A 57,671-nucleotide genomic window follows, 5' to 3' on the forward strand; every position below is an offset into this window, starting at 1 on the left:
CCGCCGGCATCGTCGGCGTGCAGGCAATCGTCATTCCCCGCATGCGCAAGCGCCTGCTGGATCTCGGTCGCCAGCGGCAGCTGACGGCGCGCGAGCTCTCCGGCCGCGTCGGCGAAATCGTCGACGGCATCGGCACGATCCACGGCAACGATACATCGAACCTCGAACGCGCCGACATCGCCTCGCGGCTCGGCCGGATCTTCTCGATCCGCTACGACCTTTACCAGTGGAAGTTCCTGGTGAAGTTCATCAACAACTTCCTCGCCCAGGTCACGCCTTTCCTGTTTTACGCGATCGGCGGCTACCTGGCGCTGCAGGGCAGGCTCGACATCGGCCAGCTCGTCGCCGTCATATCAGCCTACAAGGACCTGCCCGGTCCGCTGAAGGAACTGATCGACTGGGACCAGATGCGCCAGGACGTGCAGGTGAAGTACCAGCAGGTCTATGAGCAGTTCAATGTCGAGCCGCTGATCGACAGCCGCATCCAGGAACTGGCAACCGCCCCGGTCGGCGCGCTGACGGGCGCCTTCGTCGTCACCAACCTGTCGCTCTCCGACGACAGCGGCGCCCGCCTCGTCGACCACGTCTCCGTCGAGATCAAGCCGAACGAGACGGTGGCGATCGTCGGGCCGAACGGCAGCGGCGCGGAAGCCTTCGCCGAAGCGCTCGGCCGCATGGTCTGGCCGGACTCCGGCCGCATCACCATCGACGGCCGCGATCTCCTCGACATGCCGGAATCGATCACCGGCCGGCGGATCTCCTATGCCTCGTCCGACACCTTCTTCTTCCACGGCACGCTCGCCAGCAATCTGCTCTATGGCCTGAAACATGCGCCGATGACCGATCCGGTTTACGACGAGCGGGAAGCGCTGGAGTATAAATGGCATTCCGCCGAGGCGGAGAAGGCCGGCAATCCGACGCTCGACTTGAACAGCGATTGGGTGGACTACAAGGCCGCCGGCGCCAGCGGCCCCGAGGACATTCTGAAAGCGATCCGCCCGGTACTCGACGCCGTCCTGATCTCGCAGGACATCCTCGATCTGGCGCTGCGCTCGACCGTCAACACCGACGTGCATGTGGCGCTCGGCGACCATGTCGTCGCGCTACGCGCCTCACTCAGGGACCGGCTGCGCGACGAGGGGCTCGACACGATCGTCGTGCCTTTCGATTTCGACGCCTACAATGCCCAGGCGACGGTTGGCGAGAACCTGCTCTTCGGCACGATGAAGCGGCCTTTGATGACCAATCGCAGGCTTGCCGCGCATCCCTATTTCCAGCAGCTCTTCCGGGAGACCGGCCTCAGCACCGATCTCTACGACATGGGCCTCGAGATCGCCGAGAACGCGGTGGAACTCTTCCACGACCTGCCGCCGGACCATCCTTTCTTCCAGCAGCTGACCTTCATGACGGCCGACGACATCCCGACCTATCAGGCGCTGCTGCAGAAGCTGCAAAGCCGCCGCTTCGAGGACGCCACGCCAGAGGAACGTTCGGCCATCATCCGGCTGAGTTTTGCCTATATCGAGCCGCGCCACCGCTTCGGCTTGCTGACGAACGAACTCATGGAGAAGATCGTCAACGCCCGCAAGCAGTTCCACGAGCATATTCCGGCCGATCTCGCCGAGCTGATCGAGCGCTACGACGCCGAGCGTTTCACCCCGTCGGCAAGCCTGATGGACAATGTGCTCTTCGGCCGTATCGCCTATCAGCAGGCCGACGCCTCCGACCGCATCCGCGGCATCATGGGCGAACTCTTCGATGCGCTCGACCTTTATGACGACGTGCTGTCGATCGGCCTCGAATTCGACGTCGGCTCCGGCGGCAAGCGGCTGACCATGGTGCAGCGGCAGAAGCTGAACCTGGCCCGCGCGCTGTTGAAGCGCTCGGACTATTTCATCTTCAACCGGCCACTGTCGGCGCTCGACCAACGCGTTCAGGATCAGATCACCCGCAACATCATCGAAGGCCTGCATGAAGAAGGCCATCGGCCGGCAATCATCTGGGTGCTCTCCAATGCCCGGCTGGCAGAGATGTTCGACCGGATCCTGCTCTTTGACCGCGGCGGATTGGCGGAAGCCGGAAACTATCCGGAACTTTCCGAGAAAAACGGGATGTTCAAGGAACTGTTATCGTAATATTCTATAGGGGCGGCGATGGTGGGTGTTCCCGATGGGGAGCGCCTCGGAATTTGAAGATGCCTGGTCCTGCGGACCCTGCGTCAGGGGATTGAAACGCTCATGCTGTTGAGAGACGAAGTCGAAATGCTGCGAAGGGTGCCGATCTTTTCAAGGATCGCGCCAGCAAAGCTCAAGCTTTTGGCCTTTACCTCTGATCGCATGACCTACAACGCCGGGCAGAACCTCTTTCATCAGGGCGATGTCGGTGATGCCGCCTACGTCATTCTCTCGGGTACCGCCGATATCGTCGTCTCCTCGCCGGCCGGCGAGATCAAGGTCGCCGACGTCGAACCCAATTCCATCGTCGGCGAAATCGCCATCCTCTGCGATGTCTCGCGCACGGCAACGGTACGCGCCACCTCGCCGCTCGAAGTGCTGCGCATCAGCAAGGAGCACTTCCTGAAGCTGCTCAGCGATTTCCCTGAAATGGCCGTGGAAATCATGCGGGTGCTGGCCGACCGCCTCAACCACACCACCGCGGAGCTGACCGCTGCGCGGGCGGCGAAGCAGCCGCAGATGGCGCAGTAGGATTTCGCTTCAGGATTTCGGCGGCCATTTCTGTGCGCCGCGGACGAGACGCAAAATTTCCACCTGTTTGATTTTTTGGCCAACCCGATAGATCACGATAAAAGATGTGCGTGAAATGATCAGTTCGCGCGTTCCATCAATTCGTCCGGGCCGGTCGATCTCCGGCTGATCGATGAGCAAATCGGTCTGACGCTCGATCTCATCAAGCTGGCTTATTGCGGCGCCGACGTTCTGGTCGGTGATAAACTGAATTGCTTTCTTGCGATCTGATTCAGCTTTCGCACGCCAGACGAGCTTTATTTGGCCTCGCCCTTAAGCCGCGCCAGGAGCTCTGCCCGTTGACGCGCCATCTCCTCCTCAACGACCTCGTGAGGAATCCAGACGGTATTGGGATCATCGGCCTCCCGGATCGCTTCCTCGACCTGTTCACGGAACCACTTGTCGTATTCCGCCGCCTCATGGGTACGACGCAGAGCTGCGGCCCGATCCGGCCGCGATGCCGTCGCCGGAGCGTAATCGGCGGCATCGACATCGAACTGCGAGATGCCGACATCCCTGAGATAAGACACCAAGGTATCGATGCGCTTGAACACGCGCACCTGCCGGCTGCGTTGGGCGGCGAGCGGGCGTTCGGCCTCGCCGTAGCGGATGACGACGGACCAGCCGCCGGTCTTGCCGACGACATGAGCCGCCTCGACCGCTCCTGCTTCGACAAGGCGGGAAAGGGTCGAATGATCGATGGTTTCCGCGGTCATGGCATATCCTCGTTCAGGCCGACAAGGATTTAATTATAGATTGCCATGCATTCAATAATTGGAATTGCGCTGCCCGAAAAACAAAAGCCTGCATGGTTTCCCATGCAGGCCCGTGCGTTCAAGTCCGTCTATTCGCGCTGTTCCAGCGCCCTGCTGAAGGCCAGGGCCGCAAGCGTGCAGATGGCGCCGGACAGCAGGTAGTAGCCGACGAAGGTCAGGCCAAAGCGGCTGGAAAGGCTGAGCGCCACCAACGGCGCAAAACCCGCGCCGATCAGCCAGGCGAGGTCCGAAGTGAAGGCGGCGCCCGTATAGCGGTAACCGCGACCGAAGCGCGACGAGATCGAGCCCGTCGCCTGGCCGAAGGAAAGGCCGAGCACGCCGAAGCCGATGATGACGAAAGCGTCATGACCGCTGTTGCCGGATGCGATCAGGCTCGGCCCGATAAAGCTGAAGACGGCGATGATGACGGCGCAGATGGCAAGCTGGGCGCGCCGGCCGATACGGTCGGCAATCAAGCCCGAGGCGATGATGGTGACAATGCCGACCGCGGCGCCGATCACCTGCACCACCATGAAGGCGCCGATCGGCTGGTTGCCGTAAAGGCTCATCCAGCCGAGCGGGAAGATGGTGACGAGGTGGAACATCGCAAAGCTCGCGAGCGGCACGAAGGCGCCGATCAGGATGTCGCGGCCGTGGACGCGCAGCACGTCGAGGATGGGGGCAGCTTCCAGCTCATGCTGTTCCAGCAGCGTGCCGAATTCCTTGGTCATGACCAGGCGCAAACGCGCAAACAGCGCCACGACATTGATCGCGAAGGCGACGAAGAAGGGATAACGCCAGCCCCAGGAGAGGAAATCCTCACTGGAAAGATTGGCGACGAAATAACCGAAGAGGGTGCTGGCCAGCGCAAAGCCGATCGGCGCGCCGAGCTGCGGGATCATCGCATACCAGCCGCGGTGCTTGGCCGGCGCATTGAGCGCAAGCAGCGAGGCTAGGCCGTCCCAGGCGCCGCCGAGCGCAAAGCCCTGGCCGAGACGGAAGAGCGCCAGCAACGCGATCGACCAGACGCCGATCTCGTCGTAACCCGGCAGGAAGGCGATCGAGGCCGTGGAGCCGCCGAGCAGGAAGAGCGCGATCGTCAGCTTGGTGCCGCGGCCATACAGCCGGTCGATCGTCATGAAGACGACGGAGCCGACCGGGCGGGCCAGGAAGGCCAGCGAGAAGATCGCGAAGGAATAGAGCGTTCCCGTCAGCCTGTCCGGCGCGAAGGGGAAGATCAGCTGTGGAAAGACCAGGACCGAGGCGAGGCCGTAGACGAAGAAATCGAAGAATTCCGACATGCGGCCGATCACCACGCCGATGGCGATGCTGCCCGGCGAAACCGGCTTGTCGTCGTGAATGCGCCGCGCGTCGCGTTCCAGCGACGACGATGACGGTCCGTAATGCGATGTTGTAGCCATGAAACGCCTCCCTCGTTGAAGCGCTTTCGGCAAGGCGCCTCAGCCTGATCTTGATCAAACCTGCAGGCTTATCAAGTCCGTAAGACGTAAATAGTTCATCATGGCGGCTCAAAATGAGGCGTGGACGGAAAAAACAGCGTGATCCGGAGCGCGATTTTCCGATGGGATGCTGGCCTGCCCGGTTCTGGCGGATATATTGATTGGAAACATGCGCTGGCGGAAGAATCCTTCTTGATTTCATCAGGATTTCAAAGCTGTAGTGCAACATGATTTGTGCCGCAGTGCGGCACGATTGCTGCACTGCGACCAAACACCTCATGTCGCTATCAGGTCCAGTGCGTTAGTCGCGGAACAAACGAAACAACAAGAGCTTAGAGACGTGCCAAAACTCGTGAAGTTTTCCCGCCTTCTATCCGTCTTGCCGCTGCTTTTCCTGGCAGGATGCAACATGGTGGTCATGGCGCCCTCCGGCGACATCGCCGTGCAACAGCGCGATCTCATCGTCATCTCGACGGTGCTGATGCTGTTGATCATCATACCGGTGATCTTCCTGACGCTGTTCTTCGCCTGGCGCTACCGCCGCTCCAATACGGCCGCCACCTACGCGCCGGAATGGCACCATTCGACCCGCCTCGAAATCGTGATCTGGGCAGCACCGCTGGCGATCATCATCGCGCTCGGCGCCGTCACCTGGATTTCCACCCATAAGCTCGATCCCTACCGTCCGCTCGACCGCCTCGATGCGGAGCGCGCCATTCCGGCCGATACCAAGCCGTTGAACGTCGAGGTCGTGGCGCTCGACTGGAAGTGGCTGTTCTTCTATCCCGAACTCGGCATTGCCACAGTCAACGAACTCGCGGCCCCTGTGGACATGCCGATCAATTTCAAGATCACCGCCTCCTCGGTGATGAACTCCTTCTACATCCCTGCCCTTGCCGGCCAGATCTATGCCATGCCCGGCATGGAGACAAAGCTGCACGCCGTCATCAACAAAGAAGGCGAGTATGAGGGCTTCTCCGCCAATTACAGCGGCGCAGGCTTCTCGCACATGCGCTTCAAGTTCCACGGCCTTACCCAAGAGGCGTTTGACGCCTGGGTGGCGCAGGTCAAGCAGCAGGGCACGATGCTCAACCGCGACGCCTATCTGAAGCTCGAGAAGCCGAGCGAGAAGGAGCCGGTGCGTTATTATGCTGGCGCCGATGCCGACCTCTACAATGCCATCCTCAACATGTGCGCCACGCCAGGCAAGATGTGCATGAACGAGATGATGCACATCGACATGATGGGCGGCGGCGGCAAGGAAAGTGCCGAGAACCGCGAGAAGCTGCAATATGACAACCGTCATGCCGACGAAGGGATCGTGGCGCCCGCCGCCACCGTGCCGGCGACGGGGGCACCGGCGCGAAGCGAGCCCGCCCAGCGTACCGACGGCAACAGCATGCAGCACGACATGCCCGGCATGCCTAGCACGCCCGGAATGGACATGCAGCATGAGGGTCATTCCATGCCCGGCATGAGCAATGGCGCCGATCCGGCGCCGGCGCAGCTCAACAACAACAATTAACCTGGCGCTTTGCGTCGCAAGACATAATGAACGGGTTGTTCCATGTTTTCCAATCCTGACCTCCTGAAGTTCGTCTTCGGCCGGTTGACCCTCGATGCCATCCCCTATCACGAGCCGATCCTCGTCGTGACCTTCATCGGCGTCGTCATCGGCGCCCTCGCGGTGCTCGGCATCATCACCTATTTCAAGTTCTGGGGTCCGCTCTGGCGGGACTGGATCTGCAGCGTCGATCACAAGAAGATCGGCATCATGTATGTGATCCTCGCCGTCATCATGCTGTTGCGCGGCTTCTCCGACGCGATCCTGATGCGCATCCAGCAGGCGATCGCCTTCAACGGTTCGGAGGGCTATCTGCCGCCGCACCATTACGACCAGGTCTTCACCGCCCACGGCGTCATCATGATCTTCTTCGTGGCGATGCCCTTCGTCACCGGTTTGATGAACTTCGTGGTACCGCTGCAGATCGGCGCGCGCGACGTCTCCTTCCCTTTCCTCAACAACTTCTCTTTCTGGATGACCACCGCCGGCGCGATCGTCATCATGCTGTCGCTGTTCATCGGCGAATTCGCCCAGACCGGCTGGCTCGCCTACCCGCCGTTGTCGGGCGCTGCCTACAGTCCGGGTGTCGGCGTCGACTATTATATCTGGGGCCTGCAGGTGGCCGGCGTCGGAACGACGCTTTCGGGCATCAACCTGATCGCCACCATCGTCAAGATGCGTGCGCCGGGCATGACCTTCATGAAGATGCCGGTCTTCACCTGGACGGCGCTCTGCACCAACGTGCTGATCGTCGCCTCCTTCCCGATCCTGACGGCAACGCTCGCGCTGCTGTCGCTCGACCGCTATGCAGGCACGAACTTCTTTACCAACGACCTCGGCGGCAATCCGATGATGTACATCAACCTCATCTGGATCTGGGGTCATCCGGAGGTCTACATCCTCGTGCTGCCGGCCTTCGGCATCTTCTCGGAAGTCGTCGCCACCTTCTCCGGCAAGCGCCTCTTCGGCTACGCCTCGATGGTCTACGCCACCTGCGTGATCATGATCCTGTCCTACATCGTCTGGCTGCACCATTTCTTCACCATGGGCTCGGGCGCCAGCGTCAACTCCTTCTTCGGCATCACCACGATGATCATCTCGATCCCGACGGGGGCGAAGATGTTCAACTGGCTCTTCACCATGTATCGCGGCCGCATCCGCTATGAGGTGCCGATGCTGTGGACGGTCGGCTTCATGGTGACCTTCGTCATCGGCGGCATGACCGGCGTCATGCTTGCCGTGCCGCCGGCCGACTTCGTGCTGCACAATTCGCTGTTCCTCATCGCCCACTTCCACAACGTCATCATCGGTGGCGTTCTCTTCGGCATGTTCGCCGGCGTGAACTACTGGTTCCCGAAGGCGTTCGGCTTCAAGCTCGATCCCTTCTGGGGCAAGATGAGCTTCTGGTTCTGGCAGATCGGCTTCTGGTTCGCCTTCATGCCGCTCTACGTGCTGGGCCTGATGGGCGTCACCCGCCGCATGAGCCAGTTCGAGGACCCGTCGATACAGATCTGGTTCATCATCGCCGCTTTCGGCGTCGGCCTGATTGCGCTTGGCATTGCCGCCTTCCTGATCCAGATCGTCGTCAGCTTCATGAAGCGCGAGGAATTGCGCGACGACAGCGGCGATCCCTGGGATGGCCGCACGCTGGAATGGTCGACCTCTTCGCCGCCGCCGGAATACAACTTCGCCTTGACGCCTGTCGTGCACGATCATGACGGCTGGTACGACATGAAGAACCGCGGTTATGCGCGTCCGCTGGAAGGCTTCCGGCCGATCCACATGCCGAAGAATACCGGCACTGGCGCGATCCTGTCGGGCATCAGTGTCGCACTCGCCTTCGGCCTGATCTGGTACATGTGGTGGCTGGTCGTCGTCTCCTTCGTCGCCATGCTCGTCGTTGCGATCGGCCATACTTTCAACTACAGACGCGACTTCTACATCCCCGCCGAAGAGGTGACCGAAACGGAAGGCAAGCGCACCGCACTGCTTGCCGAGCAGGTGTAAGAAACCATGAGCGATCAGACCATCGACACGGCCGAAAAGCCTGAATTCTACCTGACGGAAGACCATCATCCGGAAAACAGCACCAATCTCGGCTTCTGGCTCTACCTGATGAGCGACTGCCTGATCTTCGCCGTGCTGTTTGCAACACACGGCGTGCTCGGCCGCAACTATGCCGCCGGCCCGTCGCCGGCCGATCTCTTCGATCTGCCGATCGTTGCCCTCAACACCTCGATGCTGCTGTTCTCCTCGATCACCTACGGCTTCGCGATGCTGCAGATGGAGCGGAACGCAAAGGCGGAAACACTGTTCTGGCTTGCTGTGACCGGCCTGTTCGGCGCAGCTTTCATCGGGCTTGAGCTCTACGAGTTCATCCACCTGATCCATGAAGGCGCCGGGCCGACGCGCAGCGCCTTCCTCTCCTCCTTCTTCACCCTGGTCGGCACGCACGGGCTGCACGTCACCTTCGGCATCATCTGGCTGATCACGCTGATGGTGCAGGTGTCGATGCACGGGTTGATCGAGGCAAACCGCCGCCGCCTGATGTGCCTTTCGATGTTCTGGCACTTCCTCGACGTCGTCTGGATCGGCGTCTTTTCCTTCGTCTACCTGTTGGGAGTTCTCGGATGAGTTCGCAAGCCCCTGCACATGAGGATGCCCACGAGGCTCACCACGGCCACAGCCACGGCCATCAGGCCGGCCACGGCACGTTCCGCAGCTACATGACGGGCTTCGTGCTTTCCGTCATCCTGACCGCCATTCCCTTCTGGCTGGTCATGTCAGGCGTGTTCGACAGCCCGGCGGTGACGGCGGTGCTGGTGATGGGCCTCGGCGCGATCCAGATCGTCGTCCATATGGTCTTCTTCCTGCACATGAATACCAGGAGCGAGGGCGGCTGGACGATCATGGCGCTGATCTTCACCCTCATCATCGTCGCCATCGCGCTCTCGGGCTCGCTCTGGGTCATGCATCATCTCAACACCAACATGATGCCGATGAGCCCCGAGATGATGAAGAACATGCCGTGACCGTCACGAAGGGGCGGCGGCAGCGTCACCCGCAGGCTCCCTCGGAAAAATCCGATAAACGTCATTATCGGGCAAAACGCACGACCTTCGCCGTCTGCCTGATACTGCTTGCCGCGGCACTCGCGGCACTCGGCACCTGGCAGGTTGAGCGCCTGGCCTGGAAGCGCGACCTTATCGCCCGCGTCGACCAGCGTGTGCATGCGGCACCCGCGCCGGCCCCGGCACGCGCCGACTGGAACAAGGTCAATGCTGCCGACGACGAATATCGGCGGGTGACCGCAGGCGGAACCCTGGCGAACGACAAAGAAACGCTGGTCTATGCCTCGACCGCGCTCGGTCCGGGTTACTGGGTGATGGCGCCGCTGACGCTTGCCGACGGTACATCAATCCTCGTCAATCGCGGCTTCGTGCCGACCGAGCGGCGCGACCCGGCCTTGCGCCGCGAGGGGCAACTGTCAGGCCCGGTCGAGATCACCGGGCTGATGCGGATGACGGAACCAAAGGGATCGCTGCTGCAATCGAATGACGTCGCGGCCGACCGGTGGTATTCGCGCGATGTCGCAGCGATCGCTGAAAAGCGCGGCGTCGGTGCGGTTGCGCCCTATTTCATCGACGCCGATGCCGCGGCCAATCCGGGCGGCCTGCCCGTGGGCGGCCTGACGATCATCGATTTCCCCAACAACCATCTCGTCTACGCGATCACCTGGTACGGGCTGGCGGCGATGGTGCTGGCATTGCTGGTGTTCATTCTTCGCGGCGAGAGGACCACTGCATAGTTCAAAGCGCACCGTAGCGGGCCTGCCATGAACCTCGCAGGCGATCTCATGAGGCAAACCGGCTGATCGCCTCGGCGAGCTGCGCCTGCGAAAAGGGCTTGCCGAGACGAGGCAGGTCGACGATACCGGCGCCTTCGGGGATCTCGGCATAACCGCTTGCGAGGATGATCGGCATGTCAGGCCATTCGCTGCGGATCGCATGGGCAAGTTGCGCGCCCGTCATGCGCGGCATGGCATGGTCGCAAATCACCAGGTCAACCTGCTCCTTGCGTAGGATCTCGAGCGCCTCGGGACCAGCCATCGCCTCGAACACGGTGTGACCAAGATCCTCCAGCATCAGTGTCGTATTCATCAGGACGAGACCATCATCATCGACGGCGACGATACGCAGCCGACGCGGCGCATTTTCCTCTTGTAGCGGCCGCTCGGCATCTGCCTGGGTTGCCTGTTCGACTATTGCGACCGGGAACCACAATTCGGCCGTCGTGCCTTCGCCGAGGCTGCTCTTCATCATGAGGCGGCCGCCGGACTGGGACGCAAGGCCCTGCACCATGGAAAGGCCGAGGCCGGTGCCCTTGCCGACACCCTTGGTGGTAAAAAACGGCGTGATGGCCTGCTGCAGCGTCTTTGCATCCATGCCCTCGCCTTCATCGATCACCGCGATACGGACATAGCGGCCAGCCGACAGCGGACCCTTGCCTGACGGCAGCGACTCTTCGGACGCGCGAAGCACGATCCGGCCGCCGGACGGCATGGCATCGCGGGCGTTGACGACGAGGTTCAAGATCGCCATTTCCAGCTGGTTCGGATCGGTCAGGATCGTTGGCAGCCTGACGGGGAAAGAGGTCTCGATCACGGTGAGAGGGCCGAGCGAACGGCTCAGCATATCCATCATGCCACGGACCAGTCCGGACACGTCGATCGGCTCCATGTGCAGTTCCTGCCGGCGGGAAAAAGCCAGCATGCGCTGCGTCAATGCCGCGCCGCGTTGGGCGCCCTGCATGGCATTGTCGACGAGCGATGTCAGTGAGAGATCCTGCGGCATGCGTTTCTTCAGGATTTCAAGGCTGCCGAGCACAGCCATCAAGAGATTGTTGAAATCATGGGCGATACCGCCGGTCAGTTGACCGATCGCCTCCATCTTCTGCGATTGGAAGAGCTCTTCGCGCGCCTGCTCCAGGGCCCGTTGGGTCTCCATCTTCTCGGTGATATCGCGGGTGATCTTGGCGAAACCGAGCACATCTCCTTCGTCGTCGCGGATGACGTCGATGACGACGCTGGCCCAAAAACGAGTGCCGTCCTTGCGCACACGCCAGCCTTCCCGCTCGAACCGACCCTCGGCGCGGGCAAGCCTGAGCGCGGTTTCCGGCACGCCGGCTTCGCGGTCTTCTGGGGTATAGAAAGTCGAGAAATGCCGACCGACGATTTCATGCGGCCGATAGCCCTTGATCCGCTCGGCACCGAAATTCCAGCTGCTGACATTGCCGTCGGGATCGAGCATGTAGATCGCATAGTCCGAGACGCCTTGGACCAGCCGGCGGAACTGTTCTTCGCTCTGGCGGATCGTCTGTTCAGCTGCTCTGCGTTCGGTCAGGTCGCGGGTGATCTTGGCATAGCCGATGAGCTCGCCGGAGGGACGACGGATCGGATCGATGATCACATGGGCCCAGAAGCGGCTTCCATCCTTGCGCTGGCGCCAGCCTTCCCCCTCGAACCGACCGTGCTCCGCCGCCGTGGCGAGGGCACGCGCCGGTAGTCCCGCGGCCCGGTCCTCTAGTAGATAGAAACGGGAAAAATGCTCGCCGAGAATTTCGGAAGGCTTGTAACCTTTGAAGCGCTGAGCGCCGGTATTCCAGCTCGTTATGATGCCTTCGGGGCTCAGCATATAGATGGCGTAGTCGGTGATGGCATCGACCAGAAGGCGAAAGCGTCCCTCTTCGTTAAGAGACGTATCATGTCGATTCAGCACTTCCATCGGCCCCTCGGATTCAGCAACGCTTTATAACGCTGCGGCGGGCGGATGGTTCCGAAACGACCCCAATTTTTCAGACGGCCTTGACCTGTGGATAGAACCTTTCGCCGACACGCTCGGCAGCGGCATAGGCCTGCGAGACGATCTCCGGCACGAGATCGATATCGGGGAGGCTGCCGAGGCCGAGTGGGCCGACGGCAAAGAGCCCGGCGACCGTCGAACCGTCCTCCAAGAACGGCTCGCCGCGCGCGTTGACCGCGAGCCCGAGCGAGAGCTCGTCCGGCATGGCGAGGCCGGCGGAAAGCAGGCTTTGCATCAGCGGCGCTGAAAGATCCGGCGCCTGACAGCGGCAGTCGATGATGCGCTCGGCATGGATGACCTCCTCGGCAGCGGAACCGGCCGGCGTGAAGAACAGGCCGCTCAGACCCCGGCGGCCGGCGCGGCCACGGCGCAGCACCGTGCGGCCTTCGGCGAGCTCGCGTTTCAAGCGCAGGTGCATGGCCTCCGGCAGACGGTTGCGATGGCTGTCGTAGATTGCCCTGAGGTGGCGGTTGAACTGATGCTTGTCGCGGGCCGGCAGCGAACGCCAAAGCGAGCGGGCATGTTTCCTCAGGCCGTTCATCACCGATTGCCAGCTTCGCCCCGCTTCCTCCGCCTCGCGACAGGCTTGACGGATGAAGTGCACGATCTGCGGCAGGCCCTGCGGCAGCGCTTCGGCCGGGAAGACCGGATCGGCGGAATTTGGCGTATGGCTCTGGGGCAGGAAGCCGCGCCGGGAAATGATCGTCACCTGGCCGGCGTAACCGGAATCGCGCAGCTGCAGCAGCTGGTCGACGACGCGGATGCCGCTGCCGAGCAGCACCGCATGCGGTCGGGCGACGAGGCGCTGGGCCCTGACCGGCGAAGCCTCCTGCTCGCCGGCATCCGGCGCAGTCAGGCCGTAACCGGTGGCGAGGATAACGGTATCGAACAGCGGATTGGCGGGATTGGCGCTTTCGAGCAGGAAGCGGTTGCCGTGGCTCCTGCGGATCGCCACAACAGGATCGTTGCAGACCTGGACGGTGATGTCCCTGCGCGCGGCGAGCGCTTCCGAAAAGCGCTGATAGACATAATCGCTGAAGATCTCCTTCGGCACGAAGATCTGCCGGAATCCGGGAATGGCGGCCGGCACGGCGGCGCGGAAGGCGGCGTTGCTGCAGAGCCAGTCGTTGAAATCGTCATTGTCGCCGACCGAGACCGAGAGATCCCGCACACGGGTGTTGAGGATCGTCGAGGAGCGGGCTGAGGCCAGCGCCTGCCCACCGCTGACCGACGAATTCGGATCGAACAGCTGCAGGTGGAAGGGCGCGCGCACCGTCTTCATCAGCGCGATCGCCGTCATCATGCCGGAAAAGCCGCGCCCGACGATCGCAATGCGCGGTACGGCTGATATCTGCGCCGCCGCATTGGCTCTCGCCGAAAAAAGTCCCTGAACCGTCATCGCAACTCCTTTGCGGCTTCATCCGCACCGTGGGTCGATCGAGGTTTCAACGCATAAAACAGCGGTTCACGCGTTGATGAGGTTCATGCGGCCATTCACAACACCTGCCGCGGCATCGGGGGTCCGCACCAGCAGCCCCGCAAGAGAACCAGGGGAGCAATCACGCTCCTCCATAGTCTATCAAACTAGTAGTGTATGAAAGCGCTAAATGGCGCAGGTGGCAAGAGCTTTGTTGCCTCATTAGTTCAAGTTATTGAAATATAACATAATTTAGAAGTACACCGTGGAAGTCTGGCCAACCTTTGCACCTTGAGCTGCGAATTGATGGTGGAAAACGCGAGGTCGACAGCGGCCTCAGCTGCCCTCGCCCGGATATTGTTTTGCCTTCAGCAGGCTCGCCAGATGCGCCGTGTTGCGCGCTAGCATGTCGACGGATTTCGTCACGACCTTCGGCACCTTGTCGAGATCGACGAAATTGGTGGAACCCATTGCCTCGCCGACCCAATAAGCCACCGCATTCGCCGGAACGGTGAAGCCGACGTCGTTCAGCGCCTGGAAGAGCTCGGCCGACACATGATGGGCGCCGTCCTCGTTGCCAACGACAGCGACGGCCGCGACCTTGCCATAGGAGACCATACGGCCCTGATCGTCGGTCTCCTCGAGGAAGGCGTCCATGCGCTCCAGCGCCCGCTTGCAGACACTGGATGGCTGGCCGAGCCAGATCGGCGTTGCCATCAGCAGGATATCGGCGCCCAGCACCTTGGCGCGAATATCCGGCCAGTCATCGTCGGCGCCTTCGTCGGAGGTGACGCCCGGCTTGACGTTAAAATCGGCAAGGCGAAGCACTTCGGTCTCAACGCCCTGTTCGGACATCGCCTTGTCGATGAGGCCGATCATCCGGTCGGTGGAGGACGGGTCCTTGGCGTCGCTGGTCTTCAGCGTGGCGTTGAGGGCGAGAGCTTTCAGCGGCATGGGTCTCTCCGGTAGATGGACTGTTGGCATTCGCCTGGCTGCAACCCGTTCGCGCACAGATTGTTCCAGCCCGGATGCGAGGACACCTCACGTAAAAATAACCAACTGGTGAATTCTTTACTTGAACCCCCAAATGGAATCGGCAAAAGTGAAGGTGCTATCAATCCCTTCATGGATTTGCCGTCTTTTCGGGCCAGCGTCCGACCACACATCTATTGGAAAAAATACCGTGAGCAGCGATGCGTTAATACGCGCGACGAAGCCTTCGGCTTCGATGGCGCTTGCAACTGCGGCAGGCTGGGGCCGAGGCCTCTACACATTGGTGCGCATCACCATGATGGCCTTCCGCCACCCCTGGCAATCCGGCTTTGCGATCGGCGCCACGCTTGTCGCCTCCACCTTCCAGCTGATGATCCCGCGCCTTCTCGGCCAGGCCGTCGACCACACCCAGATGGCGATGAGCGGCGGTGCGGCGGGCCAGGTGGCACAGGACGCGCTCCTGACCACGGCATTGCTGCTGCTCGGCGCCAGCGTGCTGCGCGGCCTCTTCACCATGGTCCAGAACTATTACAGCGAAGCCGTCGGCCATCACATCGGCTACGAGTTGCGGCTGGCCTGTTACGAGAAGATCCAGCGGCTCTCCTTCAGCTTTCATGACACGGTCCATTCCGGCGACCTGATCACCGTCGGCCTGCTCGATCTCGAAGGCGTGCGCATGTATTTTTCCACCGCGCTCGTCCGGATGATCCTGCTGTCGATCCTGATCGGCATCGGCGCCTATATGCTGCTGTCGACCGATATCGTGCTCGGCCTCCTGGCGCTCTCCTTCGTGCCCTTCGTCGGCTGGCGCTCCTCGGTGACGCAGCTGCGGCTGCGCGCCACCTGGCTCGACCTGCAGGAGCGGCTTTCGGTGCTGACCCGCATCATGGAGGAGAATCTCGGCGGCATCCGCGTCGTACGCGCCTTTGCCGCCCACGAACACGAGATTTCGAAATTCGAGGCGGCGTCGAAAAACGCGCTGGCGCTCGCGCATCAGCGCGTCGGCATCCGCGTCACCAATACCAGCGCCATGACCTTCTCATTCTTCGCGGCGATGGGCCTGGTGCTCTGGGTCGGCGGCGGCAAGGTGATGTCGGGCGAGATCACCGTCGGCACGCTGGCCTCGTTCCTGACCTTCATGACCATCCTGCAGATGCCGGTGCGCCAGCTCGGCCTGATGGTCAACTCCTTTGCCCGCGCCTCCACCTGCGGCTCGCGCCTCTTTGCCCTTCTCGACCTCGACATCGCGATCAAGGATGCGCCGGATGCGAAGGAGCTGAACCTCACCGACGGCGTGCTGCGCTTCGAGAATGTCAGCTTCGCCTATCCGGGTTCGGAAAAGCGCACCGTGCTCCAGGATGTCTCTTTTGAAGCCCGGCGCGGCCAGACGATCGGCATCGTCGGGCCTCCCGGCAGCGGTAAGTCGACGATCGCCCACCTGATCCCACGCTTCTACGATGTCAGCGGCGGCAAAATCACGATCGACGGCCAGGACATCCGCAAGGCGACGCTGCAATCGCTGCGCCGGGCCGTGGCCGTCGTCCAGCAAGATTCCTTCCTGTTCACGACGACGATCGAAAACAACATCGCCTATGGCGACCCGTGGGCGAAGGAAGTCCGCATTGAGCGCGCCAGCGAAAGCGCCCAGTTGCACAATTACGTGCTCGGCCTTCCCACGGGTTACGGCACTGTGGTTGGCGAGCGCGGCGTTTCGCTTTCCGGCGGCCAGCGGCAGCGTCTTTCGATCGCCCGCGCGCTGATGCTGAAACCGGCAGTGATGGTATTCGACGATTCGACGGCGGCAATCGATGCGGCCACCGAGCAGCGCATCCGCGGCGCCATGCGCCGCTATGCCGCTGACCGCGTAACGATCATCGTTGCCCACCGCCTGAGCTCGCTGATGCATGCCGACCAGATCCTGTTCGTCGAAGACGGCCGGATCGTCGAGCGCGGCACGCATGCGGCGCTGCTTTCGCTCGGCGGGCGCTACAAGGCGCTCTACGACCTTCAGGTGCGGCCAGGCGACGAGGCGCTGAGCGCCTAGCAACCGGTATGTTCCCCTCTGCTCCCAAGTGGAGAGGAACAAGTAGTGACTATGCAGGCCACCGGAAGTGATGGCCGCGGGAGGAATGACATGGCCGAGGAACTGGAAACCGAGCGCCCCGACGTTCGCGAGGATGGACGCCGCCCGCCGCGGGCGGTGGTCGGTTCGCATCGCGTCGAGGAGGAGATGTTCGGCAAGGCGTTCGACGGCAACATCGTCAAGCGCATCTGGGTTTTCGTTCACCCCTATCGCCGCCAGGTCCTCTGGTCCGTCGTCGCCGTTCTGACCTTCACGATGATGCAGCTCACCATCCCGCTGATCATCCGCTATGCCATCGACCACGGCATGTCGCCGGGTGGCAACCATTCGGCGCTGGCCTGGTCGATCGTCGCCTTCACGATTGCCATCCTCATCAACTACGCGGCAAGCTACGCGCAGGAAACGCTGGTCGGCGGCGTGGCGGAAGATGTTCTCTTTGATATCCGCAAGGCGATGTTTTCGCATCTCCAACGCGTTTCGCTCTCCTTCATGGACAAGACGGAGGTCGGCCGGCTGATGTCGCGCCTGCAGGGCGACGTCAACTCGATGCAGGAATTCCTCGAAACCTCGGTGCTCTCCGTCGGCGACATCGTGCTGCTTTTCGGCATCATTTTCGTGATGCTCTATCTCGATTTCAAGCTGGGGCTGCTGACGCTCTCGGTGCTGCCGGTGCTCTTCATCGTCCGGCTGTTCTGGCTGCCGCTCGCCCGCAAATCCTTCATGGCCGCCCACGAGACCAATTCGATTGCCGCTGGCGCCCTCGCCGAAGCGATCCACGGTGTGCGTGCCGTCCAGAGCATGGACAGGCAGGGCGTCAACTTCACGCTCTACGACGACAAGGCGCGTGCCAACCTGCTGACGCATCTGACGGCGGCGCGCTATGCGCAGGTGATGGTGCCGATCGTCGATAGCCTGACCGGCGTGGCGATGGCGCTCGTCATCGTCGTCGGCGGCGCCCGCGTTCTCAACCAGGCGCTCGATGTCGGCGTGCTCGTCGCCTTCCTGTTCTACATTCAGCGCTTCTTCGACCCAATCCGTTCGCTGACCCTGCAATATTCGGTGATGCAGCGTGCCATGGCTTCCGGCCAGCGGCTGACCGAAGTGCTCGACGTGCCTGTCGACATCAAGGATGCGCCTGGTGCCACGGCGCTATCGCGCGACATGGACGGCTCGGTGGAATTCAAGGACGTCGTCTTTGGCTACAATCCGAAGCATCCGGTGCTGAAGCATGTCAGCTTCAAGGTCAATCCCGGCGAGACGGTGGCGCTGGTCGGGCCGACGGGGTCCGGCAAATCGAGCTGCATGTCGCTGATCCATCGCTTTTACGATGTGCAGCAAGGCCAGGTGCTGGTCGGCGGCCACGATGTGCGAGCGCTGACGCAGGATTCGCTCGGGGCACAGATCGCCATGGTGCTGCAGGAACCCTTCCTCTTCACCGGCACCGTTTTCGAAAACATCCGCTACCACAAGCTGGAAGCGACGCGCGAACAGGTGATCGAGGCGGCCAAGGCCGTCGGCGCGCACGACTTCGTCATGCGTCTGCCGGAGGGTTACGATAGCGTTCTCGGCGAGCGTGGCGGCAACCTCTCGCTTGGCCAGCGCCAGCTCTTGAGCTTTGCCCGCGCCTTGGTGGCGGATGCAAAGATCCTCGTGCTCGACGAGGCGACCGCCAATATCGACAGCTATACCGAGATGCTGATCCAGAAAGCGCTGGTGAAGCTGCTCGAAAACCGCACCGGCCTCGTCATCGCCCATCGGCTTGCGACCATCCGCGAGGCGGACCGCATCATCGTGCTGCAGAACGGCGAAATCATCGAAAGTGGCGACCACCGCCAACTGATGAAGAACGGCAAGCTCTACTCGAAGCTCTATAACCTCAATTACGCCTCCTTCGACGACATTCCCGAAGACGTGCTGGAAGAGACGACGGCGACGCAATCGGCGACCTAGCGCATTCGCTCGAAAATCGGAATCATTTTCGAGAAGCGCGATGCGAGGATTGAAAAGTGTAGAGCGTCCTTTGGGCTTCCGTGAGGACGCTCGGCCCTCTAATCCGGATGACATGCATTAATGCCTGTCGCAAAGTTTGAACGAACAAACGACTTGCTGCCGCATTTCCCTCTTATCTGGGGCAAGTGCCACTGAGGAGAATATTATGAAGAGAGTTATTAGCAGCCTGTTGATCGCAACGGCCCTTGTTGGATCGGCCATTCAGCCTGCTGCCGCGCGCGACCACCACCGTCATCACGACAACACCGGTCGAATCATCGCCGGCGGCGTTGCCGCAGGTGTTGTCGGCGGGTTAATTGGGGGCGCAATCGCCAATAACGGCGGCCCTCGCTACGTCGATGAGCCTCGCTATGTCCAACCCGCGCCGAGATGCTGGTATGAGGACCGCGATGTCCGCAATCGCTATGACGGCGGCTATCATGCCGAAACTGTACGCGTCTGCGAATAACGGGCTCATAAACCCGCTACCGGGAGGCTCGAGCGGCGCGACTTGACGATATGTCGTCGCCGCTCGCATTCATCCCCCGAGCCGAGGTTCGTCCGCAGCCCCGGCTTCCGCAATGAACATTGGCTGCGTTTAGCGCCATGTCAGCTTAATCTGCGGTTATCGCCCTTATCGCAAAAATCTCATTGCCATGCGATCGCTTGTCATGCGGCTGTCAAAGACGATGAATAGCTGAAAGCCGATGAATGATGGTCCACTAAACGGCGGCAAAGTACCGAAGAAAGAACGCATGCGGTTCGTCAGCGCCGCGCAGGTCGCGCAATTGGCGGGCGTTTCGCGCTCCGCGGTCTCACGCACCTTCACGCCGGGCGCCAGCGTCGCTCCGACGACGCGTGAAAAGGTACTGCGGACGGCGCAAGAGCTCGGTTACCACGTCAACGACCTGGCGCGCGGCGTGCTTGCCAATCAGAGCCGCCTCGTCGGCATCGTCGCGACCCGGCCGGAAGTGGGTTTTCGCGCGCATCTGGCGGCAGCACTTGCCAAAGCCCTGATCAAACGCGGCAGCATCCCGATCCTCATCAACACCGGCCAGACGGAAGACGAGCTGCTCGCCGCCCAGAAGATGCTGATCGGCCACCGCGCCGAGGCGATCATCATTCTGTCCGGCTCGCCGCCGGCGAGTTTCTTCGAACTCGCACAGCGAAACGGCCAGCCGCTCGTCGTGATCGGCCGTTCGGAACCCGACGCCGACCATGTGCGCGCCGGCAACTCCGAAGCCTCCGGCAAGGCGGCGACGGCCTTTTACGAAAGCGGCAGACGGAGGCTTGCGGTCGTCGGCTCCAACACGGGAACGCCTGCTATCATCGAGCGCGAGAGCGCTTTTCTGTCGACCGCCGAGTCGCTCGGTACATCCGTCGTCGTCGGACGCGGCGGCGATTCGGACTATGATGGCGGTGTTGCCGCCGCGCGCGCACTCTTTTCGGAGACAATAAAGCCCGACGCCGTTTTCTGCGCCAACGACCAGATCGCCTTCGGACTGATGGATGTCGTGCGCCTGGAAGCGCGGCTGCGCATCCCCGAGGACGTCGCCGTCATCGGCTTCGACGACGTGCCGGAATCCTCCTGGCTGAGCTACAGGCTCACCACCTTCCGCCAGGACCCGCTGACCATGGCGCTGCGTGCCGTCAAATTGATGGAGCGGCGGCTTGAAAATCCCGATGCGCCTCCGGGTTACGAACGCGTCATTCCGGAACTCGTCATCCGCCAGAGCTTCAGACCCTGACCTTTCCGCGCGGCTTTTCGCAGGCGCCATCCTGTGGCAAGAAGGAGCATGACGCTTTATTTGCCGCATGTCGTTGTCCCAAAACCATTGCACACTTTTGGGCGACATGCATTGGGGAGGAAGATCGCCTGAGATGAAGGGAATTCGCCAGCTCGCCGAGCATCTCGACATTTCGATCGGGACCGTATCCCGTGCGCTGAACGGCAAGCCCGACGTCAACGACGAAACGCGCCGTCGCGTGCTCGCCGCCGCCGAAGAGCTCGGTTACGTCGCCAACCAGTCGGGCCGCAGCCTTCGCCAGGGCATGACCAACGTCATCGGGCTGATGCTCGAGGTGAGCCGCGAGACGGTCGAAAACAGCGACGACTTCTTCCTTGGCGTCACCGACGGGCTGCAGAGCGTCTTTTCCCGTCACAAGCTCGATCTCGTCATGCTACCCTGCCCCGATGACGAGGACCCACACGAATATCTGAAGCGCATGGTGGCGCGCCGCCTTGTCGACGCGCTGATCATCTCCGCGACACGACGCACCGACCGGCGCATAGAGCTTCTGGAAAAGGCCCGCATCCCCTTCGTGACGCTCGGCCGCAGCGCGTCGGGCGGCAGTTACACCTGGATGGATCTCGATTTCGAGGGCGTGGCGACGCGCGGCGTCGACCGGCTCGTCGCCAAAGGCCACCGGCGGATCGCGGTGGCTGTCCCCTCCTCCGACATCAATCTCGGCTACCTCTTCCTCGACGCCTACCGCCAGGCACTGCAACGGCACGGCATCCCCTTCGACCCGGCCCTCGTCATCCGGGTCAAGTCGAGCGAACAGGGTGGCTATCAGGCCGGCCACGAATTGCTGATGATCAAGCAGCGGCCGACGGCGATCATCCTGATCCATGAACTGATGGCGATCGGGCTCTACCGCCGGCTTGCCGAGGCCGGCGTCGCGCCCGGCCGTGACCTCGCCGTCGTCGGTTTCCGCGAGGAGCCGCGCACGCTTTTCCTGCAGCCGACGCTGACGTCCTTCCGCATGTCGCTACGCGATCTCGGCGCCCAGCTCGGCGAAACCCTGCTCGCCACCATGCCGGCCTATGCCGATCATTATCCGCAGGGCGCCCGCAACAGGATCTGGCCGCTGGAACTCGTTCCGGGCGAAAGCGACGCTTTCACGCTGACGGCCTGAAGCCGACCGCGTCGATATATTTCGCGGCTTGCATCAGACCCGGCTTGGAGCAGCCTGTTCCCTGCTCGACAGCTGATGCGTGACGAAGAAGACCAGCAGGGCTCCGGCCGCCAGGCAGGCGGACAGGAAGAACATCGGCGCGATCGTGCTGCCGCTCGCTTCCTTGATCCAGGGCACGACGTTCTGGGCGACGAAACCGCCGAGATTTCCGACCGAATTGATGGCGGCAAGGCCGGCTGCAGCACCCGCGCCCTTGAGGAAACGTGAGGGCAGGCTCCAGAACACCGGCTGGGGCGCGAAGATCCCGGCAGCAGCGACACAGAGGAAGGCGAATTGCAAGGTGTGGTTCGGGATCAGCGCCGAGAGCAGCAGGCAGGCGGCGCCGATGAAAGCCGGAATGACGATATAGGGCGTCTTCGATTGCGCCTTGTCGGCCATGGCGGGAACGACATAGAGCGCGATCGCGACCAGCACCCAGGGAATGATGTTGAGGAAACCGTTCACCGTGTTGCTGACGCCGAAGGCCTTGACGATGGTCGGCAGCCAATAGCTCAGCCCATAGGCAGAAAGCGGAAAGGCGATATAGCAGAGCGCCATCAGCAGCACGCGTGGGTCGATGAGCGCCTTGAAGCCGTTTCCGGCATTCTCGCCCATGCCGGCATTTTCCGAGGCGAGCCTGTGTTCGAGCCACTGCTTCTCTTCGCCGCTCAGGAAGCTCGCGTTTTCAGGCCGGCCAGGAAGATAGAAGAAGGTGACGATGCCGGCGATGACAGCCGGAACACCCGTCGCCAGGAACACCCACTCCCAGCCTGCAAAGCCGTAGAGACCGTCGAGATCGAGCAGCACGCCGCCGAGCGGCGCACCGACGGCATTGGCGATCGCGCTGAAGATCATGAACAGCCCGACCATCCTGCCGCGATAGACTGAAGGGAACCACAGCGTCAGCAGATAGAGAACGCCGGGAAAGAAGCCGGCTTCGCAGACACCGAGCAGGAAACGCAGGATATAGAACATCGTCGCGTTCTGTGTGAAGGCGAGCGCGATGGTGACGATGCCCCAGGAGACCAGGATGCGTGCGAACCAGACACGGGCGCCGAGCCTGTCAAGGAAGAGGTTGCTCGGCACCTCGAAAAGAAAATAGCCGATGAAGAAGAGCGAGGCGCCAAGGCCGTAGGCATATTCGCTCATTCCGAGGGCATCGACCATCTGCAGCTTGGCGAAACTGACGTTCTGCCGGTCGATATAGGCGATGAGATAAAGGATGCCGAGAAACGGCATCAGCTTCCAGGTGATTTTCGAGATCAGCCGCTTCTCGTCGACCATAAGTATCCTCCGATATGACCATGCTTCGTCACGGCGTAGATAGAGCGGCCAGCCGATAATCAATTGCGCGTTGCATTTTCTGGGAGGGGCCGCGACCAGATCATATGGCCGCACCCGGACACCGGGTGCGGCCTGTCTTTAGATCATTCAGCAGCGGCAACAGCCGCGCGGCGGCCGATCGTTGCCTGGGTCAGCGCGAAGGCTGAGAAGGCGCAGAGCGCGATGCCGGCGGCCATCGGAACGGCAGTACCGTCGAAGAAGACGCTCGATATGACCATGGCGACGGCGGCGATCACGAAGTGCAGCGTGCCCATCAGCGACGAGGCCGTGCCGGCGATCTCGCCGTGATCCTCAAGGGCAAGCACCGCGCTCGTCGGGATGACGAGGCCGAGGAAGCCGTAGCCGATGAACAGGAAGGTCGCCAGGAAAGGCAGCTGATTGAATCCAGAAGCCATCACCACCGCCATCACGACCATCGCAAGCGCATAAGCGCTGACCGCAATCCGCATGACGCGCACCAGGCCGAAACGCTCGCCGAGCCAGCCCGTGGCCTGCGATACCGCGAAGAAGGACACGGCATTGATCGAGAAGGCGAAGCTGTATTGCGTCGGCGTCAGCCCGTAATGCTGGATCAGCACGAAGGGCGAATTGGCGAGATAGACGAGGAAGCTCGAAATGCCGAGGCCGCCGATGAACGTCAGCGTCAGGAAATTGCGGTCGGTCAGCAGCAGGCGGTAAGCCGCCATGGCGCTGCTTAGACCGCTGCCGCTGCGTTCGTTCGCCGAACGGGTTTCGTCAAGCTGGGTCGCAAGCAGGACGAGGCCGATGAAGGCGGCGATCGTCACGGCCCAGAATACACCGCGCCAGCCGTAGAACTCGATGACGGCGCTGCCCGTCAGCGGCGCCAGGATCGGCGAGATCGAAAAGACCAGCATCAACAGCGACATCAGGCGGGCGGCCTGCACGCCGGTGTGCATGTCGCGGACGATGGCGCGCGGAATGACCATGCCAGCGGCACCGCCGATACCCTGAACGAAACGGAAGGCGATCAGCGTTTCGATATCGGTCGCCAGCGCACAGCCGATCGAGGCGATGGCGAAGAGGCCGATGCCGAGATAGAGCGGCAGCTTGCGGCCCCACATATCCGACAGCGGCCCATAGACGAGCTGGGCGAGCGCAAAGGAGATGAAGAAGGCAAGAAGGGTAAGCTGGGTGACGTTGTTATCGGCATGCAGGTCCTGGCCAATGGACGGCAGCGCGGGCAGATACATGTCGATGGCAAAGGGCCCGATGGCCGACAGAAGGCCGAGAATGAGGGCAATGCGAAAGAAGGGAGCCGTCATAATGGTGATCTTTCATAAAAGCGCGGCGAGGTACTGGATCGTCGCTCCGCCACATTGCTCTTAGAGTGCCGTGCGTCCTCTCGGACGCACAAAGGACGCTCTAAGACTTTAAATCTACGCATCGTACTTTCCGAAAATCGGTTCCGATTTTCGGGCCGATGCGCGGGTTGAATGATGATCGTTCGCGCGAAGACGAAGTTGGGAGGTCATATCTCCTGCGGCGGAACCAAGAGTGTCAACAAATTTGGACACAGATGTAAAATTAGACGCCATTGTCTAAAACGTCAAGACGTCTTATCTTCGCTCTCATGAAAGATCGCATGACACCGGCAGTCCGGATGACGGGGCATACACAGCGCGGACAATGCGCCAAGCGCATGTCGATCCTCGATGCCGCGGCCGACGTATTTTGCCGCCAGGGTTTTGCCGGCGCCAGCATCGACGAGATCGCCGCCGTCGCCTGTGTCTCGCGCCAGACGATCTACAATCACTATCGCGAGAAGGAAACGCTTTTCGTCGCCGTCGTCGAAGACGTCATGAACCGCGCCAACGCCATGCTCTTCTCGGTGCTTTCGACCTTTCCTGAACGCGCCGAGGATCTGGAGGACGAGCTGACGGCTTTTGCCGTGCGCCTCAATAAGAACTGCATCTGCAACCACGACGGAAAATTCCTGCGCAAGCTGGTGCAGACCGAGGGCGAGCGATATCCGCACCTCTTCGAAAGCTGGCGCCAGCAGGGGCCGGGCAAGCTGATCACCGCACTTTCTGCACTTCTCGGGCGGCTTGCCCATAAGGGGGCGCTCGCCATCGACGATTTCGACGTCGCCGCCCGGCAGTTCGTGGCACTCGGCAATGCCGACCTGCAGATGATGATCCTTCTCGGCGCCACACCCACCGATGAAGAACTAGAAAAGGCGGCGCGCAACGCGGTCCGTACCTTTCTCAAGGCCTATGGCAGGCCGGAGGCGGAAAAGGCCGGCCATCCGCCGCAACTCGCAGCCATATCAGGCTGATCGTGCCCTTCCGATCAAGCCTTCCGATCAGGCAAACACCGTCATTTGTGAGGGTACGACCGCGAACATGCCGACGCGGCGCGCGGCAAGATATTTCACCAGCTGTTCGACAACCGAAGGCATGACCGGCTTCTGAACCACGCCGACCGCGCCCTTGACACCATCGGCGACCATTTCGGGATTGCCGGTCATGAAGACGACGGCAATGCCATGCTCTTGCGCCAGCCGTCGGCCGATCTCAGGCCCTGTCGGGCCGTCGGCAAGATTGACGTCGACGAAAGCGATATCGGCAAGCGGCGCCAGCCGCAGCGCCTCTTCGCGATCATTCGCAAGGCCCGCGACCTGCATGCCCATGCCTTCCACCGTCGCCTCGAGATCGAGCGCGATCAGGAATTCATCTTCGACGATCAATACTCTCTGTTTCATGAGATCATCTCGTTGCCAGCGCCGCACGACATTGGTGGCCATGATACGTCCCCTTGGTTACGCCTGTACTTCTAAAGAGGGATCCGCTCCGGCAGCCTATCCCACGCGAAACTCAAGGTGGTAACGGGCAACTCAACGATATGTTCCGCGTTGGAACGCCGTTTTTTGTATTTAAGGTATTGTTAACGTTGATTAATTCTTAACGTGCTCAAACCTGAAGCAAAAAAGGCGGCACCATGGCCGCCTTGATAAAGCCAAGACCCCCAGGATTAATCAGCCTTTGGCCTTCAGCACGAGGACCGGCTTGCCGCGGTAGTCGGCCGGAAATAGCGATTTCAGGTTCTCGATTTTCGGCATGTCGTTGTAAACGATATAGGGATAGGTCGGATTGAGCGTCAGGAAATCCTGATGATAGGCCTCGGCCGGGTAAAAGCCGGTGGTTTCAGAGACTTTGGTGACGATCGGCTGCGGGAAGACATGCGCCTTGTCGAGCTGGCTGATATAGCTCTCGGCGACCTTGCGCTGTTGCGGATCTGCGACGAACACCGCCGAACGGTACTGCGTTCCCTGGTCCGGGCCCTGGAAATTCAGCTGCGTCGGGTTGTGCGCCACAGAGAAAAAGATCTGCAGCAATTTGCCGTAGCTCACCTGTTTCGGATCGAACTTCACCTGGACGGATTCGGCGTGACCCGTCGAGCCGGTGCTGACGGTTTCGTACTGCGCCGTTTTGGCGTCGCCGCCGGCATAACCGGAGACGGCGCTCTCAACGCCCTTGACGTGCTGGAAGACGCCCTGGACACCCCAGAAACAACCGCCGGCGAAAATGGCCGTCTCGGTGCCTGAGCTGGCCTCCTCGTCAATGGCTGGCGGCGGAATGACGACGGCATCCTCGGCCGCGTCCGCGGCACACACGCCGAGCGAGAATAGAGTGGCAGCAAGGAGCGCGGCAAGGCTCCTGCGGTGGGAAGACGTGGACATGGCGCTACCTCCTGCGACGGCCCAAATCCTTGCTCATCCTTGCAAAAGTCGCAAATCACAAGGCGGTCACTCACGCCGATGTGACAGCCAGACGAAAGCGCCTGTGCGAACATGAAACAGCGCTCAACTTGAGTTGACAATCTCGCGAGGAGTGAGGAGAGTGCCGCCGGTCAGAGCCAGCATTTCCGGGGGGAACCTATGTCCGTGCGCTCGTTCTTCGCTTTCGCGACAATCGCATTTTCCACGATCGCCATCAGCTTTCCCGCCGCCGCGGCGGACACCAAGCGCGACATCCAGACGATCAAGGACGCCGATTTCTTCGGCTTCGATCTTCGCACCGAGCAGAACGTCTCGCTCGATCAGTGCAAGACATCCTGCATCGGCGACAAGAGCTGCAAGGCCTTCACCTACAATCCCAAGGTGAAATGGTGCTTCCTGAAATCCGATTTCAAAACGATGAACGCCTTCCCCGGCGCCATCGCCGGCAAGATCGTCGAAACGGCCGGCCAGCAGGAGCGAGATATCGGCGCTGCGCCGCGCCTGACCTTTCTCACGAACGATCTCATCCAGCAGACCCACGACTTCAAGGATAATCTGACGCTCGCCGACGACCAGCAGGGCCAGGGCGCCGACAGCCTGACGGCCAATGCCCGCATCGACCTCACTGCCAACAATCTGGCCGACGCGCTGAAGTCCTTCCATGGCGCACTGTCGATCACGCCTGACGACGCCGATCTCTGGCTCGAAACCGCCCGCGCCGCAGCTTCGCTCGGCAGCGCCGAAAGCAACACGACCGGCCAGGCCGTGCTCGACGCGCTGAACGGCTACGAGCTGACGCGCACCACCGCCAAACGCGCCGAGGCGCTGGCCGTGCTCGCCACTGCACTGGAGCGGAATGCCAACTACCGCCCGGCGCTCGACGCCTACAAGGCGAGCCTGGCGCTCGTCGGCGCCAAGGATGTGCAGGCGGCCTACCTGCAGCTGAAATCAACGCAGGGCTTCCGCGTCACCGAACACACTGTCGATGCCGACAGCGCCACGCCGCGTGCCTGCGTCACCTTCTCCGAGGCGCTGGTCAAAACCACCGACTACACACCCTTCGTGACGCTGAACGGCGAAGCACCAAAGGCACTCGAAACCAAGGACAAGCAGATCTGCGTCGAGGGGCTGACGCATGGCCAGACCTACAAGATCGCGTTGCGCACCGGCCTGCCGTCGGCCGTCGACGAGGTGCTGGAAGCACCTGTCAGCGTCGACGTCTACATCAAGGACCGCAGCCAGATTGTGCGTTTCACCGGCGACAGCTTCGTGCTGCCCTCGACGGCGCGCCGCGGCATCCCGATCGTCTCGGTCAATATGACCTCGGCGAACTTGAAACTCTACCGTATCGGCGATCGCGCCATCGCGCCGCTGCTGACCAATTCGCAGTTCCTGTCCCAGCTCGACGGCTACAGCGCCCAGAACATTGAGGACCAGAGCGGCGAACTCGTCTGGCAGGGCTCGATCGACATCGCCAACGAGCTCAACAAGGACATCGTCACCAGCTTCCCGGTCGACGAGGCGCTGCCCGAGCGCAAGCCCGGCATCTACGTGATGACCGCAACGGCGGCAAACGGCCCCGCGCAGGAGTGGGATTCGCAGGCGACGCAATGGTTCCTGGTCTCCGATATCGGCGTCACCACCTATGCCGGCACTGATGGCCTCAACGTCTTCACCCGCTCGCTCGCCTCGGCCAAGCCGATCGCAGGCGTCGAGCTGCAGCTGCTCGCCAAGAACAACGAAGTGCTCGGCACTGCGACGACCGACGCGGACGGCCGCGCCACCTTCACCGCCGGCCTGATCCGCGGCACGGCGGCGCTGACGCCCGCCGTCATTACCGCCAGGAACGGCACGTCGGACTACGTCTTCCTCGACATGACGCGCGCCGGCTTCGACCTTTCCGACCGTGGCGTAACGGGCCGCGCCGCACCCGGCGCGATCGACGTGCTGACGTTTACCGAACGCGGCATCTACCGCGCCGGCGAGACGGTGCATGCGCAGGCACTTGCCCGCGACACCGATGGCAACACCATCGAGAACCTGCCGCTCACCTTCATCTTCAGCCGCCCCGATGGTGTCGAAGACCGGCGGATCGTCAGCCAGACCAGCAATCTCGGCGGCTACTCCATCGATTTCCCGACCCAGGAAAATGCGATGCGCGGCACCTGGACGATGAACATCTATACCGATCCCAAGGGCAGCGCGATCGCCACCAAGAGCTTCCTCGTCGACGATTTCGTCCCCGATCGCACCGACATGGAGATCAAGACCGAGGCCAAGGAAGTCGGTCCGGACGCGCCGGCGACGATCACCGTTTCGGGCAAATATCTCTACGGCGCCCCGGCCGCCGGCCTGACGCTCGAAGGCGACGTCGTCGTCAAGCCGACGCGCGAGAGTGCTGCCTATAAGGGCTTCTTCTTCGGGCTTGCCGACGAAGAGGCGAGCGAGGATTCGCGCCTGCCGATCGACGGCCTGCCGGAACTCGACGAGAATGGCGAAGCCTCGACGGATCTCACCATCAGCGAGCTGCCGGTCACGACGCAACTGCTGAACGCCACCGTCTATATGCGCATGCAGGAGGCGGGTGGCCGCGCCATCGAGCGCACTCTGACCATTCCGGTGAAGAACGAGCGGGCGTCGATCGGCATTAAGCGGGAATTTTCCGACGATCTGCCGGAGAACTCGATCGCCAACTTCACGGTGATCGGCGTCAAGGCCGATGGACAGAAGCAGGAGGCGAAAGGCCTGCGCTGGAAATTCTACAGCCTCAACCGCGAATATCAGTGGTATCGCGAGGGAACGGCCTGGAAATACGAGCCGGTCTACACCGCCGAGCAGGTCTCCAACGGCAGCGTCGACGCGACGATGGACGGCGGCAAGATCTCCGTGCCGGTGACCTGGGGTCGCTATCGCCTCGAAGTGGAAAGCCCAGATGCCGACGGCCCGACCTCCAGCGTCGAATTCGACGCCGGCTGGTTCGTGACCTCGACCTCGACCGAAACGCCCGACGGGCTTGAAATCGCCCTCGACAAGGACAGCTACAAGATCGGCGAAACGGCCAAGCTGAAAGTCACCTCGCGCTATGGCGGCGAGCTGATGGTGACGGCCGGAACCGAAAAGCTGGTTGCCGTACAGAACGCCACGATCGGCGAGACCGGCGGCGAGGTCGACATCCCCGTTACATCAGACTGGGGTGCCGGTGCTTATGTAACCGCCACGCTCTTCCGCCCCGGCGACGCCCAGGACAGCCACATGCCGATGCGCTCGATCGGCATCAAATGGCTGAAAGTCGATCCTGAACAGCGCGCGCTGCAGGTGACGCTCGCAACGCCCGAAAAGATGCTGCCGCGCGGACCGTTGGCTATCGGCCTGCAGGTGGCGGGCGCCGGCGCCAACGAGGACGCCTATGTGACGGTTGCTGCCGTCGATGTCGGCATTCTCAACCTGACGCGCTACGAACCGCCGAACCCGGAAGACTGGTATTTCGGCCAGCGCCAGCTCGGCCTCGAAATCCGGGACCTCTATGGCCGACTGATCGACGGCTCGCTGGGTGCGACCGGCAAGCTCAGGACCGGCGGTGATGGCGGCGCCATTGCGCTGCAAGCAAGCCCGCCGACGCAGAAGCTCGTCGCCTTCTTCTCCGGGCCGGTGAAGCTCGACGCCGAAGGCAAGGCCAATGTCTCCTTCGACATTCCGCAATTCAACGGCACGGCGCGCGTCATGGCAGTCGCCTGGTCGAAATCAGGCGTCGGCCACGGCGTCAAGGATGTCATCATCCGCGATCCCGTCGTGGTGACCGCAAGCCTGCCGAAGTTCCTCGCCCCCGGCGACAAGGCCAATCTGCGCCTCGACATCGCCAACACTGATGCGCCGGCTGGCGACTACAAGCTGCAACTGACAGGCAATGATGCGGTCGGCATCGAGGAAGCCTCCGCCTCGCAGACGATCCGCCTCGAGGCCGGCGCGAAATCCGAACTGACGCTTTCGCTCATCGGCAAACAGCCAGGCGCCGGCAGCGTCTCGATCAACCTCTCCGACGCTTCCGGCCTTTCGCTCGACCAGACGGTCGACGTGCCGGTGCGCCCGGCCTCCTTGCCGATCACCGAACGCAGGGTGCTGGCGCTGAAGCCAGGGGCAAAACTCACCGTCGACAAGAACCTGCTGGCCGACAGCGTGCTGCCCGGCGCCTCGATCAGCGTCAACGTCACCCGTTCAGCAGCCTTCGATATCCCAGCCCTGCTGATGACGCTCGACCGCTATCCCTTCGGCTGCGCCGAGCAGACCACCAGCCGGGCGCTGCCCCTGCTCTATCTCGCCGAAGTGGCCAAGCAGGCGGGCATGGAAAACGACGACGACGTGCATAAGCGCGTGCAGGACGCGATCTACCGTGTACTCTCCTATCAGGCCTCGGCCGGCAGCTTCGGCCTCTGGGGACCGGATTCGGGCGATGTCTGGCTCGATTCCTACGTCACCGATTTCCTGACGCGGGCCCGCGAAATGAAATACGACGTGCCGGAAAGGGCTTTCGTGCAGGCGCTCGAAAACCTGCAGAACACGTTGTCCTACACCACCGACATCAAGGGTCAGGGCGACCAGATCGCCTATGCCATCTACGTCCTTGCCCGCAACAAGAAGGCTGCGATCAGCGATCTGCGCTACTATGCCGATACGATGATCAACGACTTCCCGACGCCGCTCGCCAAGGCGCATATCGCCGCCGCACTGGCGCTCTATGGCGATGCACAGCGTTCGAAGAATATTTTCCTCGACGCGCTGCAGATGTCGGAGCAGTCGATGGTGTCGCGCGTGAACCTGTCGCGCACCGACTACGGCACGATCCTGCGCGATGGCGCGGCGATCCTGGCGCTCGCTGCCGAAAGCCGGCCGGTACCGCCTGTCATCCCGGAACTTGCCAAGGCGGTCGGCAAGGAATGGGAGCGCAGCAAATATAAGAGCACGCAGGAAGAAACCTGGATGCTGCTTGCTGCGCGCGCCATCCAGGGCGGTGACGACGGCCTGAAGGTCGATGTCAATGGTGCCGCGCATACCGGCGCCTATATGGCACGCATGACCGGCGATGCCCTGGCTGACCATCCGCTGACGCTGACCAACCAGACGAACGACACGGTTTCGGCTGTTGTCACCACCGTTGCCGCCCCGACGGTGCCGCTGCCGGCCGGCGGCGACGGCTTCACCATCGAGCGGACCTATTACACGCTCGACGGCGAGCAGGCGAATGTCAGCGAGGCAAAGCAGAATGAACGCTACGTCGTCGTCATCCATGTGCGCGAAACCAATGACTGGCCGTCGCGCATCGTCATCACCGACCTTCTGCCCGCCGGCTTCGAGATCGACAATCCGAATCTCGTCGACAGCGCCCAGATGACCAATTTCGACTGGATCGGCGAGATCTCCGCCGCCCATACCGAATTCCGCTACGACCGCTTCGTCGCCGCCTTCAACCGCGCAGCAGGCGATGAGCGCGAATTCAACGTCGCCTATGTCGTGCGCGCGGTTACCCCCGGCACCTACGACCATCCGGCCGCAAACGTCGAGGATATGTACCGGCCGGAGCTTTCGGCCCGCACGGCAACCGGCAAGATGGAGGTCGTGACGGCGCAATAATGAGGCGGTGGCACAAGTTTGCGATCGGGTCCGCAGCCGGCATCGTTCTTGCCGGTGCGGCTCTCTTTGCGCTCGATGCCGCCGACAAGGCCTTTCCGCCGCCGCTGGACAGGGCAAATGCCGTCTCCGCCGAGGTGCTGGATGCCGATGGGCAATTGTTGCGCGCGTTTGCGACATCGGAAGGCCGCTGGCGGCTGAGGACGGCGGTCTTCGACGTCGATCCGCAATTCCTGCGCATGCTGATCGCCTATGAGGACCAGCGTTTCTACGACCACGGCGGCGTCGACCCCTGGGCGCTCGGGCGCGCTGCCATGCAACTGGTCAGCAACGGCCGCATCGTCTCCGGCGCCTCGACGCTGTCGATGCAGGTGGCGCGGCTGATCGAGCCGCGCGAAGGACGCTCGCTTTCGGCAAAACTCCTGCAACTGGTTCGCGCCGTGCAGATCGAACGGCGGCTGTCGAAGGAAGAGATTCTCGACCTCTATCTCACACACGCGCCCTATGGCGGCAATCTGGAAGGCGTGCGCGCCGCAAGCCTTGCCTATTTCGGAAAGGAACCGCGACGCCTGACAATCGCCGAGGCGGCGCTGCTCGTCGCCCTGCCGCAATTGCCGGAACGGCGCCGGCCGGACCGCAATCTCAAGGCGGCCGAGGCGGCGCGCAAGCGTGTGCTCGACCGCGTGGCGGTCGCTAGAGCCGTTGGTGACGGCGAAGCCGAGCGGGCTGAAGGCGTCGCGGTTCCCGCGCGGCGCATGCAATTGCCGGCACTCGCCGCCCATGTCGCCGAAGCCGCACTTCGCAAGGAGCCTGATGTCCTCAAGCATCAGACAACGTTGAAGAAACAGGTGCAGCAGGGGCTGGAGGCGGTTGCGCGGGCAGCGGCAATGAAGCTCGGGCCGAAGCTTTCGCTTGCCATGGTGATGGCGGATTCGCAAACCGGCGCGATCGTCGGCGAAGTCGGCTCGGCCGATTATTTCGATGCCAGCCGCTCCGGCTGGATCGACATGACCCGCGTCAATCGCTCGCCGGGCTCGACTCTGAAGCCCTTCATCTATGGGCTCGCTTTCGAACAGGGCCTGGTGTCCCAGGAGACGATCATCGAAGACCGGCCCGCCGATTTCTTCGGCTACCGGCCGCGCAATTTCGACATGAGCTATCAGGGCGACGTCACCGTGCGCGAGGCGCTGCAGCTGTCGCTGAACGTGCCGGCCGTCAAGCTGCTCGATGCCGTCGGGCCGGCGCGGCTGATAGTCCGCTTCCGCCGCGCCGAGGTGCGCCCGGTGCTGCCGCCGAACGAGGCGCCGGGGCTTGCGATCGGGCTTGGCGGCGTCGGCATTACCCTGAAGGATCTGGTCCAGCTCTATACGGCGCTCGCCAACCGCGGCCAGCCGGCAAGGCTCGGCGACGGCGTCACCGGTGCACCGGCCAAGCTCGACGGCGAACCGCTGCTGGAGCCAGTCGCGGTCTGGAACGTCGCCGATATTCTCTCCGGCGTCGTTCCTCCCGCCGGCGCGCCGCAGCGCGGCATCGCCTACAAGACCGGCACGAGCTACGGCTACCGTGATGCCTGGTCGGTCGGCTATGATGGGCGCTATGTGCTCGGCGTCTGGGTCGGACGACCTGACAATAGCGCCGTGCCGGGATTGACCGGTTATGGCACCGCCGCGCCCATCCTGTTCGAAGGTTTCGCCAAGTCAGGCATCGCGACGACGCCGCTGCCCCGCCCGCCTGTAGGCGCCGTGCGCATCGCCCAGTCCGAGCTGCCGATCAGCCAGCGGCGCTTCGCCCTCAATGCCAGCGGCCTGCTCGCCTCCGGCCGCGAGGCTGCGCCGCAGATCATCTATCCGCCCGAGGGCGCGCATGTCGATCTCGGCGCTGGGCAAGGCAACCTGTCACCGCTGATGCTGAAACTGCAGGGCGGCCGAGCCCCCTTCCGCTGGCTTGCCAACGGCAAGCCGCTGCCCGATCTCTCCCACCGGCGCATCCAGCAATGGCTGCCTGATGGCGGCGGCTACTCGAAACTGACCGTCATCGACTCGGCCGGACGCGCCGCAAGCGTCGGCGTTTTCATCGACTAGAGCATCGGAAAGTACGATCGACCGACTCCAAATGTTACAGCGACCTTTGCGCGTCCAAAAAGACGCGCGGCGCTGTAAGGGAACAAAAACCCGGCTGCAACCGTTCGGGAGGGTCTCTTTCCAACATCAGCGGCCTCATGACACTCCCGACAGCGACCTACCGGATACAATTCCGCAACGGCATGACCTTCGATCGCGCCTGCGACCTCGTCCCCTATCTCAAGACACTCGGCATCAGCCACCTCTACGCCTCGCCGATCTTCACCGCCGTCAGCGGTTCGACCCACGGCTATGACGTGACAGACGCCAACGAAGTCGACTCGGCGCTCGGCGGCCGGGCCGGATTCGAGCGGCTGACGGAAAGCCTCGCCTCCTCAGGCATGGGACTGATCCTCGACATCGTGCCGAACCACATGGCGGCCTCGCCGGAAAACGGCTGGTGGCGCGACGTGCTGATATTTGGCCGGCAGAGCGCCTATTTCAGCCACTTCGACATCGACTGGAGCGAACCGCTGACCCTGCCGCAGCTCGGTCAGGATTTCGAGGGAGTACTCGCCGGTGGCGAGCTGCGCATCGCGCTCGACGAAACGCACGGTAACTTCGCGTTCGGTTATTTCGAGACGCTGCTGCCCCTGAACCCCGGAAGCTACGAAGCGATCGCAAACCGGCTCGACGATCCGGTGGCCACCCGAATGGCGGAGGCGGCGGCCGTCACCTCCGGCGAGAATTTCAACCGCGCGATGCGCGATATCCTCTTCGAAGGCGGCGATCGGGCAGTCCTCCGGCAAAAACTCGATGACGTCTCGGCCGATCACGATTTCATGAGAAGCCTGCATGAGGCACAGCATTGGCGGCTGACCCACTGGAAGACGGCGGCGCGACATCTGAGCTATCGCCGTTTTTTCGAGGTGACCGGACTGGTCGGCACCCGCGTCGAAGATCCCCCTGTGTTCGACGACATGCACCGACTAGTGATCGAGCTGGTACACCATGGCAAGGTGCAGGGCCTGCGCATCGACCATGTCGACGGGCTCGCCGAGCCTAAGGCCTATCTCGACAGGCTGCGGGAGGCGGCCGGGCCGGACACCTATATCGTCGTCGAAAAGATCCTCGGGGCCAGCGAGGTCCTACCGGAGAGCTGGCCGGTCGCGGGCACCACGGGATATGAATTCATCGCCGCACTAAGCGAGCTGTTCATCGACGCCGGCGGCCTGCGCATATTGGACGATGCCTATCGGAGCATCGCCGCCGACACGGGTGATCTCGAGGCGGGCCGGCGAATTGCCAAGCAACTGATGGTCGACCGCAATTTCGCCGGCGAGACCGGCAGGCTGGTGTCGATCGCGGCAGGCATCTTTCCCGAGCTAAAAACAGACGAGATCGCCACCGCCCTCAGCGAACTGCTGATCACCTTTCCCGTCTACCGCACCTATGGCGATGGCGGCCCGCTTTCCTGGCAGGATTCAGCGGTCCTTGCGGCGACCGCCTCGCAAGCCATGGCGCGGCTCGATGATCGACGTGCATGCGACCATGTGCTGAAGCTGCTCGAAGGCAAGGTCGAAGGTGATGCGGCCCACGAGTTCCGCATCCGCTTCCAGCAATTGAGCGGGCCGGTGATGGCCAAAGCGACCGAGGATACGCTGTTTTACCGCTATAACAGGCTGCTTGCCGCCAACGAAGTCGGCGGTGAACCGGGCAAGGCGCCTGGCGGCCCGGAGGAATTCCACCGCCGCATGGCAGAGCGGGCGCGGCTGCAGCCGCATGGGCTTTCGGCAAGCGCTACCCACGACACCAAACGCGGCGAGGATGCGCGTGCAAGGCTTTATGCGCTGAGCGAAGGCGCGGATGTTTTTGCACAGGCGGTCGAGCGGTGGCGCGACATGAACCGGCTGTGGCTGAAGGATCTGCCGGAGGGCGCAGCGCCGGAGCCAAATGTCGAATGGATGCTCTATCAGGCGCTGGCCGGCATCTGGCCGGAAGATTTCGACAGAGGACGGACGGAAGAGCTCCGCGAACGCTTCACCGATTATGCGGTCAAGGCCGTGCGCGAGGCGAAACTGCGCAGCGACTGGACGGAACAGGATGCCGCTTACGAGGAAGCGGTCACGACCTATGCTGCGGCGCTGGTTTCGCCTGATAATGACGTCTTCCTCGAGGATTTCGAAAGGGTGCTGCAGCCTTTCATCGCGGCGGGTTACCTCAACAGCCTGTCGCAGACGCTGCTCAAGCTGACAGCTCCCGGCATTCCCGATATCTACCAGGGTGCCGAAAGCTTCGACTTCAGCCTCGTCGATCCAGACAACCGCCGACCGGTCGATCATGAGCGGCTGAAGGCATGGCTTGATGAAGCCGGGCCGATCGCCAAGCTGCAGGCGGCGGCGTTGAAGCAGCGCATCGTCGGGATCGGCCTGCAGCTGCGCCAGCGACACGCGGACCTCTTTGCCAAAGGCGACTATCTGCCGCTGAAGGTGACGGGCAACCGGCGCGACCATGTCCTCGCTTTTGCCAGAGTGCAAAAGAGTGATTTCGCCATCATCGCAGCGCCGCGGCTGATGTTCGGCTGGCTCGACCCCGGCGTGCTCTTTGCCGGCCCGGAATTCTGGGAGGATACGGCGATCGCCGTCCCCTCCCCGCTTCACGGTCTGAAGGCGGATCTGCTGACCGGAAAGACGATCGAGCCGGGGGGCAGCATTTCGGTCGCCGCCCTGCTCGGGAGCCAGCCCGTTGGGCTGATCACTCCGATCTGAGGATTAGCCGTCGCAAAATCGAATCCATGAAAATAGTGCTTGACCTTCCAGTCGCTGGAAGGTGGATAAGCCTATCGAACGGCCCTCCGGGCACAGGAGATAGTCATGGATATCAAGCACGAACACGATCACCCTCACAGCCACGCCGATGGCGACGATCATTGCCATTGCGGACATGATCAGGAGAAGGCTGCCGATGTCATGATCCGTGATCCTGTCTGCGGCATGACCGTCGATCCGCAGGCCGGCAAGCCCTCGCTCGAGCATGAGGGCCGCACCTATCATTTCTGCTCCGAGGGCTGCCGGACGAAGTTTGCGGCGGCACCCGAGGATTATCTGACCGCGAAGGATCCCGTCTGCGGCATGACCGTCGATCGCTCGACGGCAAAACACTTTCTGAAAGTCGACGGTGAGAAATTCTATTTCTGCTCGGCAGCTTGCCAAGCGAAATTCGAAGCCGACCCTTCAGCCTATCGCAACGGCAAGCGCCCGCCGGCAAAGCCGGCGCTGACGGGCACGCTCTATACCTGCCCGATGCATCCCGAAGTCGTCAGCGACCGTCCCGGCGACTGCCCGAAATGCGGCATGGCGCTGGAGCCGATGGGCATTCCGCCTGCTGACGAAGGTCCGAACCCGGAACTCGTCGATTTCGTCAGGCGGCTCTCAGTCAGCGCCACCCTTGCCGTGCCGCTGCTGGCGCTGAGCATGGGGCCAATGTTCGGTCTGCCGCTTCGCGAAACGATCGGCGAGCCGCAGGCGACCTACATCGAACTGCTGCTGGCAACGCCGGTGGTGCTCTGGGCCGCCCTGCCCTTCTTCCGCCGCGCATGGGCGTCTGTCGTCAACCGCAGCCCGAATATGTGGACGCTGATCGGTCTCGGTGTCGGTACCGCCTATGTCTACAGCGTCGTCGCCACGCTTGTACCAGGCATCTTCCCGATGAGCTTCCATGGCCACGGCGCGGCCGTGCCCGTCTATTTCGAGGCCGCGGCCGTTATCGTCGCGCTCGTCTTCGTCGGCCAAGTGCTGGAATTGAAAGCGCGCGAACGCACCGGCTCGGCAATCCGCGCTTTGCTCGACCTTGCGCCGAAGACGGCGCGGCGCATCGATGCCGACGGCAGCGAAAATGACGTGCCGGTGGACGATATCCAGACCGGTGACCGGCTGCGCGTTCGCCCTGGCGAGCGGGTGCCGGTGGATGGCTCCGTCCTCGAAGGCCAGTCGACCGTCGACGAATCGATGATATCAGGCGAGCCCTTGCCTCTGGAGAAGTCGAAAGGCGACCCGCTGACCGGTGGCACGATCAACAAGAACGGCACCTTCGTCATGGCCGCCGAAAAGGTCGGCGCAGACATGGTGCTGTCGCGCATCGTCGACATGGTCGCCAAGGCGCAACGCTCGCGAGCGCCGATCCAGGGCGCGGTCGACCGGGTGTCGGCCGTCTTCGTGCCGGCTGTGGTCGCTGCTGCCATCCTTGCCTTCCTTGTCTGGGCCGCGATCGGGCCCGAGCCGCGCATGGCGAATGCACTGCTTGCCGCCGTCGCCGTTCTGATCATCGCCTGCCCCTGTGCGCTCGGCCTTGCGACGCCGATGTCGATCATGATCGCCACGGGGCGCGGCGCCCAGGAAGGCGTGCTGATCAAGGACGCCGAAGCGCTGGAGCGCTTTTCCAAGGTCGACACGCTGATCGTCGACAAGACCGGCACGCTGACTGAAGGCAAGCCGAAGCTTACCGATGTCGTCGCCTTCGGTGGCGTCGGGGAAGACCGGCTGCTGTCGCTGGCGGCAAGCCTGGAGCGCGGCTCGGAACATCCGCTGGCCGAAGCGATCGTTTCCGGCGCCGAGGAGCGCGGTGTCCCCTTCGTCTCGGTCACCGGTTTCGAGGCAAAGACCGGCAAGGGCGTTCAGGGCCGTGCCGGCGATACGACGACGGTAGCGCTCGGTAATGCCGCGATGCTCACCGATCTCGGCATTGATCCAGCCGCGCTTGCCGAGAAGACCGAGGCCCTGCGCGGCGACGGCAAGACGGTGATGTTCGTGGTGTTCGACGGCGCGCTTGCCGGTCTCGTCGCCGTTGCCGACCGCATCAAGCCGACGACAGCAGCCGCCATCAAGGCACTGCACGACAGCGGGTTGAAGATCATCATGGCGACCGGCGACAACGAGCGCACGGCGCGTGCGGTGGCAAAAAGCCTCGGCATCGACGAGGTGCGCGCCGATGTGCTTCCGGAAGGCAAGAAGGCGCTGATCGACGAGTTGCGTGCCAAGGGCGCCATCATCGCCATGGCCGGTGACGGTGTCAACGACGCGCCGGCGCTCGCCGCCGCCGATGTCGGCATCGCCATGGGGACCGGCGCCGACGTCGCGATGGAAAGCGCCGGCATCACATTGGTGAAGGGTGACCTGAACGGCATCGTCAGGGCGCGACGGCTGGCGGAGGCGACGATGCAAAACATCCGCCAGAATCTCGGCTTCGCCTTCGGCTATAATGCGCTCGGCGTGCCGATCGCCGCCGGCGTGCTCTATCCGATCTTCGGGCTGCTGCTTTCGCCGATGATCGCCGCAGCAGCAATGAGCCTCTCGTCCGTTTCGGTCATATCAAATGCGCTGAGACTGCGCTTTGCAAAATTATAGGAGATGGCGATGAATATTGGCGAAGCATCGGAACGGTCCGGCCTGCCTTCCAAGACCATCCGCTACTACGAGGATATCGGCCTCCTCCGGCCCGAAAGGGGCGGAAACGGCTATCGCGACTATGCCGCAACCGACGTCCACAAGCTGCGCTTCCTGCAGCGCTCGCGCGGTCTCGGCTTTTCCGTCGAAGAATGCCGGCAATTGCTGGCGCTTTATGAGGACAAGAGCCGGGCGAGTGCCGACGTCAAGGATATCGCTCAGACAAAGCTTACCGAGATCGACCGCAAGATCCGCGAGCTGACGGAACTGCGCCGGACGCTGGAGCACCTCGTGCATGCCTGTCACGGCAACGACAGGCCGGACTGTCCGATCCTCGAAGAGCTTTCGGACGGCGGCTGACCATTTCAGGCGACCTGCATCAGGAAAGCTGTGGCATGTTCTGGTTGGCTGCCTGCGCCGGTTGAGCCCGCTCGTCGGGCTCCTCGTCTTCACCGTCGTCCAGCACCCCGTCATCCAGCCGATGCTTGATCGCCAGCGCGTAGATCACGTCGAGAATATTGCGGTCTCTGAGATGAGGATCCATCAGGGCGAGAAGCGAGGCCCGGACGATCTTCTTGCTGGTGGCCTTCGGACAACGCGCCTTGACGAAATCATAGAGTGCATCATCCGTCAGCCCTTCCATGGCGCCGTCCACGAGAGCTTCGTAGACCCGCTTCTTTTCCTTCATTCTTTATTGTCCCCTGCAAATCAGCGGCGTCATGATCTGTCATGTAATCGTCATAAACAATTGGGGATTTGAGGCGCCTGCCGCTTGAGAAGACTATTTTGATGATGATCCGGCCAAGATCTTCGGCCCGCATGATTTTTTTACGTCCGCGGGAATAAAACCCGCCGCACTTGCGTATACTCAAGCATGGAACGCAAAGAACGCCCCTTCGACGTCATCGGACAGCTTGCAGCGCTGAGGCGCTACGCTCGCTCGCTGGTGCGCAATTCGGACGAGGCGGAGGATCTGGTGCATGATGCGCTGGTGCGCGCCTTCGAGAAGCGAAAGAGCTTCCGCAGCGGCGGCAACCTGCGCACCTGGCTGCTCTCCATTCTGCACAATGCCCATATCGATCGTCTTCGCCGGCACCGATCGCTGACGCGCCGCCACGATGAGGCGGCTGTCGAAGCCGAGCAGTCACTGCCGGCCGGCCAGGAACATGCCGTGCGCCTGCAGCAGGTGCGCAACGCCTTCTTCGACCTGCCGGAGGAACAGCGTGAGGCGCTGCATCTCGTCGCGATCGAAGACCTTTCCTACCAGGAAGCCGCCCAGGCGCTCGGCATTCCTGTTGGGACGCTGATGTCGCGCATCTCCCGCGCGCGCGCTCAACTGCGCGAATTCGAGGAGAAGACGCCGCGGGTTTCGAATCTGAGAATCATCGGAGGGAACGGCAATGAAAGCAATTGATCCGATCCTCGATGCCGATCTTAACGCCTATGTCGATGGCGAACTCGATGTCGCCCGTCGCATCCAGGTGGAATCCTATCTTTCCGAGAATCCGGCGATTGCCGCCAAGGTCATGGCCGACCTCAGCGTGAGGGGCGAACTGCGTCTGGCGCTGGCCGGCGAAAGTGCCTTTGGCCGCCCCGAGACACGCGATGCCGCCCGCCGGCTGGAACGCGGCCTTTCCTATGGCCGTATCTTCCATTCGATGCAGCGCGTTGCCGCCGTCGGCATTCTGATCGCCGCCGGCTGGGTGGCGCACAATTCCTTCGGCGCCTTCTCGGCGACTGAGGTGGTGGCATCGGTTCCGGCACCCGCCTACGTCGAGGATGCCGTCCGCGCCTATCAGACCGCGGCCCTGCGCCAATCGATGCCTCCGCAGACGCCGGCCACTTATAGCGCTGACGATATTCGCGCCGCCACCGCGATCGTGATGCCCGAACTGCCTGGGGATTGGAAGGTCGCCGACGTGCAGATCTTCCCGTCCGAATTCGGCCCCAGCGTCGAGATGGCGATCGAACAATCAGATGGAAAGCGACTGTCGCTTTTTGCCGTCCGTCCGGGCGCCTTCGAGGTCAAGCCGGTCAGTCATCTCACGCTGGAAAAAGCAGAAGCCGCCTATTGGCAGATCGGCGAGGTCGCCTATGCGCTGATCGCCGACGATAGCGGTCTCAATCTCGACCAGGCGGCCGAACGGCTCGCCCGCTCGCTCTATTAATTCAAACCGAGGAGATCAGCATGAACCCGATCAATCCCCGCTACGGCGCCGTCGCCGGCTCCCAGGCCCTCTTCGACGAAGGCCTGCGCCAGCATATGCTGCGCGTCTACAACTATATGGCTCTCGGCCTCGTCATAACGGGCCTCGTCGCCTTTGTCGTCGGCTCGACGCCGGCACTCTACGTCCCGATCTTCGGCTCGCCGCTGAAGTGGGTGGTGATGCTTGCCCCGCTCGCCTTCGTCTTCTTCTTCTCGTTCAAGATCCAGACGATGTCGGCCAGCACCGCCCAGATCACATTCTGGGCCTTCTGCGCCGTGATGGGCCTGTCGCTCGCTTCCGTCTTCCTGGTCTTCACCGGGATGAGCATCGCGCGGACCTTCTTCATCACCGCGACGATGTTCGGCGCCACCAGCCTCTACGGCTATGCGACGAAGCGTGATCTCTCGCGCATGGGCTCGTTCCTGATGATGGGCCTCTTCGGCGTGATCATCGCCTCAGTCGTCAACATCTTCCTGGGTTCGAGCGCGCTGCAGTTTGCGATCTCGGTGATCGGCATCGTCGTCTTCGTCGGTCTCACCGCTTACGACACGCAGAACATCAAGGAACAGTATTCGGAAAACTTTGATCAGGAATCGAACCAGAAGCTTGCCGTCTTCGGTGCGCTCTCGCTCTACCTGAACTTCGTCAACATCTTCCAGCTTCTGCTCAACTTCACCGGCGAGCGGGAATAGGACTGCGCTTCTGGGGGCAAAGGAAGCGCAAGAGCGCCTGGTCTGCAGTCCGTGACAGGATGGCGGACTGGGTGCTCACCTAAAAGAGACGGCCGGGTCAACGCCCGGCCGTTTTCGTTTAAAGCGCATCGCGTCAAATCGGAATCATCCGACGCGCTTTTAGTCTTTATTTTATGCATGTCGTTGTCCCAAAACCGCTGCACACTTTTGGGCGACATGCGTTAGAGCGCCGCGCGTCTTTTCAGACGCGCTAAGGACGCTCTATCACTTTAAATCTGCGCATAATCCTTTCCGAAAATCGATTCCGATTTTCGGGTGCGCTAGATGATACCCCAGGCGCGATAGCGGCCGCGCCCGGTGATTTCACGAATGCCGATCTCATTGACGAGGTTTAGCGCACCGCGCGGCGTGATGCGCAGATGACGGGCGATCATCGCCGCCGAGACCATTGGCCGCGACAGAATGAAATCGGCAAGTTCCGGCAGGCTGCTGTTTGAACGGCGGCCCCGAAAGCGCAGCTCCATCTGCGTGCGTGCCAGCGACAAGCGATCGATTTCCTTGAGGCCGGCCATAGCACCCAGATGCATCGCCTCCAGAAAGGCTTGAAGCCGCGTGGCCCGATCGCGCGCCCGACGACGCTCATGGCGCACCAGCTTCAGCCCGCCGTAGAAAGAAAACAGATGCGAGGCGACCTTGCCGCGGGCGCGCAGATGGCTTGCGACCAGAAGACCACCGAGCCAGTGCTGACGCCGCAACGGCTCGATCCTTTCCCAGGCTTCGAAGAGGATGATGGCGCCGAGAACCGGCGGCAAGCTATCGGCCAACGGCTGGACGCTTCGCCACTCGGCAAGCCGCTGTTCCTCGTCCCACTCGTCGTCACCGAGCAAGCCGAGTGGATCTTCGTTGCGTCTTGCCGGGGTAACGGCAGCCGTGTCGCCTCCCGGCGTTTTGCCTGTATGGATATCGAGCAGCTTCTGCGAGCGGGCAAGAAGCGCATCGATCTCCGCCATCTCGACAGCGAGCGGCCCGTCCTCATCCTCGCCCTCTCCGTCGGTCTCAACAGGAACTGCAACGCTCTTCGCTTCCTGCGCCTTCCCCTCCCCTTCCCCGCCGGTCGCAGTCAGCGTTGCAAGGCCCGAGACGCCAAGTGCCCAGGAAGGCTCGCCGGTCCAGATGCGCCGACGTGCCCGCAACACGGAATGGGCGATTGTCAGTTCGTGGGTGGGAGCGCGGCTATCCATATGCGCATCATGCAAAACGAGATCCTCGACATGCACGAGTTCGCCGGCCACCCAGAGCGCGCCGGCGGCGTCGAAGAAATGACTGCGTTCTGCAAATCCCTCGCCGACCACCGAGCGTAACACCCGCTCGTCCAGCCGCGCCACCGCATCCTCTGCCGCGGTAAGGGCCGGAAGCAGGGTTTGAAGCATTGCACCGTCGATATCATAGCGCATTGTTAAGCTTTACGGTTTTTCACAAATGGAAGCAAAATACGTGTTACCTTCCGCCATGTATGACATGGTTAACAGTGTATTTCAACAAAACTGCAGGGAATGACGCCGATAAGCTGGCTGATCGAGCGGCCGCATCTCCTTCTAACCGTCGCAGCTGGCGCGAAGCTTTTTCACAGCCGTTCATCCGGTTTTCCTTGCCGTCGGACCATTTGCCCGCATCAGCGCCATCAGCATCGGTCCGAGCGAGAATTCGCCGCGCTCGGCCCGCCGCGTCAGGTCACGCAGGTAGCCGCCCGCCGAGTTGATATGTCCGCCCCTTTCCAGAATGCAGGCGATCACGGTGGCGGCGTTTTCTGGCCCCATGACATCGCAGGCCAGCTGATAGGCGCTGGGGCTGACGCCGAGCGTGGAACGGACGATGACGGCCGCGGCCATCAGATCGCGCCAGCTGCCAATGCCGCCGCCCGGTCCGTAAGCGATGATCTCCGGGCAGGCCTGCAGCACCATGGCAAGGGGGAAGGATTTGGGCGGCTCCCGCCACGGCTGCGGTTCTTCCTCTAACTTTGCGCCCTGCTTCGTTTCGAAGCTTGGTTCAAGTTCAGATATAGGGTGTGGGTTTGAATTATGTATGTGCCGACCGTTTTGGTTATCATTGGCGTCTGTTTTTTGTGTTTTCGACTTCGATTCCAGCGTCTTGACGATCAATTCCCGGAAAGCTTCGAGATCAGCCAGGAGGCTTTCCATCTCGGCAGTCGACGGGCGGCGCGGCAGGCTAGCGGAAAGCAGATTGAAATGCTGCTGCATCTCGATCCATTCGCCGGCAATTTCCTCTTCCAGCGCGATCTCGATGAGCTTGGTGATGTCCCGCCGGCAAAGTGTCAGGCGCTCCCTCAGCCGCTTCCATTCGAGCCTGGCGGCCATCACCTGAGCCGCCTGCGCCTCGATCTCGCGGGCGCGCACCAGGAGTGGCGCCAGGCTGAAGCCAAAGGCCTCGCTAAGCCCGCCCTCGCCGTTGCGGCGGGCAAAACGTTTCCCGTTCGGGCTATCCCGGCGGATGATCAGGCCGGCTTCCACAAGCATCGCCAGGTTCCGCCGCAACGTCGTGCCGGCCATGCCGTGCGTGCGCAGCGCCAGCTGCTCGTTCGACGGAAAGACGACGAAACCGTTGGCCTCGGCAATCTCGTTCTTCGGGTAGAAGGTCAACAGCGCGTTGAGAACAGCCAGGGCACGGTCTGATACGCCGATCATGTCCTTTGCTTCACAGAGCGCACGAAAAATCTTCCACTTGTCGACCGATGCGTCCGGATCGACCTTGCTGGCGCTTTCCTGGCTTGCCAGCATGCCAAGCGTCATCGATCGCCGCCCAAAGGGCGTCGATACATATTGAGGCTCCATGTCCCTCACCTTTTCTCAAGGCAAAAGAAAGCTACCACCCAAAAGGATGCCGAAGATGCTTGACAGTGATTCGAGGAAGTGCGATTCTCAGATTGTCCAGATATGAGAAAGGCTTCCGCGACGGCAACGTTCGGAGGCTTTTTTCTTTTGCGGCCTATTCTCCTGCTTGCAACCTGCCGGCCCGATAGGCTTCGTAAAGCTCATCGAGACGGCGTGAAATGTAAGCGCCGAAATCCGGCGCATCGCCGGTCTTCAACGCGATCGTGAAGGAATTGCCGGCGCTCTTGATTCGGCCGGCAATTTTGCCGCCGCTCTTCGGCTTCCAGTCAAATTCCGTGGTTTCGGGCTTCGCCTCTTTCTTGGCGAGCTCGGCAACCAAAAGCTCGAAACGGCGATCGCTCTCTTCCGCGAGGAAACCTTCCGAAGCAATGAGCTTTGCAAGCCGCGCGGCCGTCATCCCATTCCAGTCCTGGGCAAGAGCCATCCACCTGCGTCGCCCGATGCCAGGCGCGGCTCCGACCGACCTGACGATTTCGGCAGGAATGGCTTTTGCGACCGATATCAGCTTCGATAGCTCCGTCTTATCCGTCGACAGCGCTTTCATGATGACGGGGCGCTCAAAACCCTTGAGCTCGAGATTAAGGGCAAAGACCGCGCGCTCGATATAAGAAAGGTTCCGACGCGCCGAATTCTCAATGCCCTGCGCGATGACAACATCGGTATCGTCAAGCTTACGGACGATCGCCTGCACCTTGAGCCCGAGCAGCTTGACCGCCTGCAGGCGGCGATGGCCGTAGGCGATCTGGTAGCGATCCTCATCATTGGGATGGCGGCGAACGAGGATCGGCACTTCCTGGCCGTTCTCAGCAATCGACTGCACCAGCTCGTCTTCCGTATCGAGCGGCTGGTCGGCAAGGCGGTCGCGGACGAAGGAGGAATCGATCAGATCAGGATCGAGTTCGACGATGCGTTCACCGGAGAGCAAGGCCTCCTGCATCGCCCTACTCTCTTCCTCCATGCGGCCAAGGGTCAGCGCCATCGTCCGAACCGGCCCGGCCGATCCGCGCGAAGATGGCTCCTCGTAGTTGGCCGCGGCCAACTCCTGCGCCGTATCGTCAAAAAGACCTTTCAGGCGATCGCGTCTGCTCATGTGCGGCCCCAGGCTTTGTGAATACCGGCGAGAACCTCGCCGTTGGCGGCATTGACCGATTCCAACGCCCGGTCATAGGTCGAGCGGCGCACCTGCCCTTTCTCGATCTCGTAGAGCGTCTGCTTGGTCAGACCGACGTCGGCGATTGCCGTCGATTTGAGAATGGTCGCCGTCAACACGTCATCACTGAAAAGACTGCGCAGCAGCGCAACGATCTGCGACTGCGGCGCATCGAAGGGTTCGTGACGAGTGACGACATATTTGATGAAGTCATGCTGCAGGTCGCCGCCAGCCTTGCGCACGACGGAAAGCAAATCCGAAGTCATCAACAGGAACTGCGACATGGAAGCGACGTCGACCATCTGCGGATGGATGGTAATGAGCAGGGATGTTGCGGCACAAACGGCGCCAAGCGTCAGATAACCGAGCTGCGGCGGGCAGTCGATCACCACGATGTCGTAATCGGCCTCGACCTCGGCAATGGCAACGCCAACGCGACGGAAGAACAGCTCGCCGGCTCGCTGCCGGTCGTTCAGTGCGCGTGGCGTCTCATGCTCGAACTCCATCAGTTCGAGATTGCCCGGCACAAGATCCAGCCCGTCGAAATAGGTCTTGCGGACGATCTCCTTCAGCGGCTTGCGGCCCTCATCATAGCGAATTGCGCCATAGAGCGTATCGCCCTCGGAAAGATCGAATTCGGGCTGAACGCCGAGCATGGAGGAGAGCGAAGCCTGCGGATCGAGATCGATCGCAAGCACCCGGTAACCCGCCAGCGCCAGATACTGCGCCAGATAGAGCGTCGTCGTTGTTTTGGCCGAGCCGCCCTTGAAATTGGTGACGGCAACCGTCTGCAGCTTTTCACCAGGGCGACGCCACGGCTGATAGGAAAGCGCGTCCTTCGGCTTGAGCTTCGCCATATACTGGCGCAATTCGTTGATCTGGCCGAGCGTGTAGGAACGCCGGCCATTCTGGGCAAGATCCGGCTGCGGTCCCTTGCCATCCAGAGAAAGCTGGCGAAGATAGCCGTCCGAGACGCCGATCATCTGGGCCGCCTCGCCGGAGGAGAATGTTCGTAGCGTCTTTTGCGAGAGCGGCGGAAACAGCTTGTCGCGGAGGAGCTTCAGTTGCCGCGAAAGCTGGTTCGCATGCCGCTCGATCCGTACATCTGTCGTCGATACGCTAATGTTGTCCAAAACACCCAATCCTTTTCGATGCGCTTTTCTGTCAACATAGCGTCAAAAAGCGTATCAAAAGTGACACGATTCGGGATTTGCAGCAACAACAGGGCTTAGCCGTCATCCACAGGCTCGGTTGGCCGCGGCCAACTCACGTTCAGCCCTTGCGACGACCAGGCTTTTTCGGCAAGACCGCCAGGACTCAACGGGGAGTATCCGCTTGAAGCATATCCATATCATCGGCATCGGCACGGGCAACCCGGAGCACCTGACCATACAGGCGATCAACGCGATGAACGCAGCTGACGTCGTCTTCCTGCCGGTCAAGGGCGGCGGTAAGGAAGAGCTCGCCGAAATCCGCCGGGATATCTGCGAACGCTATATCACGCGGCCGGCTGGCAGGATTTCAGAATTCGCGGTGCCGCAAAGGCAGACGGCAGACAGGACCTATGTGCAGAGCGTCGACGCCTGGCACGGCGAGATCGCCCGCATCTATGGAGAACTGATCTCCGGTCTCCCGGATGATAGCAGCGGCGCCTTTCTCGTCTGGGGTGATCCCAGTCTCTACGACAGCACGATCCGCATCATCGAACGCGTGCGGCAGGAAGGCAGCCTGGATTTCGATTACAGCGTCATTCCCGGCATCACCAGCATCCAGGCGCTGGCGGCCAGCCACAGAATCCCGGTCAACCTCGTCGGCAAACCGATCGAAATCACCACAGGGCGCAGGCTGGCGCGGGACGGGCTTTTGACCGACAGCACCGTCGTCATGCTTGACGGCGAACAGGCTTTTGCGAAGATCGACGATCCCGACGCCGAGATCTTCTGGGGCGCCTATCTCGGTACCAAGGACGAGATCGTCAGATCAGGACGACTTGGCGACATCGCCACCGACATTCAGACGCTCAGGGCCGAGGCCAGGCAGCGGCACGGCTGGATCATGGACATCTATCTCCTGCGCAGGGGACGGGATTTCGACGAATAGCCAGTCCGATGCCTTTCCAGCATGCTTTGCCGGCCCGGCTACGATCATGTAAGAAGTGGCCAGAGGATCGAGAATGAGCATTAAGGCCGCAAAGGCGAGCGACAGGACAGGCGAGGCGGATCTACACGGTCGCCCGGCGGCGAAGACGCGTAGGCGCGGCGCCTGCCCCGCCCTTGCCGCGCCCATGCCGACCGGTGACGGTTTGCTGGTACGGCTGCGGCCGGCCGGCGGCGCGTTGACGCTGTCGCAGTTCGCAAGCCTTGCCCGCTCCGCCGCAGCACATGGAAACGGCATTCTCGAAATCACCGCCCGTGGCAATCTGCAGATCCGAGGCCTTCGGGCTGAGACCGTCGGACAGCTCGCAGCCGATATCGATGCCGCCGGGATCACCGTGCCGGACGGGCCGGCAATCGAGACATCGCCGCTGCACGGCATCGACCCGGAAGAGATAAGCGATCCGGCCGCGATCGAAATGGCCTTGCGCAGTACGCTCCACGATCTGCTTGCCTCGCAGCGGCTCGCGCCGAAGCTCTCGCTTGTCGTCGACGGTGGCGGATCCTTCGGCTTGTCCGCACTGTCCGCCGATATCCGGGTCGTTGCTCAATCCGACACAGATTGGCTTGTCGCGGTCAATGGCGACGGTGAAACGGCAATGCCGGTCGCGATCGGTCCTGCAGAGGCTGCGATATCAGCCGTCGGCGAAATTCTAAGCTTGTTGGCGACCCTCGGGCAGGGCAGACGGGCAAGGGATATCGATCCGGCGCTTCTGCGGCCGCGCTTTCCCGCGATGGATGGCATTCAGTTCAATCCGTCCCGTGCAGCAGGGATACCGCTTGCCGGCTCACACCGGCTCGCCGACGGCAAAATCATACTCGGCGTCAGGCCGGAATTCGGTCAGATGCAAGCGTCCGATCTCTCCGCTTTGCTCGATCTGGTAAAGGCCCGTGGCGCAACAGCCATCCGGCTTGCGCCCGGTCGCGGTTTTTTCTTCATCGGGCTTTCCGCCGATACAGTGCCGGCTATGCAGGTGGCCGCCGCCGGACATGGCTTCTGCATCCAGCCCGGCGAGAAAACCGAACATATCGCCGCCTGCGCCGGCGCCGGCGCCTGCGGCTCCGCTTTCTACGAGACCCGAACTCTGGCGCGCCGCCTCATTGGCCTAGCACCTGCCCTTTTCGACGGTTCGCTGACGCTGCATCTATCCGGCTGCGCCAAGGGCTGCGCTCATGCCCGGCCGGCGCTGACCCTGACCGGCTCGGCGGAAGGTTATGGCCTCATCCTCAATGGGCTTGCGGCGGATCAGCCGGACGAACGGATCGCTGGCGGTCGGATCGATTTCGCTATAGAGAGGCTCGCCCGGTCCATCGAAGACAACAAAGACGCTGGCGAATCGACCGCCGCCTGCCTTACACGGCTTGGCGCAACCGGCGTTTCGAAGGCGCTGCGACAGGAATAGGAATGCCAGACTACGATTATATCCGCAGCGGCGATGCGATCTACGAGCATTCCTTTGCCATTATCCGTGCCGAGGCCGATCTTTCGCGCTTCACCGACGATCAAGCCGAAATCGCCGTGCGCATGATCCATGCCTGCGGGCTGGTCGAGGCGGCGGAGCATTTCCTGTTCTCCGCCGATTTCGTCAGCGCGGCGCGCGACGCGCTGAAGGGTGGGGCGCCGATTTTCTGCGACGCGGAAATGGTGTCCCAGGGCGTCACCCGGGCGCGGCTGCCGGCGCTCAACGAGGTGATCTGCACGCTGCGCGATCCCGCGACACCGGAGCTTGCGCGCGAGACCGGCAATACGCGCTCGGCGGCCGCCATGCATCTCTGGCTCGACCGGCTCGGCGGCAGCGTTGTCGCGATCGGCAATGCACCGACCGCCCTCTTCCATCTGCTCGAACTCCTGCGCGACGGCGCCCCGAAACCCGCAGCGATCCTCGGCATGCCCGTGGGCTTCGTCGGCGCGGCGGAATCGAAGGATGCGCTGGCGGAAAATTCCTACGGCGTACCCTTTGCCATCGTCCGCGGCCGGCTCGGCGGCAGCGCCATGACGGCAGCCGCCATCAATGCATTGGCGAGGCCGGGCCTATGACGACAATCGGCCGTCTTATCGGCGTCGGCACGGGTCCCGGCGATCCGGAGCTCCTCACCCTCAAAGCCGTGCGCGCCATCGAAGGCGCTGATGTGATCGCCTATTTCGCCAAGCAGGGCAGGGGCGGCAACGGCAAGGCGATCGTCGAGCCGCTGCTGAAATCCGGGGTGACGCTGCTGCCGCTCTATTATCCGGTGACGACCGAGATCGACAAGAACGACGAACGCTATCAGAGGCTGATCACCCAATTCTACGATCTGTCTGCCAAAGCTGTTGCCGGGCATCTCGATGCCGGGCTGACTGTCGCCGTTCTCAGCGAAGGCGATCCGCTCTTCTACGGCTCCTATATGCACCTGCATGTCAGGCTTTCCACACGCTACCCGACGGAAGTGATCCCGGGCATCAGCGCCATGTCGGGCTGCTGGTCGCTGGCGGGCATGCCGATCGTCCAGGGCGACGACGTGCTTACCGTACTGCCCGGTACGATGGCCGAGACCGAGCTGACGCGCCGCCTTGCCGATACGCAAGCCGCCGTCATCATGAAGGTCGGCCGTAATCTGCCGAAGATCCGCCGGGCACTGGCGGCCGCCGGCCGGCTTGCGGAAGCCGTCTATGTCGAGCGCGGCACCATGGCGAATGCGGCGATGGAAAAGCTTGCCGACAGGACCGACGGCGATGCACCGTATTTTTCGCTCGTGCTGGTGCCGGGCTGGGAGGGCAGCCGATGAGCGGCAGGCTTTACGTGATCGGAACCGGTCCTGGCAACCCCGAGCAGATGACGCCGGAAGCGCTGGCCGCTGTCGATGCGGCGACGGATTTCTTCGGCTACGGACCTTATCTCGACAGGCTGGAGCTCCGCGACGATCAACTGCGGCATGCCTCGGACAATCGCGAGGAGCTCGGCAGAGCAGGGGCAGCACTCGCCATGGCAGCTGATGGCGCCAAGGTCTGCGTCGTCTCCGGCGGCGACCCCGGCGTCTTCGCCATGGCGGCCGCGGTCTGCGAAGCGATCGAGAACGGGCCGGCCGCGTGGCGCGCGGTCGATCTCATCATCCTGCCCGGCATCACGGCGATGCTGGCGGTGGCGGCAAGAGCAGGCGCTCCGCTTGGCCATGACTTCTGCGCCATATCGCTGTCTGACAATCTAAAGCCTTGGAATATAATAGAAAACCGTCTTGTCTTGGCGGCAAAGGCGGGTTTTGTCATCGCGCTTTATAACCCGATCAGCCGGGCGCGGCCCTGGCAGCTCGGCGAAGCCTTCAAGCTGTTGCGTGACCATCTGCCTGCAGCAACACCGGTTATTTTCGGGCGAGCGGCCGGGCGGCCGGACGAACGTATCGCCGTCCAACAGCTGTCGCAGGCAGATGCATCGATTGCCGATATGGCGACCTGCATCATCATCGGCTCGGCCGAGACACGCATCGTCACGCGGCCAGGCAGACTGGACCTCGTCTATACGCCGCGTTTCATGGCGGGGGGGAACAGGTGATCGATCGCCGCCAGCGCCGCCTCGACAGTGTCGACCGCCTTGACGATCGAGGCCGGCGCGCGCGCGACCATCATTACCTCGATACCAAGCAGGCGGGCTGCCTCGATCTTCGCATACGTGGCCACACCGCCGCTGTTCTTGGCGACGATGACGTCAATGTCGTGCTGCCTCAGAAGATCGCATTCACCGTCCAGCGTGAACGGACCCCGATCGAGGATGTACACGACATTATCAAGCGCAAGCTGCGGTTCGACGGGATCGACGCTGCGGACGAGATAGTGATGTTGCGGTGCGGCTTCCGCGTGATGCGCGCCCTGCCGGCCCGTCGCCAGGAAGACATGGCGGGGGGAGGGGCCGAGCGCTTCTATGGCAGCCGGAATGCTGTGCACGTCCCGCCAGCGATCGCCGGCCACGCGTTGCCATTCGAGACGGCGCAGAGCGATGGCGGCAATGCCGGTCGTCTCAGCCGCGAAAGCGGCATTGGCCGAAATCCGTTCGGCGAAGGGATGCGTGGCGTCGATCAACAGGTCATAGCCGCCGGCCTCCAGGAAATCGGCAAGTGCGGCAGCGCCGCCGAAACCGCCGATGCGAACTGGAACAGGCTGCGTGGCCGGTTTTTCTGTGCGACCGGCAAGCGACAACAAAACATCGCAATCATCACGCGCCGCGAGCGCCTCGGCCAGCAGCCGCGCCTCGCTGGTGCCGCCAAGGATCAAGATGCGGGGTCTTCCCATGTTTGATGTCGCTCCTGCGTCCGGCCAGCGCTGGCTGACTATTATCGGCATCGGCGAAGATGGTCCAGAAGGGCTGGGCGAGGAGGCGAAGGGGCTGATCGCGACTGCACCCGCCGTCTTCGGCGGTGCGCGACATCATGCACTCGCTGCCTCGCTGATCACAGGCGAAAAGCTTTCCTGGCAGAGCCCGTTCGAGCGCTCGGTCGAGGCTATCCTCGAAAGGCGCGGCACGCCTGTTGTCGTGCTCGCCTCCGGCGATCCGTTCCTCTATGGCGTCGGCGCAACGCTCTCCCGCCATGTGGCGGCGGACGAGATGCGCACTATCCCCACACCCTCGGCCTTCAGCCTTGCTGCCTCCCGCCTTGGCTGGCCGCTGCAGGACGTCGCAACGATCTCGCTGCATGGACGGCCGATCGATTTGATCCGGCCGCATCTGCACCCCGGGCGGCGCATCCTCGCGCTGACCTCGGACGAGAAGGGGCCCGGCGATCTGGCTGCTCTGCTCACTGCTGCTGGCTTCGGTCAGTCGCGGCTTACGGTGCTCGAAGCGCTTGGCGGCGCTCGGGAACGGCAAAGAAGTGCGGCGGCGGCGGATTTCGACTTCTTGGACATCGATCCTCTGAATGTCTGCGCCGTCGATATCGCGGCAGGGGAGGGGGCGCGCATCCTGCCGTTTGCCGCAGGGCTCGAAGACGAGCTGTTCGAGCATGACGGACAGATCACCAAACGTGAAATCCGGGCGATGACGCTTTCGGCGCTCGCGCCGCGTCACGGCGAACTGCTCTGGGATATCGGCGCGGGCTCGGGATCGATCGGCATCGAATGGATGCTGGCCGATCCGTCACTGAAGGCAATCGCCGTTGAACAATCGCCGGAGCGGGCCGCACGGGTCGCCCGCAATGCATCCGCCTTCGGCGTGCCGCATCTTGCTGTCGTCGAAGATGCAGCACCCGACGCGCTTAGGGGCCTGCCGGAACCGGATGCGATCTTCCTCGGCGGCGGCGGTAGCGAGCCGGGTGTTGTCGATACTGCGATTGCCGCACTGAAGCGGGGAGGGCGGCTCGTTGCCAATGCCGTGACGCTGGAAATGGAAGCGGTGCTGCTCAGCGAACATGGCAAACGTGGTGGCTTCCTCACGCGGATCGAGATATCGCGCGCACAGCCTATTGGCGGCATGAGCGGCTGGCGGCCGGCCATGCCGGTGACGCAGTGGCGCTGGACGAAAGGATGACGAGATGAGGGTGCATTTCATCGGCGCTGGGCCAGGTGCTGCGGATCTGATCACGGTGCGTGGCCGCGATCTCATCGCCCGGTGCCCGGTCTGTCTCTATGCCGGCTCGATCGTCTCGCCCGAACTGCTGCAATATTGTCCGCCGGGCGCCCGCATCGTCGATACGGCGCCGATGTCGCTCGACGAGATCGAGGCGGAATATCTTCGCGCTGCCGCGGCCGGCCAAGATATCGCCCGGCTGCATTCCGGCGATCTCTCCGTCTGGAGTGCGGTCGCCGAGCAGGTGCGCCGGCTTCAAAAACACGGCATCGACTATACGATGACGCCAGGCGTTCCGGCCTTTGCCGCCGCAGCCTCGACGCTTGGGCGCGAACTGACGATCCCGGCTGTGGCCCAAAGCCTGGTGCTGACCCGCGTTTCCGGCCGCGCTTCACCGATGCCCAACGACGAGACATTGGCGAAGTTCGGCGCGACGGGCGCCACGCTGGCGATCCATCTGGCAATCCACGCCCTGAAGCAAGTGGTCGAAGAGTTGACGCCGCTCTACGGCGTCGACTGCCCGGTCGTGATCGTCGTCAAGGCCTCCTGGCCGGACGAGCGCATCCTGCGCGGCACGCTTGCCGATATCGAGGCAAAGGTTGCGGCCGAACCGATCGAACGCACAGCGATCATCTTCGTCGGCCCCTCGTTGGCAGTGGAAGATTTCCGCGAAAGCTCGCTCTACGATCCGGCCTATCAGCGCCGGTTCAGAGGTAGAGAGTAGCGTCAAGCGACCGCGCGGTTTTAGACCCGCGCGCTGAGATACTCCATGCTGGCGCGCAGCGCGCCGGCCGGATCCTTCAGCGCATGCACCTCCGCCGCGAAGGGCTCGAAGGAGAACGGGCCGTTATAGCCCGCCTGCAACAGGGCCCTGACCTGCCCGGCATTGTCGAGCAGGTCGTCGGCATTGACCAGAACGCGGTGGGAATCGCGCATATCGGCAACGGAAACAGCCGGGTCGTCGACGCCGGAGATGTGCACGAGGCCGGTCAGCTCAGGAAAGGTCTGGGCTTCGCCGGCAAGGTGATGGTGGAAGGTATCGTGGACGAGCCTGAAGGTCGACTGCGCGCCGAGTTCCTCGATCGCGGCGGCCGCCTCGGTCTTCGAGCGCAGCGAGCAGATCTCGAAACCGAGTGGCTCGACGAGACCGATAATGCTGGCTTCCTCCAGCATCGGCTTCAGCGCAATCAGAGACTGACGCAGATTGGCCTGCCGTTCGCCATCGGCGCAGCCGGTGCCGTCATTCTTCGGAACGAGGACGAGCGCCTTGGCGCCGGACGCGCTGGCATAATCGATCAGCTGCTGCGCTTCGGCCGCCCGGGTCGCATTCCACTCGTTGAAGCGCTGCAGGGCGTTGATCGAGATGATCGTCACGCCATGGCGGGCAGCCGCTTGCCTGATCGCCTCGGGTTGGGTGCCGTCGAGAATGGCATTGCCGGAGAGGTCGTTGCGGATCTCGACGGCATCGATGCCGAGCGATCTGGCCAGCGCAAAAAAATCATCGACGGCAAGCGACGGCGCGGCCATATGGTTGAGCGCAAAACGGATCGTAGTCATGATCGGTATCTCCTCCTGATCTCCGCGTCACGGCGGAGCAGTCCTCGTGAATGGGTCAGCGAATCTCTATCGGAATTCGCGTCGCAATCCATCCGTCATCGCCGGCGCCGGCTTTCATTGCTGAGAGAATTTCGGACGGAATGATGGAATTCCATCATTGCTTAGATGTTCTCCGAAATATGGATATCGAAAGGCAGGAAGAGCTGCCCGGGAACGGCCGTTTCGCCGTTTTCGATGGCGCCCGTCATCAGCACCATCAACTCCTTGCAGAGGGCGGGCAGGGGTGTGCCGATCGCCATGGCGACGATATCGTCGGCAAGGCCCGCTTTGCTGTCGGGCGTCAGTTCGTTGACCACGAGGACGATCTTGCCGCCGACGCCTTCTTCGCGGAATGCCGAAATTGCCCCCTCCATGCCGCCGCCGCAGACATAGAGGCCAACGAGATCGGGATGTTTCTGCAGCAGTGTCAACGTCGCCTCATGAGTGATCTCGGCGGTCTCGAGATTGATCAGCGTGTCGACGACATCGAACTCAGGCGCATTCTCGCGAAAATAGGAGCGAAAGCCGATTTCTCTGAGCTCATGGCCGTGAAAGCGGTGGCTACCGACGAAACAGGCGACCTTGCCGGGCTTGTGTGCCGTGCGCGCAATCGTCCAGGCGGCAGTGCGCCCGACCTTGCGGTTGTTGACGCCGACATAGGCGTCGCGCACGCCGGTGGCGAGGTCGGAGAGCAGCGAGAACACCGGAATGCCGCGCTCCTTCAGCTCTTCGACCGCCGTCGTCACCGCCGGATAATCCGGACCGACCAGAGCAACGGCCTGGTTGCGGGCGCCGAGCGTCTTGATCTTTTCGACGATGGCAGCCGGTGTCGCGGCCGACGGAAAGTCGATCTGCGTCTGGATGCGCGCGCTCGTCAGCGCCCGCGCTGCGGTTTCGATCTCACGCACGAAGCTCTGATAGAAGGGCTGCATCGGCTTCTGCAGCAGGAAGGCGAGCTTGTATTGCGGCAGATCCTCGAAGACGCGCTGCTTGATCAGCCCGACAGCGTGATAGCCGATCGACTGCGCCGCATCATAGACCCGTCGCGCTGTTTCCTCGCGCACCCGGTGGCGCGCGTTGAGAACGCGGTCGACGGTGGCGACGCTGACGCCGGAGGCGCGGGCAAGATCGGATATGGTGGGGCGGCGCATCGGCGTTCCTGATGGATTCGATCATGAATGCAAGTCATTCGTGATAGCTTTTGATAGATTATATCAAGCCTGCATTGAGCGCTTTCCAAAGTCAACCTATTCTCCCAGGCAAGGGCATCACGGGAGGCGGATAATGGCGACCCAGACAAACAAACGTGACTACGACCTTCTCGGCGAAAGCGGTCGCACCGCCGTCGAGACGGGGCTGGCGGCAGCCGAATGGTATCACACCGACATTCCCCGCAAGGAGAT

47 protein-coding genes (2 of these 47 only partly in view) are annotated in these 57,671 nt (G+C 62.4%); 29 read left to right on the plus strand and 18 right to left on the minus strand.

The features are described 5' to 3' along the window. Together ELH03_RS28090 and ELH03_RS28095 are read left to right on the plus strand one after the other, a co-directional pair. Positions 1-2,135, plus strand: the 3' portion of a protein-coding gene (locus ELH03_RS28090; protein ID WP_024321679.1) for an ABC transporter transmembrane domain-containing protein. Its footprint begins 580 nt before the window's first position; only the last 2,135 of its 2,715 coding nucleotides appear in the window; the start codon falls outside the window, past its left edge; its stop codon occupies positions 2,133-2,135. 102 nt (positions 2,136-2,237) lie between these two features. Continuing rightward, positions 2,238-2,705: a cyclic nucleotide-binding domain-containing protein gene (locus tag ELH03_RS28095; protein ID WP_024321680.1), complete on the plus strand. Its 468-nt coding sequence runs from the start codon at positions 2,238-2,240 to the stop codon at positions 2,703-2,705. A 9-nt stretch (positions 2,706-2,714) separates the two neighbouring features. On the opposite strand, the gene ELH03_RS28100 is transcribed toward ELH03_RS28095, so the two are convergent. The 3 genes from ELH03_RS28100 to ELH03_RS28110 form a co-directional block, all read right to left on the minus strand. After that, positions 2,715-3,005 carry a type II toxin-antitoxin system RelE/ParE family toxin gene (locus ELH03_RS28100; protein WP_130659818.1) on the minus strand — a complete coding sequence of 97 codons (291 nt, stop codon included), beginning with the start codon at positions 3,003-3,005 and terminating at the stop codon, positions 2,715-2,717. Next, the gene (locus ELH03_RS28105) at positions 3,002-3,460 is read right to left on the minus strand and encodes a ParC-related protein (RefSeq protein WP_128412087.1); all 459 of its coding nucleotides are present in this window, start codon (positions 3,458-3,460) and stop codon (positions 3,002-3,004) included. Before ELH03_RS28105 ends, ELH03_RS28100 begins: the two co-directional genes overlap by 4 nt. A gap of 128 nt (positions 3,461-3,588) precedes the next feature. Further along, positions 3,589-4,920, minus strand: coding sequence for an MFS transporter (locus tag ELH03_RS28110; protein ID WP_018482592.1), 1,332 nt, complete (start codon positions 4,918-4,920; stop codon positions 3,589-3,591). Positions 4,921-5,299: 379 nt separating this feature from the next. On the opposite strand from ELH03_RS28110, the gene cyoA reads away from it, so the two are divergent. Genes cyoA through ELH03_RS28135 form a run of 5 tightly spaced genes read left to right on the plus strand, consistent with a single transcriptional unit; the run spans position 5,300 to position 10,331 of the window. Continuing rightward, positions 5,300-6,484 carry a ubiquinol oxidase subunit II gene (gene cyoA / locus ELH03_RS28115; RefSeq protein ID WP_128412086.1) on the plus strand — a complete coding sequence of 395 codons (1,185 nt, stop codon included), beginning with the start codon at positions 5,300-5,302 and terminating at the stop codon, positions 6,482-6,484. A 42-nt stretch (positions 6,485-6,526) separates the two neighbouring features. Further along, positions 6,527-8,530, plus strand: a complete 2,004-nt coding sequence (gene cyoB, locus ELH03_RS28120; protein WP_130767005.1) for a cytochrome o ubiquinol oxidase subunit I — start codon at positions 6,527-6,529, stop codon at positions 8,528-8,530. Between the two features lie 6 nt (positions 8,531-8,536). Next, positions 8,537-9,157 carry a cytochrome o ubiquinol oxidase subunit III gene (gene cyoC, locus ELH03_RS28125; RefSeq protein WP_018246251.1) on the plus strand — a complete coding sequence of 207 codons (621 nt, stop codon included), beginning with the start codon at positions 8,537-8,539 and terminating at the stop codon, positions 9,155-9,157. Continuing rightward, positions 9,154-9,555, plus strand: coding sequence for a cytochrome o ubiquinol oxidase subunit IV (cyoD, locus tag ELH03_RS28130; RefSeq protein WP_128404706.1), 402 nt, complete (start codon positions 9,154-9,156; stop codon positions 9,553-9,555). The genes cyoC and cyoD overlap by 4 nt, the downstream gene beginning before the upstream one ends. After that, positions 9,552-10,331, plus strand: coding sequence for an SURF1 family protein (locus tag ELH03_RS28135; RefSeq protein ID WP_130767006.1), 780 nt, complete (start codon positions 9,552-9,554; stop codon positions 10,329-10,331). The genes cyoD and ELH03_RS28135 overlap by 4 nt, the downstream gene beginning before the upstream one ends. A 46-nt stretch (positions 10,332-10,377) precedes the next feature. On the opposite strand, the gene ELH03_RS28140 is transcribed toward ELH03_RS28135, so the two are convergent. The 3 genes from ELH03_RS28140 to ELH03_RS28150 all read right to left on the minus strand — a co-directional run bounded on the left by ELH03_RS28140 (position 10,378) and on the right by ELH03_RS28150 (position 14,755). After that, entirely contained in the window at positions 10,378-12,306 is a 1,929-nt protein-coding gene (locus tag ELH03_RS28140; protein WP_130767007.1) for a hybrid sensor histidine kinase/response regulator, read from the minus strand. 70 nt (positions 12,307-12,376) lie between these two features. Next, positions 12,377-13,783: an FAD/NAD(P)-binding protein gene (locus tag ELH03_RS28145; protein WP_130767008.1), complete on the minus strand. Its 1,407-nt coding sequence runs from the start codon at positions 13,781-13,783 to the stop codon at positions 12,377-12,379. Between the two features lie 354 nt (positions 13,784-14,137). Then, on the minus strand, positions 14,138-14,755 hold the full coding sequence (locus ELH03_RS28150; protein WP_128412081.1) for a flavodoxin family protein: 618 nt from the start codon (positions 14,753-14,755) through the stop codon (positions 14,138-14,140). Positions 14,756-14,876: 121 nt separating this feature from the next. On the opposite strand from ELH03_RS28150, the gene ELH03_RS28155 reads away from it, so the two are divergent. The 5 genes from ELH03_RS28155 to ELH03_RS28175 all read left to right on the plus strand — a co-directional run bounded on the left by ELH03_RS28155 (position 14,877) and on the right by ELH03_RS28175 (position 21,785). Continuing rightward, positions 14,877-16,838 (plus strand): ABC transporter ATP-binding protein, encoded by a 1,962-nt coding sequence (locus ELH03_RS28155; RefSeq protein WP_197730017.1) that lies wholly within the window; start codon positions 14,877-14,879, stop codon positions 16,836-16,838. Positions 16,839-16,928: 90 nt separating this feature from the next. Beyond that, positions 16,929-18,827 (plus strand): ABC transporter ATP-binding protein, encoded by a 1,899-nt coding sequence (locus tag ELH03_RS28160; RefSeq protein WP_130767009.1) that lies wholly within the window; start codon positions 16,929-16,931, stop codon positions 18,825-18,827. A 205-nt stretch (positions 18,828-19,032) separates the two neighbouring features. Beyond that, positions 19,033-19,335, plus strand: a complete 303-nt coding sequence (locus ELH03_RS28165) for a hypothetical protein (protein ID WP_128403575.1) — start codon at positions 19,033-19,035, stop codon at positions 19,333-19,335. Between the two features lie 238 nt (positions 19,336-19,573). Further along, positions 19,574-20,614 (plus strand): LacI family DNA-binding transcriptional regulator, encoded by a 1,041-nt coding sequence (locus tag ELH03_RS28170; RefSeq protein ID WP_130767010.1) that lies wholly within the window; start codon positions 19,574-19,576, stop codon positions 20,612-20,614. A gap of 133 nt (positions 20,615-20,747) precedes the next feature. Next, positions 20,748-21,785, plus strand: a complete 1,038-nt coding sequence (locus ELH03_RS28175; RefSeq protein ID WP_128412078.1) for a LacI family DNA-binding transcriptional regulator — start codon at positions 20,748-20,750, stop codon at positions 21,783-21,785. A gap of 33 nt (positions 21,786-21,818) precedes the next feature. Here the strand turns inward: ELH03_RS28175 and ELH03_RS28180 are convergent, their stop codons facing one another. Both ELH03_RS28180 and ELH03_RS28185 read right to left on the minus strand, forming a co-directional pair. Beyond that, positions 21,819-23,108 carry an MFS transporter gene (locus tag ELH03_RS28180; protein WP_130767011.1) on the minus strand — a complete coding sequence of 430 codons (1,290 nt, stop codon included), beginning with the start codon at positions 23,106-23,108 and terminating at the stop codon, positions 21,819-21,821. Positions 23,109-23,251: 143 nt separating this feature from the next. Continuing rightward, on the minus strand, positions 23,252-24,451 hold the full coding sequence (locus ELH03_RS28185; RefSeq protein WP_130767012.1) for a multidrug effflux MFS transporter: 1,200 nt from the start codon (positions 24,449-24,451) through the stop codon (positions 23,252-23,254). A gap of 272 nt (positions 24,452-24,723) precedes the next feature. On the opposite strand from ELH03_RS28185, the gene ELH03_RS28190 reads away from it, so the two are divergent. After that, complete coding sequence (locus ELH03_RS28190) at positions 24,724-25,464, plus strand: TetR/AcrR family transcriptional regulator (protein ID WP_128412075.1); 741 nt, start codon at positions 24,724-24,726, stop codon at positions 25,462-25,464. Positions 25,465-25,491: 27 nt separating this feature from the next. Here the strand turns inward: ELH03_RS28190 and ELH03_RS28195 are convergent, their stop codons facing one another. Then, complete coding sequence (locus tag ELH03_RS28195) at positions 25,492-25,932, minus strand: response regulator (protein ID WP_130767013.1); 441 nt, start codon at positions 25,930-25,932, stop codon at positions 25,492-25,494. A gap of 231 nt (positions 25,933-26,163) precedes the next feature. Beyond that, positions 26,164-26,868: a peptide-methionine (S)-S-oxide reductase MsrA gene (gene msrA / locus ELH03_RS28200; protein ID WP_128403580.1), complete on the minus strand. Its 705-nt coding sequence runs from the start codon at positions 26,866-26,868 to the stop codon at positions 26,164-26,166. Between the two features lie 198 nt (positions 26,869-27,066). Here msrA and ELH03_RS28205 point away from each other — a divergent pair, with 198 nt between their 5' ends. From ELH03_RS28205 to cueR, 5 genes are all read left to right on the plus strand, one after another. Beyond that, complete coding sequence (locus ELH03_RS28205) at positions 27,067-32,532, plus strand: alpha-2-macroglobulin family protein (protein WP_130767014.1); 5,466 nt, start codon at positions 27,067-27,069, stop codon at positions 32,530-32,532. Beyond that, a complete protein-coding gene (gene pbpC / locus ELH03_RS28210) occupies positions 32,532-34,610 on the plus strand; it encodes a penicillin-binding protein 1C (protein ID WP_130767015.1) in 2,079 nt (692 codons plus the stop codon). The genes ELH03_RS28205 and pbpC overlap by 1 nt, the downstream gene beginning before the upstream one ends. Before the next feature lie 137 nt (positions 34,611-34,747). Beyond that, on the plus strand, positions 34,748-37,357 hold the full coding sequence (treY, locus tag ELH03_RS28215; RefSeq protein WP_130767016.1) for a malto-oligosyltrehalose synthase: 2,610 nt from the start codon (positions 34,748-34,750) through the stop codon (positions 37,355-37,357). Between the two features lie 105 nt (positions 37,358-37,462). Then, complete coding sequence (locus ELH03_RS28220) at positions 37,463-39,991, plus strand: heavy metal translocating P-type ATPase (protein ID WP_130767017.1); 2,529 nt, start codon at positions 37,463-37,465, stop codon at positions 39,989-39,991. Positions 39,992-40,000: 9 nt separating this feature from the next. Next, positions 40,001-40,390, plus strand: a complete 390-nt coding sequence (gene cueR, locus ELH03_RS28225; RefSeq protein ID WP_128403585.1) for a Cu(I)-responsive transcriptional regulator — start codon at positions 40,001-40,003, stop codon at positions 40,388-40,390. Positions 40,391-40,409: 19 nt separating this feature from the next. Here cueR and ELH03_RS28230 read toward each other — a convergent pair whose 3' ends face one another. Continuing rightward, positions 40,410-40,718, minus strand: a complete 309-nt coding sequence (locus ELH03_RS28230) for a hypothetical protein (RefSeq protein WP_128403586.1) — start codon at positions 40,716-40,718, stop codon at positions 40,410-40,412. A 186-nt stretch (positions 40,719-40,904) separates the two neighbouring features. Between ELH03_RS28230 and ELH03_RS28235 the strand changes: the two genes are divergently transcribed. Genes ELH03_RS28235 through ELH03_RS28245 form a run of 3 tightly spaced genes read left to right on the plus strand, consistent with a single transcriptional unit; the run spans position 40,905 to position 42,929 of the window. Further along, positions 40,905-41,444: a sigma-70 family RNA polymerase sigma factor gene (locus ELH03_RS28235; protein ID WP_130767018.1), complete on the plus strand. Its 540-nt coding sequence runs from the start codon at positions 40,905-40,907 to the stop codon at positions 41,442-41,444. After that, positions 41,431-42,198, plus strand: coding sequence for an anti-sigma factor family protein (locus ELH03_RS28240; protein ID WP_128412069.1), 768 nt, complete (start codon positions 41,431-41,433; stop codon positions 42,196-42,198). Before ELH03_RS28235 ends, ELH03_RS28240 begins: the two co-directional genes overlap by 14 nt. Positions 42,199-42,218: 20 nt before the next feature. Continuing rightward, entirely contained in the window at positions 42,219-42,929 is a 711-nt protein-coding gene (locus ELH03_RS28245; protein ID WP_018246224.1) for a Bax inhibitor-1/YccA family protein, read from the plus strand. A 320-nt stretch (positions 42,930-43,249) separates the two neighbouring features. Here the strand turns inward: ELH03_RS28245 and ELH03_RS28255 are convergent, their stop codons facing one another. The 4 genes from ELH03_RS28255 to repA all read right to left on the minus strand — a co-directional run bounded on the left by ELH03_RS28255 (position 43,250) and on the right by repA (position 48,121). Next, positions 43,250-44,383, minus strand: coding sequence for an RHE_PE00001 family protein (locus ELH03_RS28255; protein WP_128403589.1), 1,134 nt, complete (start codon positions 44,381-44,383; stop codon positions 43,250-43,252). Positions 44,384-44,563: 180 nt separating this feature from the next. Next, complete coding sequence (repC, locus tag ELH03_RS28260) at positions 44,564-45,778, minus strand: plasmid replication protein RepC (protein ID WP_130767019.1); 1,215 nt, start codon at positions 45,776-45,778, stop codon at positions 44,564-44,566. A gap of 154 nt (positions 45,779-45,932) precedes the next feature. Next, entirely contained in the window at positions 45,933-46,928 is a 996-nt protein-coding gene (gene repB / locus ELH03_RS28265) for a plasmid partitioning protein RepB (RefSeq protein WP_130767020.1), read from the minus strand. Continuing rightward, positions 46,925-48,121 (minus strand): plasmid partitioning protein RepA, encoded by a 1,197-nt coding sequence (gene repA / locus ELH03_RS28270; protein WP_130767021.1) that lies wholly within the window; start codon positions 48,119-48,121, stop codon positions 46,925-46,927. The genes repB and repA overlap by 4 nt, the downstream gene beginning before the upstream one ends. A gap of 202 nt (positions 48,122-48,323) precedes the next feature. Between repA and cobF the strand changes: the two genes are divergently transcribed. From cobF to ELH03_RS28295, 5 genes are all read left to right on the plus strand, one after another. After that, positions 48,324-49,088 (plus strand): precorrin-6A synthase (deacetylating), encoded by a 765-nt coding sequence (gene cobF / locus ELH03_RS28275; protein WP_130767022.1) that lies wholly within the window; start codon positions 48,324-48,326, stop codon positions 49,086-49,088. 73 nt (positions 49,089-49,161) lie between these two features. Then, on the plus strand, positions 49,162-50,544 hold the full coding sequence (cobG, locus tag ELH03_RS28280) for a precorrin-3B synthase (RefSeq protein ID WP_130767023.1): 1,383 nt from the start codon (positions 49,162-49,164) through the stop codon (positions 50,542-50,544). Between the two features lie 2 nt (positions 50,545-50,546). Next, positions 50,547-51,179 carry a precorrin-8X methylmutase gene (locus tag ELH03_RS28285; RefSeq protein WP_130767024.1) on the plus strand — a complete coding sequence of 211 codons (633 nt, stop codon included), beginning with the start codon at positions 50,547-50,549 and terminating at the stop codon, positions 51,177-51,179. Next, positions 51,176-51,907: a precorrin-2 C(20)-methyltransferase gene (locus ELH03_RS28290; protein WP_105009641.1), complete on the plus strand. Its 732-nt coding sequence runs from the start codon at positions 51,176-51,178 to the stop codon at positions 51,905-51,907. The genes ELH03_RS28285 and ELH03_RS28290 overlap by 4 nt, the downstream gene beginning before the upstream one ends. Further along, the gene (locus ELH03_RS28295; protein ID WP_128412064.1) at positions 51,904-52,668 is read left to right on the plus strand and encodes a precorrin-3B C(17)-methyltransferase; all 765 of its coding nucleotides are present in this window, start codon (positions 51,904-51,906) and stop codon (positions 52,666-52,668) included. The genes ELH03_RS28290 and ELH03_RS28295 overlap by 4 nt, the downstream gene beginning before the upstream one ends. Here ELH03_RS28295 and ELH03_RS28300 read toward each other — a convergent pair. Then, positions 52,632-53,402, minus strand: a complete 771-nt coding sequence (locus ELH03_RS28300; protein WP_130767025.1) for a cobalt-precorrin-6A reductase — start codon at positions 53,400-53,402, stop codon at positions 52,632-52,634. The two genes, ELH03_RS28295 and ELH03_RS28300, sit on opposite strands and share 37 nt — an antisense overlap. Between ELH03_RS28300 and cbiE the strand changes: the two genes are divergently transcribed. Together cbiE and cobM are read left to right on the plus strand one after the other, a co-directional pair. Next, positions 53,401-54,633 carry a precorrin-6y C5,15-methyltransferase (decarboxylating) subunit CbiE gene (cbiE, locus tag ELH03_RS28305; RefSeq protein ID WP_130767026.1) on the plus strand — a complete coding sequence of 411 codons (1,233 nt, stop codon included), beginning with the start codon at positions 53,401-53,403 and terminating at the stop codon, positions 54,631-54,633. The two genes, ELH03_RS28300 and cbiE, sit on opposite strands and share 2 nt — an antisense overlap. A 4-nt stretch (positions 54,634-54,637) precedes the next feature. Further along, positions 54,638-55,396, plus strand: a complete 759-nt coding sequence (gene cobM, locus ELH03_RS28310) for a precorrin-4 C(11)-methyltransferase (protein WP_130767027.1) — start codon at positions 54,638-54,640, stop codon at positions 55,394-55,396. Between the two features lie 20 nt (positions 55,397-55,416). Here cobM and ELH03_RS28315 read toward each other — a convergent pair whose 3' ends face one another. Continuing rightward, the gene (locus ELH03_RS28315) at positions 55,417-56,229 is read right to left on the minus strand and encodes a TIM barrel protein (protein ID WP_130767028.1); all 813 of its coding nucleotides are present in this window, start codon (positions 56,227-56,229) and stop codon (positions 55,417-55,419) included. Between the two features lie 161 nt (positions 56,230-56,390). Beyond that, on the minus strand, positions 56,391-57,419 hold the full coding sequence (locus ELH03_RS28320) for a LacI family DNA-binding transcriptional regulator (protein WP_128403602.1): 1,029 nt from the start codon (positions 57,417-57,419) through the stop codon (positions 56,391-56,393). 133 nt (positions 57,420-57,552) lie between these two features. On the opposite strand from ELH03_RS28320, the gene ELH03_RS28325 reads away from it, so the two are divergent. Beyond that, on the plus strand, positions 57,553-57,671 hold the 5' end (the start) of the coding sequence (locus ELH03_RS28325; protein ID WP_130767029.1) for a fatty acid desaturase family protein. Its footprint extends 970 nt past the window's final position; the window shows 119 of its 1,089 coding nt (coding positions 1-119); its start codon is at positions 57,553-57,555; its stop codon lies off the right edge, out of view.

Origin of the sequence: Rhizobium beringeri (assembly GCF_004306515.1) — a bacterium.
Classification (GTDB): Bacteria; Pseudomonadota; Alphaproteobacteria; order Rhizobiales; family Rhizobiaceae; genus Rhizobium; species Rhizobium beringeri.

Coding starts and splice junctions, on each gene's coding strand:
- ELH03_RS28095 (WP_024321680.1), top strand. CDS start 2,238: ATGCTGTTGAGAGACGAAGTCGAAATGCTGCGAAGGGTGCCGATCTTT.
- ELH03_RS28105 (WP_128412087.1), bottom strand. CDS start 3,460: ATGACCGCGGAAACCATCGATCATTCGACCCTTTCCCGCCTTGTCGAA.
- ELH03_RS28110 (WP_018482592.1), bottom strand. CDS start 4,920: ATGGCTACAACATCGCATTACGGACCGTCATCGTCGTCGCTGGAACGC.
- cyoB (WP_130767005.1), top strand. CDS start 6,527: ATGTTTTCCAATCCTGACCTCCTGAAGTTCGTCTTCGGCCGGTTGACC.
- cyoC (WP_018246251.1), top strand. CDS start 8,537: ATGAGCGATCAGACCATCGACACGGCCGAAAAGCCTGAATTCTACCTG.
- cyoD (WP_128404706.1), top strand. CDS start 9,154: ATGAGTTCGCAAGCCCCTGCACATGAGGATGCCCACGAGGCTCACCAC.
- ELH03_RS28140 (WP_130767007.1), bottom strand. CDS start 12,306: ATGGAAGTGCTGAATCGACATGATACGTCTCTTAACGAAGAGGGACGC.
- ELH03_RS28145 (WP_130767008.1), bottom strand. CDS start 13,783: ATGACGGTTCAGGGACTTTTTTCGGCGAGAGCCAATGCGGCGGCGCAG.
- ELH03_RS28150 (WP_128412081.1), bottom strand. CDS start 14,755: ATGCCGCTGAAAGCTCTCGCCCTCAACGCCACGCTGAAGACCAGCGAC.
- ELH03_RS28160 (WP_130767009.1), top strand. CDS start 16,929: ATGGCCGAGGAACTGGAAACCGAGCGCCCCGACGTTCGCGAGGATGGA.
- ELH03_RS28165 (WP_128403575.1), top strand. CDS start 19,033: ATGAAGAGAGTTATTAGCAGCCTGTTGATCGCAACGGCCCTTGTTGGA.
- ELH03_RS28170 (WP_130767010.1), top strand. CDS start 19,574: ATGAATGATGGTCCACTAAACGGCGGCAAAGTACCGAAGAAAGAACGC.
- ELH03_RS28175 (WP_128412078.1), top strand. CDS start 20,748: ATGAAGGGAATTCGCCAGCTCGCCGAGCATCTCGACATTTCGATCGGG.
- ELH03_RS28180 (WP_130767011.1), bottom strand. CDS start 23,108: ATGGTCGACGAGAAGCGGCTGATCTCGAAAATCACCTGGAAGCTGATG.
- ELH03_RS28185 (WP_130767012.1), bottom strand. CDS start 24,451: ATGACGGCTCCCTTCTTTCGCATTGCCCTCATTCTCGGCCTTCTGTCG.
- ELH03_RS28195 (WP_130767013.1), bottom strand. CDS start 25,932: ATGGCCACCAATGTCGTGCGGCGCTGGCAACGAGATGATCTCATGAAA.
- msrA (WP_128403580.1), bottom strand. CDS start 26,868: ATGTCCACGTCTTCCCACCGCAGGAGCCTTGCCGCGCTCCTTGCTGCC.
- ELH03_RS28205 (WP_130767014.1), top strand. CDS start 27,067: ATGTCCGTGCGCTCGTTCTTCGCTTTCGCGACAATCGCATTTTCCACG.
- pbpC (WP_130767015.1), top strand. CDS start 32,532: ATGAGGCGGTGGCACAAGTTTGCGATCGGGTCCGCAGCCGGCATCGTT.
- treY (WP_130767016.1), top strand. CDS start 34,748: ATGACACTCCCGACAGCGACCTACCGGATACAATTCCGCAACGGCATG.
- ELH03_RS28220 (WP_130767017.1), top strand. CDS start 37,463: ATGGATATCAAGCACGAACACGATCACCCTCACAGCCACGCCGATGGC.
- cueR (WP_128403585.1), top strand. CDS start 40,001: ATGAATATTGGCGAAGCATCGGAACGGTCCGGCCTGCCTTCCAAGACC.
- ELH03_RS28230 (WP_128403586.1), bottom strand. CDS start 40,718: ATGAAGGAAAAGAAGCGGGTCTACGAAGCTCTCGTGGACGGCGCCATG.
- ELH03_RS28235 (WP_130767018.1), top strand. CDS start 40,905: ATGGAACGCAAAGAACGCCCCTTCGACGTCATCGGACAGCTTGCAGCG.
- ELH03_RS28240 (WP_128412069.1), top strand. CDS start 41,431: ATGAAAGCAATTGATCCGATCCTCGATGCCGATCTTAACGCCTATGTC.
- ELH03_RS28245 (WP_018246224.1), top strand. CDS start 42,219: ATGAACCCGATCAATCCCCGCTACGGCGCCGTCGCCGGCTCCCAGGCC.
- ELH03_RS28255 (WP_128403589.1), bottom strand. CDS start 44,383: ATGCGCTATGATATCGACGGTGCAATGCTTCAAACCCTGCTTCCGGCC.
- repC (WP_130767019.1), bottom strand. CDS start 45,778: ATGGAGCCTCAATATGTATCGACGCCCTTTGGGCGGCGATCGATGACG.
- repB (WP_130767020.1), bottom strand. CDS start 46,928: ATGAGCAGACGCGATCGCCTGAAAGGTCTTTTTGACGATACGGCGCAG.
- cobG (WP_130767023.1), top strand. CDS start 49,162: ATGAGCATTAAGGCCGCAAAGGCGAGCGACAGGACAGGCGAGGCGGAT.
- ELH03_RS28285 (WP_130767024.1), top strand. CDS start 50,547: ATGCCAGACTACGATTATATCCGCAGCGGCGATGCGATCTACGAGCAT.
- ELH03_RS28290 (WP_105009641.1), top strand. CDS start 51,176: ATGACGACAATCGGCCGTCTTATCGGCGTCGGCACGGGTCCCGGCGAT.
- ELH03_RS28295 (WP_128412064.1), top strand. CDS start 51,904: ATGAGCGGCAGGCTTTACGTGATCGGAACCGGTCCTGGCAACCCCGAG.
- cbiE (WP_130767026.1), top strand. CDS start 53,401: ATGTTTGATGTCGCTCCTGCGTCCGGCCAGCGCTGGCTGACTATTATC.
- ELH03_RS28300 (WP_130767025.1), bottom strand. CDS start 53,402: ATGGGAAGACCCCGCATCTTGATCCTTGGCGGCACCAGCGAGGCGCGG.
- cobM (WP_130767027.1), top strand. CDS start 54,638: ATGAGGGTGCATTTCATCGGCGCTGGGCCAGGTGCTGCGGATCTGATC.
- ELH03_RS28315 (WP_130767028.1), bottom strand. CDS start 56,229: ATGACTACGATCCGTTTTGCGCTCAACCATATGGCCGCGCCGTCGCTT.
- ELH03_RS28320 (WP_128403602.1), bottom strand. CDS start 57,419: ATGCGCCGCCCCACCATATCCGATCTTGCCCGCGCCTCCGGCGTCAGC.